This is a genomic window from Musicola paradisiaca NCPPB 2511 (assembly GCF_000400505.1).
Classification (GTDB): Bacteria; Pseudomonadota; Gammaproteobacteria; order Enterobacterales; family Enterobacteriaceae; genus Musicola; species Musicola paradisiaca.
The window spans coordinates 1,384,402-1,442,072 of sequence record NZ_CM001857.1 but is presented as its reverse complement, the minus strand read 5'-3'; the positions used below and the strand labels follow the sequence as shown (position 1 = coordinate 1,442,072).

Sequence of the window (57,671 nt, the reverse complement as noted above, 5' to 3'; positions counted from 1 at the left end):
CAGTGTCGAAGCCGGTGAATACAATGGTGAGATGGCCAAGATCCGCGCCATGGTGCAGACCGGTCAGGTGGGTTGGGATGTGGTAGAAGTGGAAAGCCCGGAGCTGGTGCGCGGCTGCAACGAGGGGTTATTCGAATCACTGGACTGGAAAAAGCTCGGCAATGAAGCCGACTTCGTCAAAGGCGCGACGTCCGAGTGCGGCGCCGGCATTTTCCTGTGGTCGACCGTGTTGACCTACAACAGCGACAAGTTGAAAAACGGGCCGAAAGACTGGGCGGATTTCTGGAATATCAAAGCGTTCCCCGGGAAACGCGCGTTGCGCAAGAGCGCCAAATTCACGCTGGAGATCGCACTGCTGGCGGATGGCGTCAAGCGTGAGGACGTTTATAAGGTACTGTCGACCCCGGAAGGCGTTAACCAGGCGTTCAAAAAACTCGATCAGATCAAACCCAGCATTCAATGGTGGGAGTCCGGCGCGCAACCGTTACAGTGGCTGGTGTCGGGTGATGTCGTGATGACCTCCGCCTATAACGGTCGCGTCACTGCCGCCCAAAAAGAGGGCCATGCCTTCAACATCGTCTGGCGGGACAGCCTCTACGACCTTGATAGCTGGGCCATTGTGAAAGGCACCAAACACAAGGCATTGGCGGAACAATTCATTGCTTTCGCCAACAAGCCGGAAAATCAACAAGTGTTCGCTACCCTCATCCCATACGGCCCGACCAACAAAGGCGCGATGCTCAAGCTTGACCCAACGGTGGCGGAAAACCTGCCCACCAACCCGAAGAATCTGGAAATGTCGGTCAATATCGATACCGCATTTTGGATTGATCATGGTGAAGAACTGGAACAGCGCTTCAACGCCTGGGCCGACAAATAATCCCCCCGCTGAGTGTCCGGGGAGCCGGGAGCTCATCATTGGCGGCACGGGTTCGCATTTCCCCGTGCCCGTCACGACGACAAAAATGACGACATCCGCCCCAAACCGATGTAGCGCATGACCGCAGGTAGCAGGATCAGCGCTACGTTCAGCACCCGGTAGTCGCGCGTGCGACAAATTCAGTTTGCCTTCACACTGAATTGCGCTATTTTATGATGCATCATATATCGAGGTGAATCATGTCCGACAACAAAACGCTGTTATTGACCGGCGCCAGCCGGGGAATCGGCCACGCGACGGTGAAACATTTTCACGCCGCCGGCTGGAAAATCTTCACCGCCTCCCGGCAAAGCTGGGTCGAGGACTGCCCCTGGGCGGAAGGGCTGCTGAATCACATTCACCTCGATCTGGAAGATATCCCGGCGCTACAGGACAATCTGCCCATGATCCGGGAACGGTTAGGGGGACAACTGCACGCGCTGGTCAACAACGCCGGCGTCTCTCCCAAAGGCGATGACGGCGCACGGCTTGGCGTCCGCGAAACCGACTACGCCACCTGGCTAAAAGTCTTTAACGTCAACCTGTTTTCCACCGCGATTCTGGCCAACGGGTTGTTCGACGAACTGCGCACTGCGCAGGGCAGCATCATCAATGTGACCTCGATAGCCGGTTCCCGCGTACACCCGTTCGCCGGCGTCGCCTATGCCACCTCAAAAGCCGGGTTGTCGGCGCTCACACGGGAAATGGCGCACGATTTCGGTAAGTTCGGCATCCGGGTGAACGCCATCGCCCCCGGCGAAATCGACACGTCGATTCTGTCGCCCGGTACCCAGGACATTGTGGATCACACCGTGCCGATGAAACGGCTCGGCAAACCGGAAGAGGTCGCGTCGCTGATTTACTTCCTCTGCACGCACGGCGCCTCCTACGTCAACGGCGCAGAAATCCATGTTAACGGAGGGCAGCATGTCTGACGCCATGGCGTTGTTCACCACTGATGTCCCCCGCATTACCGCCGGTCAGGCGCAAGACTTCACCCGTTCCCGCTATGGGCTGGACGGCGATATTCTGCCGTTGCCGGGCGAGCGCGACGCCAACTTCCAGCTTGTCACCGCCGAACGCGGCTGCTACATGCTGAAATTCATTAATCCGGCGGAACCGGCCGAGGTGCGGGATTTTCAGACACAACTGTTGTTGCATCTGGCGCAACAGGATCCGACCCTACCGATACCGCGCGTTGCGCCGGATTGTCAGGGCGATGTCTCGCCGGTTTTGCATACGGCCTCGCACCCGTTTCACGCCCGGTTGATCTCCTGGAGCGACGGGCTGCCGCTGTACCGCATCGAAAAAAATACCCGGCTGGCCACCAACCTGGGCACCACACTGGCGCGTCTGGATCTGGCGTTACGCAGCTTCGCCCACCCGGCCGCTGAACGCGAGTTGCTGTGGGATATCACCCGTATGCACCGTGCCTATGACTGGCTGGATAACATCAGCAATCCCCGGCAGAGGGAACTGGTTAACGTGTGGCTGAACCGTTGGGAGCACACCGTCGCGCCACAGTTGTCCAACCTGAGAACACAGACGATCCACAACGATTTTAACCCGCATAACGTACTGGCGGATCCGGCTCAGGATATGCGGGTATGCGGCATTATCGATTTCGGCGACGCACTCTGCGCCCCGTTGATTAACGAGCTGGCGACCGCGCTGGCGTATCAGATCGGCGATACTGCCCAGCCGCTGGCATGGATACTGCCGTTCGTGGCCGCCTATCATGCGGTGTTACCGCTGACCGAGCAGGAAATCCGGCTACTGCCTTGCCTGATCGCCGCTCGCCTGATCCTCACCATTTCCATCACTCAGTGGCGTAGCGGCCTGTATCCGGAAAACCGCGACTACATCTGCCGCAATCTCAATGCTGCCTGGCTTAGCTTGCAGTACCTCAGCCGCCTGCCGCTTGATGAATTCATCAACCAACTGTTGCTGGCCTGCCATAAGGAACCCGCATCATGACTGCGTCCATCACATCATCGACAACCGCCATGCTGGAGCGTCGGCACCGGTTGCTTGGCGCCGGTTATCGCTTGTTTTACCAACAGCCGGTACACGCCGTGCGCGGCGAAGGCGTCTGGCTGTACGACGCCGACGGCGAACGTTACCTCGATGGTTACAACAATGTCGTGTCCGTCGGTCACTGTCACCCGGAAGTGGTGGCGGCCATCGCCCGTCAGGCCTCGACGCTTAACACCCACACCCGTTACATCACCGATGCCATTCTGGATTTCGCCGAGGACTTCCTACAGGAGTTCCCCGACGAACTCGGCAACATCACCATGACCTGCACCGGCAGCGAATCCAACGATCTGGCGTTGCGCATCTCGCGTCAGACCACCGGCAACCGCGGCATAATAGTGACCCGCTGGGCTTATCATGGCGTTACTTCACTGTTGGCGGGGCTGTCGCCGTCGCTGGGCAGCGGTACGCCGTGCGGCGAGCATGTCTGGTTGATTGACCCGCCGGACGGTTATCGCCACGCCCCCGGCCAGATGCTGGCCAGCGTAAACCGGGCGCTGGAGGACATGGCAACGCAGGGCATTCGCCCCGCCGCGTTGTTGTTCGATACCCTTTTTTCCAGCGACGGTATCTTCGGCGCCGACGCGAAAGAAATACAACAGGTGGTCGCGCAGGTGCGCGCGGCAGGCGGCCTGTATATCGCTGACGAAGTGCAGGCCGGTTTCGGTCGTACCGGCTCGCATCGCTGGGGGTTCGCCCGTTACGGCGTGACGCCCGACCTGGTCAGCATGGGCAAACCGATGGGCAACGGCCATCCGGTGGCGGCGGTAGTGGGTAGACCGGCATTGTTCGATGCCTTCGGTAATGCCCAACGCTACTTCAATACCTTCGGCGGCAACCCGGTTTCCTGCCAGGCGGCGCAGACGGTACTGAACATCATTCGTCGCGATCGGCTACAGGAAAATGCGGCGCAAGTGGGTAGCTATATTGAAGCCGGGCTGCGACGGCTGGCCAAACGCCATGAGCGGATAGGCGACATTCGCGCCTACGGTTTTTTCATCGGCGTGGAACTGGTGACAAGCCGACAAAGCCGACAGCCCGCCACCGATGACGCCGTAAGACTGGTAAACGGTATGCGTCAGGCCGGCGTATTGATCAGCGCCACCGGCCCGCATGGAAATATCCTGAAAATCCGGCCGCCGCTGGTGTTCACGCAGCAACACGCCGATATCCTGCTCGACAGCCTGGATACGGTGATGGCGGCGTTATAGCGCGCCCCTCAACGCGGGCCGGGCGGCAGTGGCTGACATCGGGATATTCCCCCGACACCGGGGGGGACAACCGCAACGATGCGGCGTACCGCCAGGCCGCGTCATCGCGTTTCGCCGTGCAATCATGCCTGACGGCATGCGGACGGGGATTCAGGTTATCGGGCCCTTGAGCCGGCAGCCCGTCGCCCCGCGTGATTACCCTGCCACCCGCTCCTGTCGCGCCACGGTGATAAACTCGATCATCTTATTGTGGCCGTCCTGAATATCAGCCTGAATCGCCAGCCGCGCCGCCACCGGATCCGCCGCCTTCAGGGCATCCAACACGTCGCGGTGATGCCCGACCGCCATCCGCTCGGAAAAATGGCTGTAAGCCTGAGCGATCAACGGCCCGGTACGCATCCATAAACTGTCGATAAAGCTGCACAACAACGGCATTTGCGCCGTGCGGGCCAGCAGCAGATGAAATTCGCTGTTCAGGCGCAACGCATCCGCCAGATCGCCGCGTTTTACCGCCTCGACGTTCTGCGCAATATTCACCTCCACCTGCGACAGTGCGTCCGGCGTCACGCAACGTGCCGCGTTTTCCGCCCCCATGCCTTCAATGGCGATGCGCAGCATACGGATTTCCAGATACTGCTCCAGCGTCAGTTCCGGCACACGGATATCCCGCGGGGTGCGCAGCTCCAATGCTTGTTCCTTCGCCAATTGCAGAATGGCATCCCGCACCGGCGTCACACTCGTGCCCAGTTGCGCCGCCAGCTCGCGGATCCGCAGGCGATCGTTAGGTTTAAAGCGCCCGGTGATCAGCGCATCCCGCAAGGTGGCATAAACGCTGTTGCTCAGCCCGGTACGAGTAATCGACGCAATCGGATAATTCACGTTTTCTCCCGTTCGTCATCACTGAGGACCCTAATGGGAATAGGCTCTTCGTCGTATTCCGCCGTCGGCGGCGGCATCCAGCCCATGACAATACAACACTGACCGCGATAAATCATGTCGACGACGCGCCGCGGGCCAAGGACGCTCTCCACCGGCGGCGCCTCGACATCATTCCGTCGTCAAATCTGCCGAAGGCCGTCGTTGGTCGTCGTCACCCTGGCAGGGAATCGTCCAGAATCCGGCGAAAACAAATTTTAATCACATAAAAATCAATGGATTAATCTATAAGCATTTATTCTGGCATAAACCCTGCTTTATGTATGGCGATGTGTCGGCGGCCCTGGCTGTCGACAAACCCGACATTCAACCAGAGCCGCGGAAGGAGACCTTGTCATGAACCGGTTCGTTTTAGCAGACCCCAGGAAATGTATCGGCTGCCGCACCTGTGAGGTCGCCTGCGTGTTGGCCCACAGCGACGGTAATCCCTCGTCGTTGTCGCCGGAACATTTCACCCCCCGACTGAAAGTGGTGAAAGGTCTGAACGTCAGTACCACTATCCAGTGCCGTCACTGTGAAGATGCCCCCTGCGCCAATGTTTGCCCGAACGGCGCGATTGTGCGCGCCGGCGATCATATCAAGGTGCAGCAGGAAAAATGCATCGGTTGCAAGACCTGTGTGGTGGCTTGTCCCTACGGCGCCATGACGGTGATCAGTAAACCGGTGGCGCGTATCAGCCATTATCAAACCCTGGGGAATTGCATCAAGGCCGAAGCCCATAAATGCGATCTGTGCGAAGGCCGCGCCGGTGGGCCGGCCTGTGTCGAAGTCTGTCCGACCAAAGCCCTGCACCTGATAAGCCGCGATGACATTCAGGAAATGATCCAACGTAAACAGCGGCGCGCAGCGTTAGACGAAGCCGCGGAAATGAAATTCTGACCGTGCCATCAAGGTACGCTGAAGGAGAGCAATGTCATGCAGAAAGTGATTACCGTCTGCCCCTACTGCGGGTCAGGCTGCAAAATTAACCTGTTGGTGGAAAATGGCAAAGTGGTTGGCGCCGAAGGGGCCAACGGTCTCACCAACGAAGGTGAGCTGTGCCTGAAAGGCTATTACGGCTGGGATTTCCTCAATGACACCAAGTTACTGACCCCGCGTCTGAAACAGCCGATGATCCGCCGCCAGAAAGGCGCGCCGTTTGAAGTGGTGTCCTGGGACGAGGCCATCGAGTTCGCCAGTTCCCGTTTGAAAGCCATCAAGGAAAAATACGGCCCGGACGCCATCATGCACACCGGCTCTTCTCGTGGCCCGGGCAACGAAACCAATTTCGTCATGCAGAAATTCGCCCGCGCCGTCACCGGCACCAACAATATCGACTGCTGTGCTCGCGTATGTCACGGCCCGTCGGTATCCGGTTTGCAGGTCACGCTGGGCAACGGCGCGATGAGTAACTCGATTTGCGAAATCGAAAAAACCGACTGCATTCTGGTGTTCGGCTACAACGCCGCCGACTCCCACCCGATCGTGGCGCGCCGCATCATCAAAGCGAAAGAACGCGGCGCCAAGATCATCGTCTGCGACCCGCGTCACATTGAAACCGCCCGCATCGCCGATCTGTGGTTGCCGCTGAAAAACGGCTCCAACATGGCGCTGGTGAACGCCTTCGCCAACGTGCTGATCAACGAAGGGTTGTACAACCAGAGCTTTGTGTCTGCGCACACCGAAGGGTTCGAGGAATACCGCAATCTGGTGGCGAAATACACGCCGGAATATGTGGCGGACATCACCGGCCTCAGTCCGCAATTGATCCGTGAAGCCATCCGTATGTATGCCGCTGCGCCGTCCGCCACCATTCTGTGGGGCATGGGCGTAACCCAGTGGACGCAAGGGGTCGACGTGGTGAAAGGCCTGTCCGGCCTGGCGCTGCTGACCGGCAACCTCGGCCGCCCGAACGTGGGCGTCGGCCCGGTGCGCGGTCAAAACAACGTGCAAGGTGCCTGCGATATGGGCGCGTTGCCGAACCAATTCCCCGGCTATCAGAAAGTCACCGACCCGGAAATCCGTGAGAAATTCGCCAAAGCCTGGGGCGTGCCGTCGTTGTCTGACCGCATCGGTTACTCGCTGACCGACGTACCGCACATGATCAAGGAAGGCAAGATCAAGGCCAACTACCTGATGGGCGAAGACCCGTTGCAGACCGAGCCGGACCTGTCGGTAGTACGGCAGACCTTCGCCGAACTGGAATTGTTGATCGTTCAGGATATTTTCATGACCAAAACCGCCGCGATGGCGGATGTGATCTTCCCGGCGACGTCCTGGGGCGAACACGAAGGGGTTTATTCGGCGGCCGACCGTGGCTTCCAGCGCTTCTATAAAGCGGTGGAACCGCAGGGCAACGTCAAGCCGGATTGGGAAATCATCAGCCTGATGGCTACCGCCATGGGCTACCCGATGCACTACAACAACACCCAGGAAATCTGGGATGAGCTGCGCCATTTGTGCCCACTGTACTACGGTGCGACCTACGACAAGATGGCCGGGCTGGGCTATATTCCCTGGCCGTGTCTGACCGAAGACAGCCCAGGAACACCGTGGCTGTATGCCGGCAACAAGTTCGACCGCCCCAACGGCAAAGGGCTGTTGTTCGCCACCGAATGGCACCCGCCGATGGAGCAGACCGACGCCGAGTATCCGCTGGTGCTCTCCACCGTGCGTGAAGTGGGTCACTACTCCTGCCGTTCCATGACCGGCAACTGTACCGCGTTGCAGACGCTGGCCGACGAACCCGGCTATGTGCAGATGAACCCGGAAGACGCCGCCGCTCTCGGCGTGCGCGACCAGCAGTTGGTGTGGGTCGCTTCCCGCCGCGGCAAAGTGATCAGTCGCGCCATGGTCAGCGAACGCATTAACAAAGGGGCGGTATACATGACCTACCAGTGGTGGATCGGCGCCTGTAACGAACTGACGCTGGATGAAGTGGATCCGATCTCCAAAACACCGGAGTACAAACACTGTGCCGTGAAACTGGAGGCTATCGCCGATCAGAACTGGGCGGAAAACTATGTCGTTCAGGAATACAGCGCACTGAAGGCGCGTCTGCGTAAAGAAGCGGAAGTCGCGGGTTAATCCAACCGGCCACACCCCACCGATCACCCGGTGGGGTGTGGGCTGCTCGGAGTACAAACCGCCGCCCGCCATGATGCTCGGCAACTGCCGGCGATCATATCGCGGTGCAGCGAGGCGCAAACCGCAAGAGTCGCCAGCCCAAACAGGCGGCGGCAATGCCGAATCGCCGTGGATACTTCCAGCCTGTTCGGGACTCGCCCCAGAAGAGTGTGTTCAACATCACCGAATACCTGCCATAGCCGTCATCCGCAACCTTGGCATCGGCTAGTGGATGCGATGAAGGGTGAAAACACACGTTAAACCCGTTCGCTTGCTGAACCGGCCACCTACGATGTCATGGCGTCATCCGCCAACTCCAGCGAGTGTTGCCCCCAGGTCGTGAAGAAACATCATCTTGTTTACGCCGCAACGACGAATAATCCCGGATGCTGCTTAATCCTTGTCCAAACGTCGGGTCGGCCTTCTCACCAATTCACCGCCGCAATTGGGACACGTGCTATTCAACGCATGAGTGGCGCACTCAGAGCAGAATGTACATTCAAAAGAGCAAATCAGCGCGTCTGTAGCCGTTGGCTGCAAGCCTTTGCCGCAGCGTTCACAATGGGGTTTCATCGCTAACATTATTCTCTCCTCGGTTATCGTCCATCGTCATCATGACACCGGACGCTACCGAACGGACAGGCCAAAACAGGACATCTTTTCGCCCTGAACGGACAAGCGGGCGTTTTTGCCCTCCAACCGGCGGCGGGTCAGGAAATATCTTCAATCTCTCTGGCGGAAATGCCCATACGTTGCATACGGGAGAGCAACGTGGTGCGTTTGAGCCCCAGGCGGGCGGCGGCACCTTTGGGGCCGGCGACAATACCGTTGGTATCGCGCAGCGCCCGGATAATGCGATCACGCTCAGACTCTTCCTCTGCATCCAGCGTATGCGGCGCTTCTGCTTCTGGCGGCGGTTCAATCTCTCGATGATGATGCGGTTTGGGGGCTTCCAGCGGCGAAAGGTGGTGCTGCAGTTCATCCATCTGCAGGTTGAGGGTGGTGCCGCGCGTCAGAATAACCGCCCGCTCCACCACGTTTTCCAGTTCGCGCACGTTGCCCGGCCAAGGCAAACGGCTTAGCTGCCGCAGTATTTCGGAAGGAATGCTATCGATGGTGCGATTCATGCGGCGGGCGATTTTGCGGGTGAAAAACTTCACCAGCAACGGAATATCCTCCGGCCGCTCACGCAACGGTGGTATGACGATGGGAAACACATTCAAACGGTAATAGAGATCGCTACGGTATTCCCGATCCGCCACCATCTGCTTAAGGTCGCGATTAGTGGCGGCAATGAGCCGCACATCCACGGGAATGACTTTGCTGCCGCCGAGGCGTTCGATTTCCCGCTCCTGTAAAACACGCAACAGTTTGGGTTGCAGCTCCAGCGGGATATCCCCTACTTCATCTAGAAACAGCGTGCTTTTGTCCGCCATTTCAAAACGCCCCTGCCTCAGAGCGGTAGCGCCGGTAAATGCCCCTTTTTCATGGCCGAACAGGTCGCTTTCCAGCAGGCCGGAGGGGATGGCGGCGCAGTTCATCTTCACCATGCGTTGAGATTTGCGCGGGCTCAAACTGTGAATCGCCCGGGCGATCAGCTCTTTCCCGGTTCCGGTTTCTCCCAGAATCAGCACGGTACTGTCGCTGGCGGCAACCATCTCTACCTGTTCCAGTACCCGCCGGATCGCCTCGCTGCGGCCGATGATTTCACCGAATTCATCGCCGCCGGCATGCTGGATCCGCTCGGTAAGCTGCTCCGTCAAATAGAAATTTTCATGGATCAAGGAATCTTTCAGGCGGGATATCTGGTCGTAAGCCAACGCATTATCCAATGCAATGGCGATGCGCGCCGCAATCTGCCGCAGCAAGCGGATCTCCGCATCGCTCACCGCCAGGCGTTCCCGGTGCGCCAGCTCCAGCACCCCCAGCATGCGATTACCGAACGCCAACGGCAGCAGGCAGGCATGGGTGGGGCCGGCGTCAAACCACTGCACCAGACAACGCGGCTCGCCGTTACGCGGCATGTCGTTCTCGCTCACCAACTGCACTTGATTATGCCGCATGACGCCGTCGGCCAGCGTTTCTTCTCGCCCTACATCGCCCTGCACCGTTTTGGGCGCACCGCTTCCGACATAGTGAGTCGCAAAATATTTGAGCGTGGCGTCGTCGCCCTCCGCTTCTTTCAGCACCAGCGCAATAAAATCGATGCCGAAAAAACGGTGAATTTCACGGGAGACTTCCAGCGCCAGCGCTTTTAGTTCAAGACGGGAAATAACGGTGTTGGTGACATCCACCAGGATACGGTAGTGATCGCGCTCCTGCCGCAAACGTTCTTCTTCTCGCTGAGCCTGTTCGCGCTCGTTGATATTTTCCACCACCAGCGACACAACACTGGCAATCGACTGAAAGAATTCGATTTCGCTTTCGGTAAATTGGCTACCGTCGGTTTTTATGAACTCAACGCCACCCAGCACCCGATGCGGCCCCAGCAACGGCAGTTGGCAATAATCGCTCAGCCCCACATAAGCCGGTTGCTCGACCAGATGCGGGAAATCGCGCTGGAAATGCAGCCGGTTGCAATGCAGCATCACATGAGTGCTCCATACGATGCCGCCAGGCCCGTCGGCCAGCAGAATATTTTCGTCGCTCAGTCGCGTGCGCGCTGATTCCCGGTCGTGACGATAAAACGCCATCTGATTATGCAGCGGATCCATCAACAGCAGGTTAACGCGGCCGAAGCGCACCACCGAGAACGATAAGCCGTCGAGCGCCTGCAGCACCCCCTCAATGCTGCGTTGTCGCAGCAATGTCTGGGAAACTTTCAGCAAGGCATCCTGCCACATAATAGAAAGGCAGGACGGGGAGCCAGTCAGTCGTGTCGCCATAACCACCGCAATCCAATCTCCATAACTTTTATACGGAAAATAGTGTAAGGGGTTCCCTGGGGAAAAAACACGTCGCCTCACCAATAGCTTGATCTGTATCGTGCTTAAGAATAGTAAAGCCGTCACCCTGGATAATAATAAGACCTATTTACTATTTATTCTGGCGACAAGCTGGGTTATCACCCCCGTTTTTAGCGTTACCGGAAATGTTTTCAACCGGCCATGCTCACCGCAATTAACAATGACAAAACGATAAAAAAACACAGTCACTACAGGCAAGCCCGGATAACGTTATTTATGGCATTTATTTTTCAATAAAAAATAGGTTACTGAGATACTTATTATTTTTCTCTGCTCTCTTCTCATACAGTTATGTAAATAAAGTTACCAGCATAAAAACAAAATTCGTCATCAATATTTATTAATTACCAACTGAATTAATAGAAAATAAACTTAGGCGCACTGAATAATAAATTATCCGGCGATTATTTAATTTATTGCTAACTCTCAATAAATCATAAGAAAAAATCATCACAAAAAAATCGACGATAAACAAGGAAGAAAATAGATCTCAACATATTGAAAATAATAAAATAAAAGCATGACACCCCATTGACAACGTTAAATGCCATATGCAATTTAAGCATCAATGTTATTGATAATGCATTTTTTGCATCAAACATGTGACGTGACTTTTATTACGCAGAAAAAAAAGCAGTAAAAACTCGATTTCGTTGTAATATCTGCGCCGCAGACACAACACCCCTCCATAACAGGCCAGTGTAACGATTGCGTGCATTGATAAATGCGCGTTCATCGGATGCGCTGCAATAACACTGTGTGTTGTCTGAATACGGTCATCAACATGAGGTTAATATGCAAAGGCAGAAGTTAGTCATACAGATAGCATTGGCTATCATACTGGGGATTCTTGTTGGCTGGGCTTGCCATCAATATCTCGACGGCGGGCGCGCCAAAGAAGTCGCTTCCTATTTCAATATGATTACCGATATTTTCCTGCGGTTAATCAAAATGATTATCGCACCGCTGGTATTCGCTACGCTGGTATCCGGTCTGGCCAGCATGGGCAACTCTTCTGCCGTAGGCCGCGTTGGCCTGAAAGCCATGACCTGGTTCATTACCGCGTCCTTCCTGTCGCTGCTGATCGGTATGTGCCTGGCCAACTTCTTCCAGCCCGGCGTAGGCATGAACCTGGTGGCCACCGCCAACCACGTCACTACCGGTCTGAATACCGATGGCTTCACACTGAAGAATTTCATCAGCCATATCTTCCCGAAAAGCATCGTGGAAGCGATGGCCAATAACGAAATTCTGCAAATTCTGGTGTTCTCGCTGTTCTTCGGTTCTGCGCTGGCTTACGTCAAACACCATAACAAACAGGCCAACTTCATTCTCTCCACCATTGAAGAACTGGCCAAAGTGATGTTCCGCGTCACCGACTACGTGATGGCGCTGGCGCCGATCGCGGTCTTTGCCGCCATCGCTTCCGCCATCACCACGCAAGGCCTGGGCCTGATTTATGACTTCGGCAAGCTGATCGGCGAGTTCTACATTGGCCTGGCGCTGCTGTGGTCGGTACTGTTTCTGGTCGGATACGCCTTCCTGGGCAAATCCATCGCGGTGCTGGCTCGCCTGATCCGCGAACCCACCATGCTGGCCTTCGCCACCGCCAGCAGCGAATCCGCCTATCCGAAGACCATGGAAGCGCTGAGCCGTTTCGGCGTACCGAAGAAAATCACCAGCTTCGTGCTGCCGCTGGGTTACTCATTCAACCTTGACGGCTCGATGATGTACCAGTCTTTCGCCATTCTGTTCATCGCCCAGGCGTACAACATCGACCTGAGCCTGACCCAGCAGATCCTGATCCTGCTGACGCTGATGATCACCAGCAAAGGCATGGCAGGCGTGGCTCGCGCCTCCGTGGTAGTGGTTGCCGCCACACTGCCGATGTTCAGCCTGCCGGAAGCCGGTATTCTGCTGATTCTGGGTATCGACCAGTTCCTGGATATGGGCCGTACCGCGACCAACGTCATCGGTAACAGCATCTCCACCGCCGTGGTCGCCAGCCTGGAAAAAGGCGTAACCGACGATGAAGACGCAGAGGACCTTGAGGAAACGGTGGTCTTACAACAGGCCAGCGCAACACAAGACGCCTGATGCGTTTCTGAACGTCATCTTCGCAGACAGCGGCCGTCCGGCCGCTGTTTTTTTTAAGGGAACGCTCTCACACTGTGGGATGCAACGCCTTCATCGTTCGCCAGAACGACTCCGACGCCGTATTCAGGCGTGCATCCAGTCGGTATAGATAAACCTGCATCGCCATGACTGCGTTTTCCAAATTCAGAATCGCCAGTTCCCGATGTTTAAGCTCTTCCTTGATGGAGTAATCCGGCAGCCAGGCGATGCCGAAGCCCTGCTTCACCATCCGCTTGAGCAGATCGCTCATGGAAGAGACGAACGTCACCGTGAAACGCTCACGCCCGACGGCGGCGAGGTAGCGGTTCACCTGCCGCCCCATGTAGCTGGTATCGGTGTAGTTCAGCAACGGCAGCGAAGGTGCGCGCGCATCGAACAACGGTTTGCCGGCGGCATCGCAGGCGCAGACCGGATAAAGCCGCGACGCCATCATCCGGGTGTGCAGAAAAGGTTCCGACATCAGTTCTTCGTTCTGAAACGAAAAAATGAAATCGCTGCGCCCCTCTTTCAGATTGAGAACCGCGTCATCCACGTCAATGGACTCAACGTAGACGATATTTTCCTGCGGATTCGGCAGGGACCTCAGCAGATCCGGCATCACGAACACCGACAGCGAATGTGCGGCGGCGATAGTGATGCGATGCCGCGAAGGGGCGCCGCCGTGCAGTTTATTAATCTGATACTCCAGATCGTCGAGCGTATTGCGAATATGCGCATGGAAAACACGCCCCGGCTCCGTCAATTGCAGCGGCGATGCAGAGCGATCAAAAATTTCGAATCCTACCGCCTCCTCCAGCGCCCGAATACGACGGCTGAATGACGACTGCGAGATGTTGCGTTGCTCCGCCGCCAGCGTAAAGCTGCGGCACTCCTCAAGGGAGATAAAGTCATAAAGCCATTTGGTTTCAATGTTATTTAGCATTGCCGTTCACCACGCCAGTTTCGCCTGTAGATATCATAAAAAGCATAGCGTAATAGTGCTTATGCAAAACAGGGATGGCGGATGGGAATTTCGCAATTCACATTTCGAGGTGCTGTGCGATGATTTCCGCACCGGCACTGATTTTTGCACCGGCATTGATTTTTGCACCGGTACTGATTTTTGCACCGGGACTACGGGAGACGATGAGATGAACCCTGTTATTGGTATTTTGGGCGGCATGGGCCCCGGCGCCACTGTCGACGCCATGCAGAAACTGATCAACAACACACCGGCGCACACCGATCAGGAACACATCCCGATGATCGCCGTATCCATTCCGGATATTCCCGATCGTACCCGCTGTATTTTGCAACAGGGCACATCCCCGCTCAGCAAAATGCTCCAATACCTGCGGATTCTGGAAAACGCCGGTGCGTCCTGCATCATCATGCCTTGCAATACCGCCCACTATTGGTTCGACGACCTGAAACGCCATACCCGAACCGAAATGATCAGCATCATCGACGCAACCTGTCAGTGGATCGACGAACAGTCGCTGCGCCACGTCGGCCTGCTAGCCACTACCGCTACGGTACGCGCCGATATTTACCAACACGCGCTAAGCCGCCAGCAGGTGCGCTGCACGCTTCCCTCCCAGGCGGAACAGGATGCGGTGATGGACAGCATTTATGCTTACAAGGCCGGAAACTTCGCCCTCGCCCGTCAGTTGCTGTTACCGGTACAAACGGAACTGCAACGACAAGGGGTGGAAAAGATCATTCTTGGCTGCACCGAACTGCCGCTGATTCTGGCGCCGGAGATACTCGCCGCACCGGCCGCTTATCTCGACGCCACCGAAGCGCTGGTACGCAAGACCGTCGCCTGGTACTACACGCACTCGCACTCTGCCGCAGCCTGATACCCCAACACCCGCGCGGCCCGCTCCCCATGGCGGCTCGCGCGGGATACCGCTCGACAATCCCTTGCCGACCGGACATCTGCTATCATGACGCCCTGCCCGATACCCAGGAACCCCGTCATGAAAACGAAACCCGTAACCTTGAACGAAGTGGCCGCCTATGCCGGGGTTTCGTACCAGACCGTATCCCGCGTACTGAACCGCTCGCCCCAGGTTTCTCCCGCGACCAAAGCGAAGGTCGAGCAGGCCATGGCGGCGCTCAACTATATTCCCAACCGCGTCGCCCAACAGTTGGCGCGTCGGCGCCCCACCACCATCGGGCTGGCGACTATCGATCTGTCGCTGCATGCGCCGTCTCAAATCGCGGCCGCCATCAAAACCACCGCCAGCGCACAGGGGTTCAACGTGGTGGTCGCCATGCTCAGTGCCGCCGACGGGTATGACGCCCGGCGCGCCGTCAGCGAGCTGCTGGCGCAACGGGTCGACGGGATTATCGTCAACGTCCCGCAGGAGCCGGCAATGGCCGAACCGCTCAGCCAGCTTTGTGCGACGACGCCGGTGTTGTTTCTGGATACTCAACCCGATACCCCCTGGCCCCGCGTTATGTTCGATCCGCTCCAAGGGGCGAGGCTGGCGATTGAGCATCTGGTCACGCGGGAGCATCGCCGGATCGCGCTGCTGACCGGCCCGCTCAGCGCCGTTTCCGCCCGCTTGCGTTACGAAGGCTGGCTGCAAGGCTTACGCGATCATCAGCTCTCGCCCTGCGCCGTTGCCGAAGGCGACTGGAGCGCACAGTCCGGTTATCGTTGCACGCCACAACTCTTGATGGCATCGCCCCAACCGAGCGCCATCGTGGTCGCCAACGATCAGATGGCGCTCGGCGTGCTGCGGGCGTTGCACGAATATGGATTAAGCGTACCGGATCAGATCTCGGTTATCGGATTTGACGATACCCAGGACAGCGCGTATTACCAGCCGCCGCTGACCACCATTCGGCAGGATTTCCGCCAATTAGGCCACGAAGCCGTGCTGCATCTGGTCGCCCGTCTGCTGGCGCAGGAGCCGGCTGCCTCTCTGTTGTTGGAAACCGTGCTGGTGGAACGACAGACCACGGCGCACTATGCATCAAAGACCCCAGACGCTCAGGCCATCGCTCATCAATTGATCGCGCTCGCACGGCGGTTGCAAGGATAAGCATCGACGATTTTGTGATCGTCGGCACCTTCCGTTCATCCCTTGTCTTACTCATTTCCATCCTTTTTTATGCTATAAAATGTGAGCGAATAACAAATCATTGCAGCCAACGCCCTCACGGAACAATAAAGGAAAACGCGCCATGTCCATCACCGCCACGCCGCCCACACTGGCACAAATTCTCGCCAGACGGGACTGGGAAAACCCCGCCTGCAGCCAGGTTAACCGGTTGGATGCCCACCCGCCATTTTCCAGTTGGCGCAATCTGCAGCACGCCCGGGACGATGAACCTTCCCGCCGACGCCAGCCGCTGAATGGCGAATGGGTATTCAGCTATTTTCCCCGTCCGGAGGCGGTGCCGGAAAGTTGGCTGACACAGGATTTACCGCAGGCGGATCGCACCATCGTACCGTCCAACTGGCAACTATCCGGCTACGACGCCCCCATTTATACCAACGTGAAATACCCCATCCCGGTCAACCCACCCTTGGTACCGGCAGAAAATCCCACCGGATGTTATTCGCTCACATTCAAGGTTGATGATAGCTGGCGACAACATGGGCAAACACGCATCATTTTTGACGGTGTGAATTCGGCTTTTCATTTGTGGTGTAACGGCTGCTGGATCGGCTACTCGCAGGACAGTCGCCTGCCCGCCGAATTCGACCTCAGCAATGCCTTGCAGGAAGGAGATAACCGGTTGGCGGTCATGGTGCTGCGCTGGTCGGACGGCACCTATCTGGAAGATCAGGATATGTGGCGCATGAGCGGCATCTTCCGCGATGTGTGGCTGTTGCATAAACCGACGACGCAACTGCGCGACATTCAGCTCACCACCCCGCTCAGCCGGGATTATACGCACGGCACGCTATGCGTTCAGGCCAGCGCCAGCCTGTTGCCGGAAACGGCGGCCAACTGGCGTCTGCATGTGCAGCTCTGGCGCCATGGTCAGCTTGAGGCGGAAGCGATCGCGCCCTTCGGCAGCGCCCCTATCGATGAACGGGGCAACTATCACGATCGCGTCGACATTCAACTAGACATCGACAACCCCGCGCTGTGGAGCGCCGAAACGCCGCACCTCTATCGCGTGGTGGCGGCGCTGGAATATGCCGACGGCATGCTGGTGGAAGCGGAAGCTTACGACGTCGGGTTTCGCGAAGTGAGCATCAGCAACGGGCGGTTGAAACTCAACGGCAAACCGCTGCTGATCCGCGGCGTCAACCGCCATGAGCACCACCCCGAGCACGGTCAGGTGATGGATGAAGCAACCATGCTGCAAGATATCTTATTGATGAAGCAGCATAATTTTAATGCAGTACGCTGTTCGCACTATCCCAACCATCCGTTGTGGTACCGCCTGTGCGACCGCTACGGCCTGTACGTGGTGGATGAAGCCAATATCGAAACCCATGGCATGCAGCCAATGAACCGATTGTCTGACGACCCGCGCTGGCTGCCCGCGATGGCGGAGCGCGTCACCCGCATGGTTCAGCGCGATCGCAACCATCCGTGCATCATCATTTGGTCGTTGGGCAACGAATCCGGCTATGGACGTGCGCACAGTGCGCTCTATCAGTGGGTCAAACAGCAAGATCCTACCCGCCCGGTGCAGTACGAAGGCGGCGGCGCCGATACCCCCGCCACCGATATTCTCTGCCCGATGTACGCCCGGGTCGATCAGGATCAGCCGTTCCCCGCCGTGCCGAAATGGGCCATCAAAAAGTGGATCGGCCTGCCGGACGAATCGCGTCCGCTGATCCTGTGCGAATACGCTCATGCGATGGGCAACAGCTTCGGCGGATTCGCCCGCTACTGGCAGGCGTTTCGCCAGTACCCCCGGCTGCAGGGCGGGTTCGTCTGGGATTGGGTAGATCAGGCGCTGACCCGCTACGATCGCCATCCGCCGCACTGGGCTTACGGCGGCGATTTCGGCGACACGCCCAACGATCGCCAGTTCTGCCTCAACGGGCTGGTGTTCCCGGATCGCACCCCGCATCCGGCATTGTACGAAGCCCAACGCGCGCAGCAATTTTTCCAGTTCGAGTCTCTTTCCGCCGAGCCGCTGACCATCGCCGTCACCAGCGAATACCTGTTTCGCGCCAGCGATAACGAAATCCTGCAATGGCGCATCATGCAAGACAACCTGACGCTTGCCGAAGGCCGTGTTGAACTGTCGCTGCCGCCGGAAGGCAGGCAAATCATCACACTGCTCGACACACTACCGACGGTTCGCCACCCCGCCGCCATGTGGCTGAATCTGGACGTCATCCAACCCACGGCGACGGCATGGTCGCCCGCCGGCCATTGCTGCGCCTGGGATCAATGGGCACTGCCGGCCCCCATGCCGACGCCGGCGCTTATGCCGTCGACAGGCGCCGCGCCGCGATTGTCCTCCACCGAGGAGGCCGTTGAGATCACGCACGGCGACCAGAGTTGGACGTTCCATCGTCATAGCGGATTACTCACGCATTGGCAGCAAGACCATCGGCAACGCCTGCTTAGCCCGCTGCGGGATAACCTCACCCGCGCCCCGCTGGACAACGATATCGGCATCAGCGAGGTAGATCGAATCGACCCACATGCCTGGGTGGAACGTTGGAAACTGGCGGGATTGTACCAGTACGAAACCGACTGCCTCGAGATTCGGGCCGACGCATTAGGCGACGGCGTGGTAGTCAACACCACGCACGCGGGCCGCTATCAGCAACAGACGCTGTTTGTCAGCCGCAAGCAGTGGCGCATCGATAATCAGGGGCGGTTGAGCGTGAGCGTGGATGTCGAGGTTTCGCCGCACCTGCCGCCGTTGGCTCGCGTCGGGCTGAGTTGCCAGTTGGCAGAGGTATTTCCACAGGTCAGCTGGCGCGGGCTGGGGCCGCATGAAAATTATCCGGACAGACGTCTCTCCGCGCGTCACGGCCGCTGGCAGTTGCCGCTGGAGGCCATGCATACGCCTTATATTTTCCCATCCGAAAACGGCCTGCGCTGCGATACGGAAGAGTTGAACTACGGTGATTGGACTATCGATGGTGATTTCCACTTCGGCATCGGCCGGTATAGCCAACAGCAGTTGATGAACTGCAGCCACCACCATCTGCTACAACCGGAAACCGGCGTCTGGCTCAATCTGGACGGCTTCCATATGGGGGTCGGCGGCGATGATTCCTGGAGCCCGAGCGTAGCCCCCGACTTTCTGCTGACCCGCCCGCGCTACCACTACCAGTTGCGGATCACACTCGGTTAAACCCTGACAGACCGGCGGCCAGCGCTGCCGGTCTGTTATCCGCCGCGTCGGCCTCCCATGAAAAAACGCAGGGGTTTACCAAGAAAAATCACCCTATTGAGCAATCCCTCGCCAAACGCGCCGAAAATAGGTGTTCTGCCTTTGACATACAACATCCCCACCGTTATCATGCGCCCCACTTCACCGATTCCTCTGTAGTTCAGTCGGTAGAACGGCGGACTGTTAATCCGTATGTCACTGGTTCGAGTCCAGTCAGAGGAGCCAAATTCAGAAAAGCAGATGTCGAAAGGCATCTGCTTTTTGCTTTTATATCCAACGCGATAGCATCAAAACCCTTTCTGATGGATGCCCGGTTTACCCTCCGCATCGGGAGAATTTGGTGGTCAGATTTGGGGTCTTTCCGGTTCGATAATGGCGTGACCCCCACATGTCGCTTAACGACTCAAAAATCCGCAACGTAAAACCCTCCGCAAAACCCTTCAAAGTCTCCGATTCTCACGGCCTGTATCTTCACGTTAAACCCACTGGTTCACGTCTCTGGTATCTTAAATATCGCATCCAAAATAACATCTGCGGCCACGGATTCCGGGCCATGGCCTGTAAACCAACACATTCACTTTTTGAGATTTCAGGGTCTTCAGCCATCAGCCGATAACCCGCCGAACAGCACTGCCCGCTACGGGAATATCTGCGGCACCGTTCCAGTCATGGGTTAAGTGATAACCGGTGTCTGGACATATAGGGGCAAATTTGCCGAGAGGCTTGACGCGGCCTCCGCCACAAGCCATTTTTTGAACCGGTCGCACTTTTCGTTCTGACTCAGGGCCTTTGGCGACAGTAGACAATAGCTGGAACCATCGCGAATAAAACCGTAAGGAGCATATAGCTGCCCACTTTCCAGTTCGTCCTGCACCATCAGGAACGAAACCATAGCCATGCCCAAGCCAGATGCCGCGGCCTGAACACACAGGTAGAAATGTTCGTAGTCCACGCGGATGCTGCCTTTCGTTGAAACACCCGACAAGCGTTGCCAGGCCGACCATGCTTTCGGCCGGGTTCCCGAGTGCAGCAATCGCACACCATCAAGGCGTACCTTAGGTTCCTCCTTTGCACGGGTTACCGGCCCCATCCACTCATCACAGATTTTCTCGGCATGAACATCCTGATCCCAATGGAAGTCATTGCGACGTAGCGCCATATCGATCCCGGACCTGGCGAAATCAATCGGTCCACCGGCAGCTACAAGATGTAGGTTTATATCAGGGTTTGCACGATGAAACGCGGGAAGCCGGGGAATCAGCCATTTCATGGCAATGGTCGGCTCACAGGACAGCACAATCACCTCTTCCCGAGCCGACTGCTGCAATCGATACACGGCACCTTCGAGTTGCTCAAACACCGAGGTGGTGGTCGCATGCAATGAGCGCCCAGCCGCGCTCAGGAAAATCGCCCGATTACGCCGCTCAAACAACTCGACCCCCAGAGCCGCTTCCAAAAGCCGTACCTGCCGACTGACGGCGCCATGCGTCACATGCAGTTGTTCAGCCGCTTTCACAAAGCTGCCGGTTTGAGCTGCCGCTTCGAAAAAGCGGAATGAGGCTAACGATGGAAGTTTCATATACACGACGAAATTTGACAGATTTCCTTCAAGATAAATCACTTTTTTCTCCAGTACAAGCACTCAATAATTCAATCGAAACCACACAAAAACCAACGAAAAAATAAATATTGGGGTAATAAATGGAGATATTATCGTCTGAAACAAGCATTGTTGAGCCAAAGCTGAAACCGGCGGCAAGTCATGTTCGCATCAACAATCTGTGCAAAATCATCGCCAAAAAAGACTACATCATACTGCCATCCGAAATGACCCAGTCGCTGCTCTCCGCTGAGGATGAAGACATGCTGGACGACTGGATCGAATTCCAAGAGAGCTGGAACCGACTGGAACAAGACCAGTTCATGAAAGACGGTGGGACGTATCGGTTTCGACGCCACGGGGTCTACAGCGCCACATCGACCTCCGGCGTCCAGATTGAACCACCACAACCCCACTATCAGGGCGTCACATACAACCCCCTTAACGGCGGTGTTGCCCGGCATTTCGCCTCCATTGAGCCGTCGATTGCTTCAGGGAGGATTTTGATGTCGGCGCTGGAACTGTGCCGAGCCACATTTAACAACCTGGCGCCTTTCTACGATTGGCATATTGAGGTTCATCAATTCCGGATCGTCGCTACCAGTGCGCAAGCATTGCCCACTCCTGAAGGAATCCACCGTGACGGTGTAAGCTTCGTATTCATGATGCTGGTCAACCGCGTCAACGTACTGAATGGTGAGACTGGCATCTACGACAGAGATCGCCAGAAGCTCGCCCGCTACACACTGTCAGTACCTCTCGACGCTGCTATCGTCAACGACGAACGCACCATGCATGGAGTGACGCCCATCCTTGCAAGCGATCCCACCCAACAGGGTTATCGCGACGTCCTCGTCATCACCTTCAACAAGCGCTGACACCGTCTGTGGAGCGGTCCGATCGTTCCACAGCATTCGAATGGAGTTTTAAAACAATGAACGAACTGATTGCAGTCGCCACCATCACAATTCTGGCCGTTATCAGTCCCGGCCCCGATTTCGCGATGGTCACCCGAAACAGTTATGCCTTCGGAGCACGCACCGGCCTAATTTCTGCGTTTGGTATTGCCTGCGGCGTACAGATCCATGTGATGTATACGGTGCTGGGTATCGCCGTAGTCATCGTCAACTCACCCCTGCTGTTCATGACAATGAAGGTACTGGGTGCCTCTTACCTGATCTACCTCGGGTACAAATCGCTGACCAACCAAGCGGTGCTCAAACTGGGAGAGGCTTCCGGCTCTGCGCCATCTACACTGGCGGCTTTCCGCATGGGCTTCCTGACCAACGCACTCAATCCCAAAACCATGCTTTTCGTTGTCGCTACCTATACCCAGGTTGTCCATGCGGACAGTCCGATGAGCCACAACTTCGCCTACGGTCTGTTCATGTCGGTATCTCACTGGATCTGGTTCAGCATCGTTGCGCTGTTCTTCGCCGCCCCAGTCATGCGCCGTCGTTTGCTCGAACACCAGCTGACTGTCGACAAGTTCATCGGCGTTGCCCTGATCGTGCTCGGTACATCTTTGGCTTTTACCAATGTCAGCGTCTGAGAAGGAGGAAAATCTGATGAAAATGGCCTGTATTGATCTCGAAGGTGTTCTGATTCCAGAATTGTGGCCACAGATAGCGCAAGCCAGCGGTATCGAAGCACTGTCCATCACCACGCGGGAGGAACCCGACTACCCCGCACTGATGCGCTGGCGTCTCGATCATCTCCGCAAAAACGGCCTACGCCTGCGGGACGTGCAATCGATGATCGCGAAAACTCAGACTTATCCCGATGCGGTTGCATTTCTCCAACAACTCACACAACAACAAGGCTACCGGATCCACATCGTCTCGGATTGTTTCTACGAATTGGCTGGCACATTACTTGATGCCCTAGGCTCACCAGAGTCATTCTGCCACTCGCTGGAGACAGATGCAGACGGCTGGATAACCGGATGTGCATGGGCTGATCGAAATGGCAAGAGGAACACATCTCCCGCTTACTGGAACAGGGTTGCCACGTTCTGGCCGCGGGTGACGCCTTCAACGATCTTGCCATGCTGCGCCTGGCGCACAACGGCTTTCTGGTTCGCCCATCGCAGGCGACAATGATGGCCGCCCAGGGGCTGACGGTGGTGGAGCACCTACACGAAATCATCGAGGCCATCAGTACCGTGGAGCCGCCATCGGATAGGCACATATCACGGTCTGGGTGATCGTCCCTAGACAATATGGGTTGGTCGGCAGCCTGCCGGGTACGTTTCAACCGGGAGCAACGGGATCTCTATCCGACGATGTAGCCGTCCAATAATATCGCTCGTGACATCGAGCAACAGCGGGTAAACGACGCATCTCCCGTATTAGCGTATACGGTGAATCGCACGGTCAAAACGTCCGGTATTCATCGCTAAAACAATCCTGTTCATCATGAAAATGATTTAATGCGTCGATGGCCTCCCTGTTCTCTTCCTGCCATTTTTTCGCTTCATGCTGGCGAAGCTCTGCATCCAGGGCGGCTGTCAGGGTGGCGCTCAGGTTAATGCCGGCCTCACGCGCACGAGCCAGTAAGGCACGATCTACCGTCATGGTCACGCTCTGCGTGTTGCGTTGTTTCACTGTCATGGCTTCTCCCCTGTATGAGATACGAGCGTATTACACGGCGTAATGCACTTATCATAACACCCCAAACAGGCCCTACTCCGTTGTAGTTCTGGCGTAGACCGTGAGTATTCAGGCGCAATTAGCAAGTCACTTCCTGCCATTTTTCACTAGAATGAATCTCAACGATTCCTGATAACGTCTTTTCCCGATGGACTAAGTGATTAACATGACGCGCAACAAAATGTTTTACCTGAATGCCAGCTGGCGGGTGCTGTTTAAGGACATGGGCATCAGTGCTGAGCATGTCCTGAGAAGAACCGGCTTGCCTGATGATTTGCTGTTAAGAACCGGACAGGGGCTATCTACGGAAGATTACTTCCTTTTTTGGCAGGGCATTGAAGACGAAGTCAGCAACCCGTTATTTCCGATTCAGATCGCGCAAAAAGTCTCGGCGGATTTTTTTGATCCCCCTCTGTTTGCCGCCTTATGCAGTAGCAATTTGATGCAGGCCATCCAGCGGCTGGCGAAATACAAACACCTCATGGCGCCGATGAATCTGGAGATCAGCGTGGATTCAGCAGGAGATATGACGATTTCGCCTTCCTGGCTGTATGCATCGACGCATGTGCCGCAGTCATTGCAGGTGGCTGAATTGGCCTTTTTCATCCGTCTGGCTGAACTCGGTACGCGCGATGCGATAAAAGCAATCCGCGTCGTTCTGCCCACATTGCCGGCACAATCTTATATCCGGCATTACGTTCATTTTTTCGGGTGTGATATTCAAACCGGTTTGCGTCCGACCATCACGTTTTCCGCCGCCGATAGCCTGCGCCCCTTTTTAACGGCCAGCGACGGCATGTGGAAAGTGTTCGAACCTGAACTGCGCCGACGCTTGAGCGAACTTGACGAACAGGCCACGATATCCGATCGCGTCCGGGCGCTACTGTTGGAACTGCTGCCAGGCAATGCCGTCAGCGTAGATACCGTCGCCAGCCGTCTGGCAATGAGCCGACGTACTCTCCAACGGCGTCTTGGCGAGGAAGGCGAAAATTTCCGGTCGCTGGTGAATCTCACGCGAGAGAAGCTGGCGCGCCATTATCTTGAAAATACGCGCATGCCGGCGGGCGAAATTGCCTTTCTGCTGGGATTTGAGGATCCGAACTCCTTTTACCGAGCCTTTCATGAATGGACAGGCCAGACGCCAGACAGTACGCGCGCTATCGTGCGAGCGCATTAATGAAGGAGCATAGAGTGACATCATTTCCCCTGCCCGCCCGTCGGGTTCTTATTGCCGGCGCCACAGGGCTGGTTGGCTCACAGATTCTGCAAGCCCTGCTCGCAGACAGCAGCGTAACGGAAATTCATGTGCTGAGCCGCCGCGATATAGCAATGAATCTGCCGCGGGTCACAACCCACATCGTGGATTTTGCGCAACTCCCCGCCACGCTGCCCGCCGTGGATGAAGTTTTTCTTGCGCTTGGAACCACCCTTCGCGCAGCGGGAAACCGGGCAGCGTTCCGGGCGGTTGATTTCAGCGCCAACCTGGCAGTGGCCAAGGCCGCCGTTGCCGCCGGCGCAACACGTGTGGCGATGGTCAGCGCGGTCGGAGCCAGTACGCAGTCCTCCGCATTTTACAGCCGGACGAAAGGAGAGCTGGAAGACGCGCTGTCGGCGCTGAATCTGACCGCGCTGGTTATCGCACGTCCTTCGCTGCTGGTGGGAAACCGTCACGACCTGAACCAACCCTTCAGGTTCTGGGAACGGGTAGCCCTGACCATCGCCCGCCCGCTTGCTGCGGTATTGCCGCGGAATTACCGGCCTGTACGCGCAAAAGACGTCGCGTTATCGCTGGTCAACACGCTGAACAACGCGAACGGCAAGGTGATTTGGCATTACCGGGAACTGTCGATGGCAGGGCGGGCCGCCAGATAATGATGCGACTGACAAAAAAACGGCATGCCATGATGATCCTACTCGCGATCATCGCGATGTGCGCGTGTTCCTCCTCTCCTCGCCATGCCGGCTTTCAAGGCGCATGGCTGACCGATACCCACTTGCGAACCCGCCCGGAGCCCTCCAGCCCGGTCGTCGCGCCCCGTCCCGCCCGGCTTGCGCTGGCCCTGGGTGGCGGCGGTCTGCGGGGGTACGCGCACGTCGGCGTTCTGCAAGCATTGGAGGAAGCAGGGATCCATCCGGATATGGTGGTCGGAACCTCCGTTGGCGCGTTGGTAGGCGCCGCTTATGCCTCCGGCGTCTCTCCCGCAGAATTATGGCACATCGCCGATGGCGCCAGTTTGTCCTCGCTGGCTGATGTCTCGATGGCCGGGCCGGGTTTTATTCGCGGCGAGGCGCTCGCCGGCTGGACGAACAAACTGGTGGGCGGCAAGACTATCGAGCATTTCCCATCCCGCTTCGCAGCGGTAGCCACCGATCTGAATCATGCGTTGCCTTTTGTTATTACCGCCGGAGATGCAGGGGAAGCGGTGCGCGCATCCGCCGCCATTCCGGGGATTTTTCTGCCGGTGCGCGCCGACGGCAATCAATTCGTCGACGGCGGCGTAGTATCTCTGGTGCCGGTTCTGGCCGCACGCGCCCTCGGTGCGCAAATCGTGGTGGCGGTGGATATTTACTGCCATGGCCCCGGTTATGACACCCACTCGGCTGTCGCCATGATACTCAGAGTTTCACAAGTGCAGAGTTGCCGGCTCGCCGACCAGGAACTCGCTTTTGCCGATGTGGTGATTGCGCCTTCCGTTTCTCCGGCGTCGATGAATAGTGCCGACGGGCGTGAACAAGCACGTCATGCAGGCTATCTGGCGGCAAAAGCATCCCTTCCGGCATTGTTACGCACGTTGCAAACCGACGCATCCTCCCGCTGAAGCCCCTTCTACCGCCACAGCGCTGCTGGCGCCAATCGCAAGCGGAATGGCGCAGCACGCTAGCGTACCCATACCATCACTCTTCTATAGTGAGCCGCAGATGGGAAAGCCCGTGATGTATTCCGCCGTATCCTTCCACCGATGAGGAACGATGACCGATGAAAGCAAAAGTGATTCTGGTAACGGGGGCATCCTCCGGAATTGGCGAGGCCACCGCTCTGCGTTTAAAGACGCTCGGCCACACCGTGTATGCCGCCGCCCGCCGGGTAGATCGTATGCAAAAGCTGGCTGAAACCGGTATCCGGGTACTTTCGCTGGATGTAACGGATGACGCTTCGGCACAGGCCGCCGTGACAACCATCATGACCGAATGCGGACGTATCGACGTGGTGGTGAACAACGCCGGTTACGGCTCTTACGGCGCGATAGAAGACGTCTCGCTGGAAGAAGGACGCGCGCAATTCGACGTGAATGTCTTCGGCGCAGTACGGCTGATTCAACGGGTGCTGCCCCACATGCGCCAGCAACGCGCCGGCACCGTGATCAACATCAGTTCGATGGGGGGGAAAATACATACCCCGCTCGGCGCCTGGTATCACGGCACCAAGTTTGCGCTGGAAGCCATTAGCGACTGTCTGCGGCTGGAAGTCGCACCTTTCGGCATTGACGTCGTGGTGATTGAACCCGGCGGCATCAAAACGGAATGGGCAAACATCGCTATCGCAAAACTGCTTGGGGTATCCGGCCGGAGCGCCTATGCCCATCAGGCCCACGCCATGGCGAACTCGATGGTGAGCGATAGCAACCAAAAACGCTTATCCTCGCCCGCCGTGATCGCCGATGCCATTGCCCACGCGGTCAGCGCCCGCCACCCCAAAACACGTTATGCCGTCGGGTTTGGCGCCAAACCCATGATTTTCATACGTCGTCTGCTTTCAGATCGAGCCTTTGACGGCTTTATGCGCATGGCGACAGGCATATCCCGTCAGGGTAAATGAGTACACCGCCACCGGTTCCCTCTGCCGGAATGGAGAATATTCCGCGCCATTATCCGGCGCCTTAACGTCACAAGTGGAGAGACAAACAATGACAGAGAAAGTGTGGTTTATCACCGGCGCTTCCCGTGGGTTCGGCCGAGTCTGGACGGAAGCCGCGCTATCCCGAGGGTACCGGGTTGTCGCCACCGCCCGGAATGTGGCGACACTCAATGATTTCAACGAGAAGTACGGCGACCGCGTCTTGACGCTGCCGCTGGATGTCACGGATGACGCGCAGGTCAGGCAAGCCGTCGACACCGCCTGTCAGCATTTTGGCCGGCTTGATGTGGTGCTCAACAATGCGGGATATGCCCTGGTCGGCGCCATAGAAGAAGTTCCGGTCACATCGGTCAAAGCCGAATTTGATACCAATTTCTTCGGTCCTCTGCACGTGATTCAGGCGGTACTCCCGGTACTGCGCAAACAGCAAAGCGGACACATTATCAGCGTGTCGAGCGTGGCAGGGCTGGTAGCCGGCCCGGTGTCAGGGCTTTACCATTCGTCGAAATGGGCCGTAGAAGCGTTGCATGAAAGCCTTTCTCATGAGGTGAGTGAATTCGGCATCCGGGTCACGCTGCTGGAACCTGGCGCTTATGCCACTGAATTCGCCAGCCAGACTTCGCTGGATATCGCTCAGGGCATCGACGCTTATGCGACCATCCGGCAGCGGGTTTTCGCTCATAGCGCTGAAATAGAATTTGGGGAACCTGCCGCCACGGCGGACATCGTACTGAAAATAGTCGAGACGCCCTGCCCTCCGCTGCGCGTATTCCTGGGCACAGAAGGGTTGCCCGCAGTGAAAGCCGCTTACACCCGACGGCTTGCCGAATGGGAAGAATGGCAGGGCGTTGCCGCAGCGGCACAAGGAAACTCCGTAAAACAATCCCTCGAGTTGTAACAAGCCGATCGCCGCCATCTGTGAGAACCCCTCCGCGAATGGCGGCGCCCCACCACCGCGGTCTCCCGCTCAGCGCCGGATTGCCTGACGCCGCTGAGCGAGCGATAAACTATCCGCTTCGCCCCCCTGTCGACTACGGTGTTTCATTCAAAGACATCGCCTACCGGCAAATCCCCCTCTGCCCGCGATGCAAGCCCATCCGCTGCGGTTATCGCGGGCAGTTTTACGCCGCCGCGCCTCCCGCAGTGGCCAGGATTCATCGTTGTGCGGCGATCCCGGTCACAGAATCAATACGGCAATTATTACCCTTAGGCTAATAATCAGCGCCATAGCTTAATTGATGCGCAACGTATCGGAGCGCAGACTGGTCTGCAAGCAAAGCTAATCAAATTATTTGCTGAATCAGGAGGTTAATAATGAATGCTGGTCAAACTCCGGCACGGGCGTGGAACACCCGCCGCACGGAAAAGCAGCGCCGACTGGCGTCTGTTCCGGTGCAAGGCAAAGTGCTCCCGACCGACCAACTTGTTGAAATGCTCGAAAAACTGTTAGCACCGGGCGACCGCGTGGTGCTGGAAGGCAACAACCAGAAGCAGGCCGATTTCCTCTCCCGCAGGCTGGCGGAAGTCGATCCGGCCAAAGTGCACGACCTGCACATGATCATGCCCAGCGTCGGGCGTAGCGAGCACCTGGATCTGTTTGAAAAAGGCATCGCCCGCAAGCTGGATTTCTCCTTCTCCGGCCCGCAAAGCCTGCGCATCTCGCAACTGCTGGAAGACGGTCTGCTGGAAATCGGCGCGATTCATACCTACATCGAACTCTATTCCCGCCTGTATGTCGATCTGGTGCCGAACGTGGCGCTGATTGCCGGCTATAAGGCCGACCGCAAAGGCAACCTCTACACCGGGCCGAGTACCGAAGACACCCCGGCGCTGGTGGAAGCCGCTGCGTTCCGCGACGGCATTGTGATCGCCCAGGTTAACGAACTGGTGGATGACGAGTGCAATCTGCCGCGCGTCGATATTCCCGGCTCGTGGATCGACTACGTGGTGGTCGCCGACAAACCGTTCTTTATCGAGCCACTGTTTACCCGCGACCCGCGCCTGATCAAACAGGAACATATCCTGATGGCGATGATGGCGATTAAAGGTATCTACGCGGAACATCAGGTGCAGTCGCTCAACCACGGCATCGGCTTCAACACGGCGGCGATTGAACTGCTGCTGCCGACCTACGGCGAACAGCTCGGCCTGAAAGGCAAAATCTGCCGGCAGTGGACGCTGAACCCGCACCCGACGCTGATCCCGGCGATTGAAAGCGGCTGGGTCGACAGCGTGCATTGCTTCGGCGGCGAGCTGGGGATGGAAGAGTATATCCGTGCCCGTCCCGATGTGTTCTTTACCGGCGCCGACGGCTCCATGCGTTCTAACCGCGCGTTCTGCCAGCTGGCCGGTCAGTACGCGGTCGATATGTTTATCGGCTCTACGTTGCAAATCGACGGGCAGGCCAACTCCTCCACCGTGACCCGCGGCCGCCTGTCCGGTTTCGGCGGCGCGCCGAACATGGGGCATGACCCGCACGGCCGCCGCCACGCCACCCCGGCCTGGCTCAATATGATCAATGAACCCGACCCTATGCAGCGCGGCAAAAAGCTGGTGGTGCAGATGGTGGAAACCTTCCAGGCCGGCGTGAAACCGACTTTCGTTGAAACACTTGACGCCGTCGACGTCGCTAAAACCGCCGGGATGCCGCTGGCGCCGGTGATGATTTACGGCGACGACGTCACCCATGTGCTGACCGAAGAAGGCATCGCCTACCTTTACCGCGCAAACAGTCTGGAAGAGCGCCGCGCCATGGTCGCCGCCGTTGCCGGCATCACCGACATCGGCCTCGGCGTGGATGCCAAACGTGTCGCCGCATTGCGCCAAAGCGGCAAAGTGGCGTACCCGGAAGACATGGGTATCCGCCGCAGCGACGCCACCCGCTCGCTACTGGCCGCCGGCAGCGTCGCCGACCTGGTGGAATGGTCCGGCGGCCTTTACAACCCACCGGCGAAATTTCGGAGCTGGTAATGAAACAACTGTCACCGACACGTGCCGAGGCGCAGGCGATCCGGCTTGCCGAGGCCGCCACACAGTGCCTGATCGACGAAGCGCGCCTAAGCCCGAAGCCGGGTCTGGTAGACAGCCGGGGGAGCGGCGCCCATCAGGATCTCAATCTGGCGCTGATGGAACGCTCGGCGCACAGCCTGACCCCGACGTTTTTACGACTGGCGCAGCAAAGCTGGCAACGCCCCGCCGATATCGCGCTACGCGAAATCATCGGCCGACTCGGGCGCGAAGGCGAACAGGACATGATGCAGGCGACCGACGGCGTGAACACCCACCGCGGCGCGATCTGGGCGCTCGGATTGTTGGTCAGCGCAGTCGCGATGCAGGGCGGCGATGCCTGCCCGCATCAGGCGGCGCAAACCGCCGCGACGCTGGCCCGTCTGCCGGACCGCGCCGCGCCGACGATTTTCAGCAACGGCCGCAAAGCCAGCCGCCGCTGGCGCGTCCCCGGCGCCCGTGAAGAGGCGCAGCAGGGCTTCCCGCACCTGATGACGCTGGCCCTGCCGCAGCTTAACCGCAGCCGCAGACAGGGTGCCGCCGAGTGCGACGCCCGGCTCGATGCGCTGATGGCGATCATGACCTCGCTCAGCGATACCTGTGTGCTGTCACGCGCCGGGATGGCCGGGCTCGAGGCGATGCAACAAGGCGCCCGCGCTGTCTTGCTGGCGGGCGGTTGTGCCCATGCGCAAGGCCGCCGGGCGCTGGACAGGCTCGATCAACAGCTGCTGCGGCTCAATGCTTCACCGGGCGGTGCGGCCGACCTGCTGGCCGCCACGTTGTTCGTCGACAGGGTCTGCCGGCTCGCGCCCCGCTAACTCATCAAGAGGATGTTATGGAACAGATTAGATTGTCATTCCCGGCACATCGCGCCCTGCGAGGCCAAGCCCTGGCAGGGGTGGTGGGTTCCGGTGATATGGAAGTGCTGTACACCGCGGATAGCGGGCACAGCCTCACCGTTGAAATCACCACGTCGGTGGATAACAGCACCGCGCGCTGGAACGCGCTGTTCGAACGCCTGAACCTGACTAACGGCCTGCCCGCCGGAAAGCTGGTTATTCACGACTTTGGCGCCACGCCGGGCGTGGCGCGCATTCGTATCGAACAGGTCTTTGAAGAGGTGAACCATGCGTAACGACCGCAGTTTTATTGAATTACGCGCCCGTGAACGCGCCCACGCCCTGCTGGACGACGGCAGCTACCGCGAACTGCTCGACCCGTTCGAGGGCATCATGTCGCCGTGGTTGGGGCCGCAGGGGATCGTCCCGCAGTCCGATGACGGCATGGTGGTCGCCAAAGGCACCATCAACGGCCGGCCCGCGGTGGTGATCGCCATTGAAGGCACCTTCCAGGGCGGCAGCATGGGCGAAGTATCCGGCGCCAAAATGGCCGCCGCGCTGGAACTGGCGGCGGAGGACAACCGTAACGGTATCCCGACGCAGGCCGTGTTGTGTCTGGAAACCGGTGGCGTGCGCCTGCAGGAGGCCAACCTCGGTCTGGCGGCGATTGCCGATATCCACGCCGCGATTGTCGATCTGCGCCGCTACACGCCGGTCGTCGGCATTGTCGCCGGCACCGTCGGCTGCTTTGGCGGCATGTCCATCGCCGCCGCGCTGTGCAGCTACCTGATCGTCACCCGTGAAGCACGCCTGGGATTGAACGGCCCGCAGGTCATCGAGCAGGAAGCGGGCATCAAGGAGTACGACTCCCGCAATCGTCCGTTTATCTGGAGCATGACCGGGGGCGAAATCCGTTATCACAGCGGGCTGGTGGACGCGCTGGTCGGCGACGGCGTCAACGCGGTGAAAACCGCGATGAATGCGGCCATTGCACAAGGCGTACCGGCGCAGCATCGCAGCGATAAATACGCTGATTTTCTGGCCCGTCTGACCCGCTTCGACACCCGTCAGCAGGCCGACAGCGCGCAAATTCAACAGCTTTTTGCCGGGGAGGAAAAATGATGAATCAATTCAACAGCCGCGGCGCGTTATGGCTGAACACGCTGGCGCCGAACGCTACGCTGATGCCCGGCCTGTGCCCGTCCGTACAGGTCGCCGACGGTGAGCTCAACGGTGAGAGCGTGCGGTTTATCGCCGTCGTTCCCGATGCCGCCAACCACTATCCGCGTGCGGTACACGGCGAAGTCGGCCTGTTGGAAGGCTGGACGCTGGCGAAAGTGGTCAACGAGACCCTCGACGCCGATGCCGACCGCGCCGTTAAGCGCCCCATCGTCGCCGTGATCGATGTGCCAAGCCAGGCGTATGGCCGCCGCGAAGAGGCGTTCGGCATCCATCAGGCGCTGGCGGGCGCCGCGGGCGCCTATGCCAAAGCGCGCCTCGCCGGCCACCCGGTGATTGGCCTGATTGTCGGTAAAGCGATGTCCGGCGCATTTCTGGCGCACGGTTATCAGGCCAACCGGCTGATCGCGTTTAACGATAACGGCGTACTGGTGCATGCCATGGGCAAAGAATCGGCGGCGCGCATCACGCTGCGCACGGTCGACGCACTGGAAAAACTGGCCGCCGCCATTCCACCGATGGCCTACGACATCAGTAACTATGCCACGCTGGGTCTGCTTTCCGCACTGCTGGACATCAGCGACCCGGACGCGCCGACCGCCGGCGATCTGGCGCAGGTTATCGACTCGCTGAACGCCGCTATCCGCGATGCGCGTCAGGATCCCAGCCTGAAATCCCGCCTGGGCGCCGACAACCGCCGCAGCTCCGCGCTGGTGCGCGAACGTATGCGCGCCAGTTGGTAGCACGGAAGAACCAAACCGGCGGGCTCCAGCACCGCGTGCGTCGCACCGTCGAAGGCGGACGGAGCCGCCCACCGTAAAGAGATCCGGCGGGCTTGTCTCACGCCGCCGGTGACGGTTCGCCACCGCGGGACAGGCTGACCGCCGGATGAAAAAACCTGCCGAAAGCAGCCTTTGCCGGGCGCCTTTATATCGCCCGCGTTAGCCGTAATGCCGATTGGCGACGTTTTTAGTCAGGCGGGAAACGCAAGGGGGGTTCACGGAAGGACGCCTTCCCTTCGCGCTCACGGTGCTGACATTGATACGTCACTGACAACCATTACCCGCGTCAGGCGCTGCTTTTTGAAAATAATAACCATCGCGCCAGTGCTCTTTCCTTTTTATCTACAGGTGATTTATGACTTATGTGATTGTTCATGCTCTCGCGCCCATTTTCGTCATCATGCTGCTGGGCTTCTGGGCCGGCAAAGCCAAAATGGTCGATAACCAGAATGTATCCCTGCTCAATATTTTCGTGATGGATTTCGCGCTCCCCGCTGCGCTGTTCAGCGCCACCGTGCAGACGCCGTGGTCGGGCATCGTCGCGCATTCGCCGCTGATTGTGGTGCTGACGCTGGGAATGTGGATCACCTACGCCGCCCTCTACTTCCTGGCCACCGGCGTATTTAACAAATCGCCGCAGGACGCCGCCGTGCTGACGCTGACGGTCGCCCTGCCCAACTACGCCGCGCTCGGCCTGCCGATCCTCGGCAGCGTGCTGGGCGAAGGGTCATCCACCTCGCTTTCCGTCGCCGTCTCCATCGCCTGCGGTTCGGTACTGATGACACCGTTCTGCCTGCTGATCCTGGAACGCGAGAAAGCCCGCGCCGCCGGGGAAAACAGCGGCTCAACGTGGTCCATGCTGCCGGTGCTGATGTGGCGCTCGGTGAAAAAACCGATTGTGCTGGGCCCTCTGTTGGGGGTGGCGCTCTCCGCCATAGGTCTCAACATGCCGGAGCTGCTGCTGGCGGCCATCAAACCGTTGGGGTTATCGGCCACCGCGGCGGCGCTGTTCCTGACCGGCGTGATCCTCTCCGCCCGTAAGCTGAAGCTCAACACCATGGTGGTCAGCGCCACGATCGCCAAACTGCTGATCCAACCGTTTATCGCCTGGGGTATCGTTATCGCGTTTGGTCTGCACGGTTCCGTGGCGATCACCGCGATTCTGATGATTGCGCTGTCGGCCGGTTTCTTCGGCGTGGTGTTCGGCAACCGCTTTAACGTACAGTCGCCGGATGCGGAAGCCGTGCTGCTGTTAAGCTCGGTACTGTGTATCCTGTCGCTGCCGCTGTTTATCACCCTAACCGCTGGACTCTAATCATGTTATTCACGCCGCGCCCCCACGATCTGCTCTGGCTTCACGCCGCCGAGATGCTGGAAGACATTCAGGATGCGTGGGTCGCCAGCCAGTGGCGCGCCAGCTTGCCGGTGGTGGTGCGACGCGATGAGGACGCCGCCGGCCGCATTCCGGTCGGCGTGCGCGGCATCCAACGCGGGCAACGCGCCGCCGGCTGGGTGAATGCCGAGGCGATCGCCCGCCTCGTCACGCCGGAGAAGCTGGTCGACGCCGCGCTGCGGCGCTCGCCGTTTCGCGCCCAGCCGCCGGTGCGGGCGGCCGCCACGCTTGCCGCGTATAACTGGCCGTGGCCATGGGGCATCCTTGGCAGCACCGCCTATGCGCTGGCGACCGGCATCCCGGTACTGCATGCCGACAGCGATCTGGATTTGCTGATCCGCGCGCCGCTCGAACCGGCACACGAGGCACTGCTGCACTGGCAATCCGTCGTAGCGACGCTGCCGTGCCGCGTGGATACGCAGGTGGAAACCCCCGTCGGCGCATTTGCGCTCAATGAATGGCTGCGGGAAGGCCGCGCGCTGCTGAAAACCTCGCACGGCCCACGCCTGAGCGCTTCACCCTGGAGCAGGGAGGAACCATGAAAATTCTGTTTACGTTTCCCGGTCAGGGAACACAGTACCCCGGGATGTTGCACACCTTACCGCACGGAGACGTGCTTGAGGCCGCGCGCGCCGTTCTGGGCGCAGAAGCGGAAACGCTCGATTCGCCGCAAGCGCTGCGCCACACCCGCGCCGTGCAGCTGTGCCTGTTAATCGCCGGCGTCGCCTGGGCGCGGGAACTACAACAGCACGGCGTCCATCCCGATATCGTCAGCGGCTTATCCATCGGCGCCTACCCGGCGGCCGTGATCGCCGGGGCGCTGGATTTCACCGACGCGCTGCGTCTGGTCGCCCTGCGCGGCGATTTGATGGAACAGGCGTATCCGCACGGCTACGGCCTGACGGCCATCATGGGGCTGACCCGCGATCGCGTCGAAGCGCTGATCGCCGACAGCGACGTTTATCTCGCCAACCTGAATGCAGAAACGCAAATAGTGATTGCCGGCAGCGATGAGGCGATGGCGGCGGTGGCCCAAAAAGCGCTGGCGGCGGGCGCCGGCAAAGCGCAGCGGTTGGCCGTCAGCGTACCGTCCCACTGCGCGCTGCTGGATAAACCCGCCGCCGAACTGGCGCAGGCGTTTTCCACCGTGATGTTGGCTCGCCCACGCTGCGCCTATCTGAGCGGCAGCACCGGCCGCGTACTGTGGGATCCGGCGCGGATTGCCGACGATCTGGCATTCAATATGGCGCGAACGGTGCAATGGCAAGACGCCATGGTGTCGGCGAACCAGCGCGATGCCCGCTTGGCGATTGAAATGCCGCCCGGCGGCGTGCTGACCTGCTTGACGCGGCAGGCCGCCTGGCAAGGAGAGTGTCTTTCGCTAGAGCGCAGCGGCATCGACGTGGCGCGCCATCTGGCGCAGGTGTTCAGGCAGTGACGTTGAGACTGCGGGTGTACATGCGCCCTTCCGCCGCCAGCGCCAGCAGATCCGGGTCGCGCTCACGGTTATGGGCATAGACGATCGAAATCAGCTGGCGCATCTGGTACGGCTCCGCCAGCTTCAACAACTGTACATCCTGCTCATACACCTTTTTCATGCGGCCCGGAATCAACGCGAACCCTACCCCGGCCTGTACCAGGCTTATCATCGAGAAAATATCGTTCACCCGGGTCACGATCTTCGGTTCAAACCCGGCGACATGAAACGCCTCCTGAAAACCGTCATAGGTGGCGAACCCTTCGGCTAACGAGACAAACTTACGGTCGGCATAATCGCGCAAATCGGCAAGCTGATGGGTATCAAGCCGTTCGCTGGCGGGCGCGGCCAGAAAGATATCGTCATGAAACAGCGGGATCACATCAAACGTCGACCCGTTGAACTCGCCTTCGCGGGTGGAGATCAGGATCGCGTCCAGCGCGTCATCCTCCAGCATATTGAGCAACATGTGGTTCGACCCCATCGTCAAATCCAGCTCCAGCGACGGGCGTCTGAGCTTCATGCCCATAATAATGCGCGGCACGGTTTCCAGCGTCAGCGAATACAGCGTGCCGATGCGCAGCCGCCCCTGCCCGACGCCCGCGACCTTGCGAGTTTCTTCCAGGCCGCGCGTCATCAGGCCAATCACATCCTGGCAATACTCCAGCAGCGTCCACGCCGCAGGCAGCGGCACCAGGTTGCGGCCTTTATGGATAAACAGCGGACAGCCGACGCCCTCTTCCAGCGTATGTAACGCGCGATGTACGCTGACCCCGCTCAGCGCCAGCGCCTCCGCGGTGCGGGCGATGTTGCCTTTCGACATAAACATCATGAAAACGGACAGCTTGCGGAAAGTAATATCCTGATTAATCTCATCTTTCATTGCACGTTATCCTTAATGCGGCCGCGCCGACCCACAACCATGGCGACCGCCTGGCGGCCGCGCATCATCACCCGGCAGTCACGCGCCTTACTTCACGCTGAAGCTGTATTTACCCTGGCTTTTATGCCCATCCACAGACAACACATGCCAGTCGACGCTGTATTTTCCCGCGCTCAGCGGCGCGGCAAGCGGCGCCACCAACCGGGTTTTATCCGCCGCATCGACAACTGCCTTGCCGGTTTTTACCGGGCTCCCGGCAGCATCTTTAAGCTCAACGCCGCTGAAGGCAGCTTCAACGCCTTCGGTAAACGTCAGCGTCAGTTGCCCCGGCGCAACCGCTACTTCGCTCTTGTCGGCCGGTTCGGCGGACTTCAGGTGGGCATGAGCATAAGCCTGCGATACCGGGAGCAGCGCCATCACCAAAGATGCCGCTAACGTCAGGTGTTTCAATGAGTTTGTCATGGTCAAATCCAGTCAGCTGATAATAAAAAACCGCCGGGAAACCGGGCGGAAGCGAAAACATACGGCGTGGTCATGACCGCCGGGGATAACCTTACCCTGAGCCGGGCGGCGACCCTAGTAAAACAGAGCCTCCGCTGTCCCCCATACTGGCTGAACGCCCGTTATGGCCGCAGCCGCTATCGCGCATCAGGCAGAACATGGTACCCCGCGTGCAGCCGCCGCGCGTTACCCATCGGCCGGTGGTGCTCCTGTCTCTGACGTCATACACCACATCCCGCCCTCCTGTGCGGCCGTCTCCCGATAGAGTGACAGCAATCACATTGTCTTTAATTCGATAAACATTGGCCTGACATAGCAATATATGCCAGCGAGGTTGACGGATAATGCGCGTCAGGCAGAGAGTTCAGCCGACATGACGCCGTGCCCTCTCGGCAAATCTCCATTTAACTCAGTGGCAAACTTCCATGCGTATATCCATCAATGGTTTCTGGCATCAGGCCCGGGCGTTCATCCTGATTTACGCCTGTCTGTACCTCGGCAGCGGCATTGCCGCCCTCCTTCCCATCAGCATCCCGGGAAGCATCATCGGCATGCTGATCCTGTTTTTGCTGCTCGCCACCCAGTGGGTACCGGTGCCGTGGGCCAAACCGGGGTGTCACATACTGATTCGCTATATGGCGCTGCTGTTTGTCCCGATTGGCGTCGGCGTGATGCAGTACGCCGACCTGCTGCGTACCCAGTTCGGGCCGGTGGTGATCTCCTGCACCGTCAGTACGCTGATCGTGCTCGTCACGGTAAGCGGGTGCTCACACCTCGTTCATGGCCGCACGTCATCCCGGCAGCCGACCCAACCCAAGAAAGGAGCCGATCATGTGGCATGACATCTGGTGGTCGCTGCCGCTGACATTATTGGTGTACTTTGCGGTACGCCGTCTGGCACAACGGCTGAATACGCCGCTGTTCAATCCGCTGCTGATCTCCATGCTGGTGCTGATTGCCTTCCTGCTGGTCAGCCACATTCCCTACGCCCGTTATTTCAACGGCAGCCAGGCGCTGAATAGCCTGCTGCAACCTGCGGTGGTGGCGCTGGCGTTCCCGCTGTATGAACAGTTGCATCAGATCCGCATGCGTTGGAAATCGATCATTACCGTCTGCTTTATCGGCAGCGTGGTCGCTATGGCGACCGGCACCTGGATTGCCCTGCGGCTGGGCGCATCGCCCGCTATCGCCGCCTCCATTCTGCCGAAGTCCGTGACCACGCCGATCGCCATGGCGGTCGGCGGTAGCATCGGCGGCATCCCGGCCATCAGCGCGGTATGCGTCATTTTCGCCGGGATCCTCGGCGCTGTTTTCGGGCACAGCCTGCTGAACCTGATGCGTATCCACACCAAAGCCTCGCGCGGGTTGGCAATAGGCACCGCCGCGCATGCGCTTGGCACCGCCCGCTGCGCCGAGCTGGACTACGAAGAAGGCGCCTTCAGTTCGCTGGCGCTGGTGATTTGCGGGATCATCACCTCGCTTATCGCGCCGTTGCTGTTCCCGCTGTTGCTGGCGGTGGCGGGCTAGTCGCACTCTGGTGGGCTGCGGACTGATAGCGCGTCGGCGGTACGCCGAACATCTGGCGGAAGGCAAAGGTAAACGACGCGGTGCTGGAATAACCGAGATCCAGCGCCACCTGAGTGACGCTGCGGTTATCTTTCAACATGATGATCGACTCCAACAGCCGCAGACGCTTCTTCCATTCGCTGAACGACACGCCGGTTTCCTTCCTGAAACGGCGGGAAAAAGTCCGTACCGACATCCCGGTACGGGCCGCCCACGCCTCAATACCGTGCGCGGCATCCGGCGCTTGCTGAATATCGCGGCAGACCCGCACCAACACGACGGACTCCGGCCACGGTAGCGAGAAACCGGCGTCGGGTAACTGTCGCAACAACGTCGTCAGCACATCGACCATTTTGCCGTCATCCCCGGCCTCATCGTATTGTTCAGGTATATGCTCCGTCGCGTAGTGGATAAATTCCCGCACGAAATCGCTGATCACCACCACCTTGCTGCTGTCATGGTCAATCGCGGCATACTCCGGTTCAACATACAGACTCTCCAGCAGTACATTGCTGGTCGCCAGAATCTGGTGCGGCACATTGGCCGGGATCCAGACGCCGTAAAGCACCGGCACGATCAGCGTCTTCCCTTCAATCTCCATACGCATACCGCCTTCGCGCGCATACAGAAACTCGACAAACGGGTGCTGGTGCTGCGCCACCTGCGTTCCTTTCGTCAACGGGTAAGTCCGGAAATAGACCGAACGCGGCAGTGAGAACGGCGCCGGCGCGGGCATCGGCGCCGGTGCGGATAAAGACGGCATCACACTTGTCCTCTACTCAATGAAACTTGTCCTTATATAGTAAAACAGGACACGGCGATGTACCCAATAATAAGCCATTCTCCCTTTTCCCAGTCACCAGAGGGAATCGGTCATCATCAGGGACGACGGCACGTCATGACAGAAAAAACCCGCCGTTAATCAACGTGTTAATAGAAAAAAATGTTAATAGCATCATCGCCGATGATGCCGGCTCGCACCGTTCCTCCCGACCATTTTGGTTGAGAACCGGGCCGTTTCATGTGAAAGAGAGAACCCAATGAATGTGAATGTCTTTGTCACCTGCCTTGGCGATGCCCTGAAATCGCGGATGGCTCAAAACACCGTGCTGCTGCTGGAGCAGCTCGGTTGTCAGGTACATTTCCCGGAAAAACAGGGGTGTTGCGGGCAGCCCGCCCTCAACAGCGGTTATATCCAGCAGGCCACGCCGGGAATGAAAACGCTGATCGCCGCGCTGGAGGAGAATGACGACCCGATCATCTCCCCCGCCGGCTCCTGCACCAACGCCATCCGCCACTACGCCCATTGGCTGGCGGACGAGCCCGACTGGGCCGCCCGCGCCGACCGGGTCGCCGCCCGCATGTACGATCTGACTTCCTTTATCGTCAACCGGCTGGGCATCGCCGACGTCGGCGCCCGGCTGCCGGGGAAAGCGGTCTATCACCCGTCGTGCAGCCTGTTTCGCAAACTGGGCGTGCGCGATGAACCTCTTACGCTCTTGCACAATGTCCGCGATCTGGAACTGCTGCCGTTTCACGCCCAGGAGACCTGCTGCGGCTTTGGCGGCACCTTTTCCGTCAAAATGGCGGAAATCTCCGGTGAGATGGTGAAAGAAAAAGCGGCACACATCATGGCGGCCGCGCCGGACTACCTGATCGGCGCGGATATCAGTTGCCTGATCAATATCGAAGGCCGCCTGCGCCGCGAAGGCCATGCGGTCAAGGTGATGCATATTGCCGACGTACTGATGAGTCGCTAAGGAGATAACGTATGTACCTCAAAACCAGCGATGTGCCGTTTCGAAAACGCATCCGCCAGCAGATCGCCGACGACATCATGCGTCCGGCGGTCGCCAATGCTCAGGAGCGCATCGGCGCCAACCGGCAGAAAATGGTGGATGAACTGAGCCACTGGGACGACTGGCGCACGCGCGCGGCGCAGATTCGCGCCCACGTACTCGACAATCTGGACGCTTATCTCTATCAGCTGTCGGAGCAGGTGACGGCCAACGGCGGCAAGGTCTTCTTCGCCCAAACCCGTGAAGACGCCACCCGCTATATCCTGCAGGTGGCGCAGGAGAAAAACGCCCGCAACGTGGTGAAATCCAAATCCATGGTGACGGAGGAGATCGGCATGAACGCCGCTCTGCAACAAGCCGGGATTCAGGTGATCGAAACCGATTTGGGGGAGTACATCCTGCAACTGGACGACGACGCGCCTTCCCATGTGGTGGTGCCCGCCATCCATAAGGACAGGCATCAAATCCGCCGGGTCTTGCAGGAAAAACTGGGTTATGACGGCCCGGAAACGCCGGAGGCGATGACGCGCTTCATCCGGCACACCATCCGTCAAGAATTCCTCAACGCGGAAGTCGGCGTGACCGGCTGTAATTTCGCTGTGGCGGAGACCGGCTCGGTCAGTCTGGTCAGCAACGAAGGCAACGCCAGATTGTGTACCACCCTGCCCCGCACCCATATCGCCGTCATGGGCATGGAGCGCGTCGTACCCACCTTTGAAGAGCTGGATATTCTGCTGGCCATGCTGGCGCGCAGCGCGGTCGGCGCCCGCCTGACCGGCTACAACACCTGGCTCACCGGCCCGCGCGACGCCGACGGCGTGGACGGCCCGCAGGAATTCCATCTGGTCATCGTCGACAACGGCCGCTCGAAGATTCTGGGTTCGGCCTTCCACGACGTGCTGCGCTGCATCCGCTGCGGCGCCTGCATCAACACCTGCCCGGCTTACCGCCATATCGGCGGGCATGGCTACGGCTCCATCTATCCGGGGCCGATCGGCGCCGTCCTCTCACCGTTGCTGGGCGGCTATGAAGATTTCAAATCGCTGCCTTACGCCTGCTCGCTGTGTACCGCCTGCGACGATGTTTGCCCGGTACGTATTCCGCTCTCCGGGTTGATTCTGCAACACCGGCGCGTGCTGGCGGAAAACAGCATGACGCCGGGTACCGAGCGGCTCATCATGCGGCTGTTTACTTACGCCAATAGCCATCCGGGGATATGGAAAGTCGGCATGGTGGCCGGCGCCCATGCCGCCCGCTGGCTGATTCGAAATGGGAAAACACCGTTCAACCTCGGCGCTATCGGTGAATGGACGGAGGCGCGCGATTTACCCCATCCGGACGGCGAAAGCTTCCGCAGTTGGTTCAAAAAGCATCAGACACAGGAGCAGCAATGATGGAAAACCGCGATAAATTTCTGGCGACGATCGCCCGCCAGCTTGGTCGCGACCTGCGCCTGGCACCGACGCCGCTGCCCGCGCCGACGCACGACTACGCCGGAACGCGGCTGACGGATCTGACGCCGCAACAGCGATGCGACGCCTTTATCGACTACGCTTCCGGCGTGATGCTGGCGCATTGCGAGCTGACCCATGAAGCCGACGCCGCCGACGCGGCTGTCCGCCTGTGCGACCGTTACGGCCATGCGCCGGTGGTAGTCAGCGGCGACCCGCAATTGCAAGCGCTCGGTATTACCGATCGCCTGCGGCAAGCCTGCCAGGCCCACTGTTGGGACGCGCATCTGGGCGACGAAAACCTACGGCTGGCGGAGCAGGCCAAAGTCGGCGTGGTTTACGCCCGGTACGGTCTGGTCGAATCCGGCGGCGTGGTGCTGTTTTCCTCGCCGCAACAGGGACGCGCCATCAGCCTGCTGCCGGAGTCGACGATTTTCGTCGTGCGCAAAAGCACGCTGCTGCCGCGCGTCGCCCAGCTGGCGCAGGCATTACGCCAGTGGGTTCGGCAGGGCGAGCGCCTGCCTTCCTGCATCAATCTGATCGGCGGCCCCAGTTCCACCGCCGATATCGAGCTTATCAAGGTTGTCGGGGTTCATGGCCCGCTCAACGCGGCTTATCTGATCATTGATGACACGCCGGCGTCATAAGCGAGCTACGGGCGGCTGCTCGTGATGACGAAGACGCCGCCCATCTCGCTCGCTTCGTCACGGACAACCCGAAAGGCCGCCCCCCTGCAATCTGAAGGATGACGGGGATATTGATAGGAAAATAAGAGCCTATCCCAGTCGACGTTATTGGCGCAGCCAGTTTGGACTCGGGAAACCGCACAGAAACCGGCGCGTACACAGAGTACGTGAGGATTTCGAGCACTGCCCAGGGCCAAAATGGCAAGTGAAATAGTCCTAATGGGATAGGCTCTAAGCTGAATATTATTTCATTCACACCTTTTATGAATAAAATATCGTTCGGTTAAAAAATTAAATTAATTAACAATCAGGCAAAATTAACATCCCATTCTTAAATAAGCTCAGTGACAGAAAAGCGGCAAAAGCGTGAATGCCGATGTGCTTATTCCGCTAAATGATTCGGGTGAACAAACACAACCGACACCCTTGTTATATAAAGTAGGCCGGGTATATTGCCTTCAATGATAAAAAGGCATCTAATAGCCGGTAATTTTGCTCACCCCGGCGTAACACATGACGTTCAAGCAACTCGAAGCACTTTATTGGGTCGCCCAGTTAGGCGGCTTTTTACCTGCCGCAATAAAGTTGCACACCACCCAATCCGCTATATCCAAACGCATACAGGAATTAGAAAGTTTATTGGATGTCGATTTATTCGACCGGCATCAGCGCACTTCTCGTCTGACGGAAAAAGGCGAAGAGATGATGATTCTGGCCAAAAGAATGCTGGATATGCGAACCGCTTCGCTGGAGCAAATCAGCTCGCCGCACGTTATCGAACGCACCATCCGTATCGGGGTGACGGAGCTGACGGCAATGACCTGGCTGCCCCGGCTGATCGCACTGATCCAGCGCAATTACCCTCGGGTGACGGTTGAGCCTGACGTCGATATGAGCCTTAATCTCCGGGAAAAGCTGTTCACCGACGATATCGATCTGATGATCGTGCCCGACGCCTTCGCCGAAGCCCGTTTCGCTTCACAGCCTGTCGGCCAGGTTGAAAACGTCTGGATGTGCAAACCGGGATTGCTTGACCACACCCAGCCGATTCAGTTGCACGAACTGGGCAAACATAAACTGTTGATCGATAAATCCGGCTCCGGTCTGCTTTACCACCGCTGGTTTAAATCGATCGGTTTTAAACCGACGGATAAACTCATCAGCAACAGTATTGTCGCGTTGATGGCGTTAACCATTTCCGGTCTGGGCGTCGGTTATTTTCCCCGGCACTGCCTGCAACAGTTGGTGACGATGGGAAAATTGGTGGAACTGGATATTTTCCCCGCATTACCGCTCACAACCTATGTTGCCATGTATAAAGCGGATGTTCGCAGCGAACTGGTTTCGTCTATTATTATGCTGGCTCAGGATTGCTGTAACTTTAATACGATTTTACGCAGTGAACCTTAAAAAAAACGTATTAATCCCCGGCATAGAAATACCGACACTGACAAATAAAAAATCGCTTCCTGATATTCAGAAAGCGATTTTAAAATCACATTAACTTATATCAGACGGCATCAGCCGGGATAAATACCGCGCTCTTTTCTTGCCGTCAGAATACGCTCACAGGCCACAATATAGGCGGCGGTTCTTAACGTACACTCTTTCTCTTTGGCTTTATTCCAGACATGCGTGATCGCATCACGCATAATTTTATCCATGCGGGCATTGATTTCATCTTCAGTCCAGAAATAACTGGCGATATCCTGCACCCATTCAAAATAGCTGACCGTCACCCCGCCGGCGTTACAAATGACGTCAGGAACCACCGTGACGCCGCGCTGCGTCAGGATGTCGTCGGCTTCCGGATAGGTCGGCCCGTTGGCGCCCTCCAGCACCAGCCGGCAGCGCAGGCGTTGCGCGATATCGGCGGTGATTTGCCCCTCCAACGCCGCCGGAATGAGAATATCCATGTCGATATCCCAGAAGCTGTCGCCCTCAATGGCCTCCGCGCCGGGGAAACCGGCAATACCCCGGTGCGTTTTTTGCCATTCCACCAATTGTTCAACCTGAATGCCGTCGCGGTTATACAGGGTACCGGTGTGATCCTGCACACTGACAATATGGGCGCCGGATTGGGCGAACAGCAAAGCCGCTTCGCTGCCCACATTGCCAAAACCCTGCACCGCCACCCGCAGGCCCGCCACCTCGATCCCCAACTGCCTGGCCACTTCGGCGCCGGTAACGAACACACCGCGCCCGGTGGCCCTCACACGCCCCAGCGACCCACCAAGATGCACCGGTTTACCCGTGACCACGCCAGTCACCGTCGTCCCCATATTCATGGAATAGGTATCCATCACCCAGGCCATGACTTTGGCATTGGTGCCTACGTCCGGCGCCGGAATATCCTGCTGAGGGCCGATGATCAACCCAATTTCACTGGTGTAGCGCCGGGTCAGCCTTTCCAGTTCGCTCTCCGAGAGCGACGACGGATCGACCCGAATACCGCCTTTGGCGCCGCCGAACGGCAGATTGAGCGCGGCGGATTTGATCGTCATCCAGGCAGACAGCGCCATCACTTCGTTCAGGTCTACGTCGGGGTGATAACGAATGCCCCCTTTGCCCGGCCCGCGCGATAGATTGTGTTGCACACGAAACCCTTCGAAATGCCGGATGGAGCCATCGTCCATCACGATGGGAATATCCACAATCAACGCACGTTTGGGATGACGCAACGTATCAATCCACGGCGACAACTCCCCCAGATAGGGAGCAACGCGATCAATCTGCGCCAGGTAGGTTTTCCATGCTGTTGTAGCGTTTTCACTGACATAAGAAAGCTGAGACATAATAACGATCCTGTATCAATCAATGATCTGGAACTGCTCGACGGTATCACTTCATTATGTATAACCGCGGCGAGCGGTTATTCCACCGCAACCCGAAAATCTTACGACGATGCCCCCGCGCCAGCCGATGCCGCGGTAAGAAATCATGCCAAATAGCGCCGATGCAAACAGGATGGCGGTCACATATGCCATGAAAATCAGGATGCTGTCATCCTGCCCTGCCGCGTCAGCCTGACGATCAACAACCCGGTCAGCGTCACATTCACCAACGACAGCACCGTCACCGCCAGCAACACGCTGCGGGCGCCGCCGAACTCAAACAGATAGCCGCTGAGCAACGGCGTCATCGCCTGCCCGATCAACGACGGGCGGGCGATTTTCCCCATCACCACGGCAAACTCTTCCGGGCGCAGAATGACCAACGGCAAGGTGCCGCGCACAATGGCGCGCATCCCATTGCCGGCGCCGTATACCACCACCGCCAATGCGGCATGCGCCGGGAATACGGCGATAAACACCACGCCAAGCAACACCAGCGTGACGGAAAACAGCAGCGACCAAACCGGATGACGAATGCGCGCCACCATATCCAGCACCCGCACCGCCACCTGGCTCGGCCCGATTAGCGCGCTTACGCCAATCGCTGCGGCAAGGCTTAGCCCTTCATCTTGAAGAATATCAATCAGTTGTACCGACATAACGGTCATCGTCACCGCTGAAAGCATGAAGATATTGGCCAACAGCAGGTACAGCCGACGATCAACAGTGACGGCGATGGTCTGTGAGTGCGCGGCATTGGTACGCGCCTTCCGGGCAACTGGCAAGGTAGTGCGGTAGACCGGCCAGACAACAGCGACCAACAGGACGGCCCACAACACGCAGGTATGTCGCCATCCCCAGTGGGCAACGCCGAACGCCAGCAGCGGCCAGGCGACCGTAGTGCAAAAACCGGAAATCAGCGTGATCAGCGTAATGGCGTGTTTCGCCTGTTTGCCGTAACAGTCGCCCAACGTGGCATACAGCGCGTCGTACAACCCCATCGCCATTGCTACGCCCAGCACCACCCAGGCGCCTATGAACATCGGCAGTGTGGTGGAATACGCCATCAGTAACATGCCAAGCGCCGTGACGATGCCGCTCCAGGCCAGCATGTCGCGGCCGCCATGGCGAGAGATGTACCTACCGCACCGGGGCATCACCAGACCGGACACCAGAATCCCGATCGACAGGGAGCCGTACACCCACTGACGTCCCCACCCGGTCTCCGCCATAATCGGCCGGGCCAGTACGGACAGCACGAAGAAGGATCCCCCCCCACACCAGTATTTGCGCCACGCCAATCATCACGATGGCTAACAATGTCGGGCGATCATTGACGACATGCACCCCCACATCCGAATAAGACTGACTCACCACACACTCCCGCCACGCGCTCCCGAGAACCGGTCACGCTTCCTAAACATGACTCGTCGGAAACTTTTCAACGCGGTTCCGACATTTTTTTCAATTAAAACAGATAGAAAGTGCCGTGACGAACGAGTTAATTTCTCGCTGTCAGATGAAAAAAAGCGATATGAGCGTGGCGTATGCCATCAAAAAAAGCGGCAGGCCACACCGTATCGGGCAGAGCAACGGAGCCAGGTAACGTCAGAGGCCGTCGGTGGAATAGTGGAATGCTGGAATAGTGGAATGCTGGAATGGCGCACCGCGCTACCGACATGGACAGGAAATTGGCCGTCAAGACCGAGAGCAAGCAGTTGTTGGCGTTATAGGCTAACTTCATTACCATGTCTCGTTTGCATCAATGTCTTGCCGGTAGACGTCACTCAGAGGAGACCAGGTTGTCCTTTTCTCAAACTTCCCAGATCTATTGGATGAATAGAAAACGGGCCGCCATCCTGTTTTCCTGTATGTTGCTAAGCGCATTTCTGGTGATCAGTTGGAGCAGTTATCAGGTCGCCCGCCACTCGCTATTCGACGAGATTTCAGAAAACTCGCTGCCGCTCACCAGCGACAATATCTACTCCGAAATCCAACGCGACCTGCTCAATCCTATTTTCATTTCATCGTTGATGGCGCACGACACCTTCGTCAAAGACTGGGTGCTGGCGAATGAAACGGATCCACAAGCGATGATTCGCTATCTCAGAGAGATAGACCGCCGCTTTAACACGGTGGTTTCCTTTTTTGTTTCCAATAACACCCGCCGCTATTACGACCCGGACCGGATAAACCACACGCTTTCCGAGCAATCACCGGAAGACCAGTGGTTTTTCGACATCAGGAATGCGCAAAGTAGCGACCCTTACGACATTGAAATCCATACCGATCCGGAAAATCGCACCCGGGTGGATATTTTCATCAACTACAAGGTGTTCGACTACAACGGTAATTTTATCGGCGTCACCGGCGTCGGCCTGCCGGTACAGCGGGTGACTCAACTGATTGAAACTTACGAACAACGCTACAACCGCACCATCTACTTTATCGGTGAAAACGGCGATGTCATGCTGCACAGTAAAACATTTCGCCGCGAACTGAACATTCATCGTCAACCGGGATTACAGCAGCTGGCGACCCAAATCCTGACGGCGCCCGGCGGTAACTATCAGTACCGCTTGAACGATGACAATATCTTTCTGAACACCCGCATTATTCCGGAGTTTGGCTGGAAACTGATGGTGGAACAAAATAGCAATCCGCACGACCAGCGATTGTGGTTCATGCTGCTGAAAAACACCGGCCTCAGTATTCTGGTCAGCGTCACCATGCTGATATTGATCTGGTTAACCATCGGCGCCTACCAGCGGCGGCTTGAGCTGATGGCGACCACCGATAAACTGACCGGCTTGATGAACCGACAGGCATTTGAATACATCGTCCGGACGCTGCGCATGAAGCAATCGGCGCAGCACCACACCTTTTCCCTCATTCTGATTGATTTGGATCACTTCAAAAAAATCAACGATAAGTACGGGCACAACATCGGCGATCGGGTGCTGGTGCGCGCCGCCTCGCTGATAAAACGCGCGATTCGCAAAACGGACTTCGCCTGCCGCTGGGGCGGCGAAGAATTCGTGGTACTGCTGGGGGAGTGCTCGCTGCATCAGGCTCATCAAATCGCCGAGAAGATACGTCAGGCCGTCCGTTTTGCGCTGGTATCGCACCGGCATCAGGTCATCGACCTCACCCTCAGTTGCGGCGTGGCGGAATCCCATTCGGGCGAGAGCCTCGACCATCTGGTACAGCGCGCCGACAAAGCGCTGTACCAGGCCAAGCGCCAGGGGCGAGATCGGGCGGTCATGGCGGACTAACCACGCCGATACCGTTTCGGCCCTGCCATGATCGGGCCGAAAACGCGCCTGAAGGTGCCGACAGTTCGGCACCTGGCAATAACGTCTGTATGCAGGCCGAGCCAGCTCGATGGCTCAGGCTTGAGCGCATGGCATGACGTTATCCCCGTCATGACCGATGTTCAGGAGCCCAGGTAATTGAAGATGGTCGCCCCCTGCTCTGCCGACGACACCGCTTGTCGGAAAACCGAGAACAGCTCCCGGCCAGACCCGGCATGCTCGCGCGTCAGATCGATAACCGCGTTATCCCGTTGGCTGATATCCGTCAACACATCCATCCGCCCGCTGGCGGCGTCAACCCGCACCCGATCGCCGTCACGCAGACGCGCCAGCGGCCCGCCGCGCTGCGCTTCCGGCGAGAGGTGGATCACCGCCGGCACCTTGCCGGAGGCGCCGGACAGGCGGCCATCCGTCACCAACGCCACCTTCAACCCGGCTTTCATCAGGTTGCCGAGAATCGGCATCAATGTATGCAGCTCCGGCATCCCGTTCGCCGCCGGGCCGTTATAGCGCACCACAATCACCACATCCTGGGTAAATTCGTTGGCCTGATAGGCTTTTTCCACATCATGCTGCGATGCAAACACCCGTACCGGAGCCTCGATGAAATGGTGCTCCGGCGCGACCGCGCTGATTTTGATCACGCCGCGCCCCAGATTACCCGATACCACTTTCAAGCCGCCTTGCTGGCTAAAACAGGCGCCCGCAGCGGCAATCACGCTCGGGTTGGTTGATGCGCCGGCAGGACGATAAATCACCTGTCCGTTCTCCAGTTGCGGCGTTTTCAGGTAGTCCGCCATCACGCCAAAGACCGGTGTCGCCTCCATATGCAGTAAACCGCGTTCCGCCAGCGCGCTCATCAGCGCCGGCACGCCGCCGGCCTGCTGGAATTCGTTGATATCCGCCGGGCCGTTCGGGTACATCTTCGCCAATAGCGGCACCGCCTGCGACAGCGCGTCCAGGTCGTCCCAGGTCAGCATGAACCCCGCCGCCGCCGCCACCGCCACCAGATGGATCGAGTGATTGGTGCTACCGCCCGACGCCAGCAGCGCCACCAGGCCGTTGACGATCGCTTTTTCATCCACCACCTGATACAGCGGACGATACTGCGTGCCGTTCTGCGCCTGCGCCGCGACCTGTTCGGCGATCATGCGCGTCAGCGCCGCACGCAGCGGCGTATTCGGCGCAACAAACGACGCTCCTGGCAGCATCAAGCCCATGGCTTCAAACACCAGTTGGTTGGTATTGGCCGTACCGTAGAAGGTGCAGGTGCCCGGCGAGTGATAGGCATCGCACTCCATCTGCAACAGGGCGTCTTTCCCGACCTGACCCGCCGCATACTGCTGTCTGACCTTCACTTTTTCGTCGTTGCTGATCCCGGTCGACATCGGGCCGGACGGCACAAACGCGGTCGGCAGATGGCCGAACGACAATGCCCCCATCAGTTGGCCGGGCGCGATCTTGTCGCACACGCCGAGCAACAACGTCGCATCAAATGTATTGTGACTCAGAGAGATCGCCGTCGCCTGTGCGATGGCATCGCGGGAAAACAGCGACAGATCCATGCCGTCCTGCCCTTGCGAAATCCCGTCGCACATGGCAGGCACACCGCCGGCAATCTGGGCGCTGTGCCCCAGTTCCGCCAGTACCGCTTTGATCTGATCCGGGTAGCCGCCATACGGCTGATGCGCGCTCAGCATATCGTTGTAGGCGGTGATGATGCCGACATTGGCGCGGGTGAAATCGAGAATGGCGCTCTTCTGCGACGAAGAGCAGGCGGCGACGGTATGCGCCAGATTGCCGCAGGAGAGCTGCTTACGGGTTTTACCGTTCGCACCCTGCGTGCGCATCCGCGTCAGATAGCGGTCACGGGTCTGGCGGCTACGTTCGGCAATCCGGCGGGCAACCTGTTCAATCACAAGATTCATGACACCACCTCCAGATGCCGCTCGGACAGACGTTCGATGGCCTTAAGACAGCGCGCCACCACGTCGTCAAACGAACCGGCGATATCAATGTTCACCACATCGGTTTCCTCCGCCAGCGGCGCTTCCAGCGTATCGAACTGGCTTTTCAGCAATTCTACCGGCATGAAATGGCCGTTACGCGCCTGCATCCGCTGCCGTACCAGTTCGAAATCGCCGGCCAGATGCAGAAAGACGACACGCTGATTACCGTCGCGGATCTGATCGCGATATTTCTTTTTTCAACGCGGAACAAACGATGATGCCGGTTTCGTTTTTCTGTTCGAGACTGAATGCCGCATCACGGATGCGTTCCAGCCAGGGGGCGCGATCCTCGTCATTCAACGGCTGTTTACTGGCCATTTTTAGAATGTTGTTGCGCGGATGCAAATCGTCGCCATCAATAAATTTAGCCGACAACGCTTGAGCCAGCGCGGCGCCCACGGAGGATTTTCCGGTACTGGACACCCCCATCAGAATAAAGCTACGTCCCGTCATGATTTGGCCTCGGTCTCAAAAATTTTCATTACTTTCGTCACTACCGGCGACTCTATCACGTTACCGGTAACATGTTACCGGTAACAATCAAATTTGTGACAAATGCCGCAAATCAGCATGCCATTCAAACCCTGCGCTAAGCATCAATAGCCGCGGGTTTATAGGCAACACATAGGATTGCGTTATAGACGGAAGAAGGGGCCGGAAAGAAGAAGACTGATCGCACGGTTATTTCATCACATCGGGCGACTCGTTATCTTGTGGAGGGATAAAACCGGTTGATCAAATTTCATGTGTAGAATTAAGCCGAGGTACTACGCAATTCGGCAATTATAGCTTTACAATCTTAAAGCTGAGTCCCGTGATTCTTCGCGACGCCGCCCAGATGCCACCAGAATAATTAATTTTTACGTTGATAATAACTATGTGTTGATAATAACTATGTATAAACGCATTGGCATTTTCGCTGCTTACACACGCATTCTGTTTTATGGTCTGACACTATTTTATGGTCTGACAATGTTTCTCAGCGGGACGGCATGGGCACAGGATGCCCGTATTCCGCTTAGTGAGTATTTCTTTGAAACCTGGTCGACAAAAGACGGCCTGCCACACAACAGCATTAACGCCATCGCACAAACACGGGAAGGGTATCTGTGGTTCGGCACCTGGGAAGGCTTTGCCCGCTATAACGGCCAGAGTTTCCGCCTGTTTGAACGCGGCGCCGAAACCGGATTGCCCGATTCGGGTATTCAGGCGCTGATCGCGGAGCCGGACGGCGGCCTATTGGCGGCAGGCGCTCGCGGCGGGCTGTCATCATACCGGGACGACATCTGGCAACCCTATGCGCCCGCCCCCACCATGATCAATTCCGTCATGCGCGACCAGGCCGGAAACCTGTGGATGACCATGCCAGGGAGAGGCGTCATCCTCCGTCCCGCCGCTGAAAAAAGCGCCGCGCAGGATCAGCAATTTATCGATAACGTCACCGCCTACAGAATCGTGGAAGACGATAACGGCACGGTTTGGGTCGCTACCGACAACGGCCTTTATCAGGTGATCGACCATAAAGCCGCGCTGGTTCCACTTGCCAGCGGTTTACCGCACGTTCGCGTGTTCAGCCTGCTCGTCACCCGCGACGGCACACTGTTGGTCGGCACCGAAAAAGGCGTATGGAAACGCGACGGTCAGAATTTCACGTTGTTGCATCCCGCATTAGCCGGTGAAGTGGTGTCCGCCATGTTGCAGGATAACCAGCAGGATACCTGGTTCGGCACCATCAACCACGGTGTCTTCCGGCTCAGCCCGGCGGGGCTTGAGCAGCTCAACATCGATAGCGGCATTATTCGTAACCGCGTACAGGTTATGTTGCAGGATCGAGAGCAGAGCATCTGGATTGGCACCAATTCAGGGTTGCTTCGCCTGCGGCGGGCGCCGTTTATCACTATCGGTACACGTCAGGGCCTGAACGGCGACTACATCCGAACAGTGATGGCGCATTCCGATGGTAGCCTGTGGGTCGGCAGCAGCACCGGCCTGAACCGCATCAATAATGGCCGGGTTGAGCAAATCAACTGGGGCGAACACACCCAACCATCGGTACTTAGCCTGGGAGAAGCCAGGGACGGTAGCGTGTGGATCGGTACCTATACCGACGGCCTATTACGCTGGAAAAACGGGCAGCTAACCGCCGTCTTACGGCAAAACGACGGTCTGCCCAGCAACGAAATACGTTCAATCATCACCGACAGCCAACAAAACCTGTGGATCGGCACGGCGTCAGGGCTCAGCGTATGGCGCACTGACGGCACGATACATAATTATACCGCCGACGATGGTCTGCCCGCCGGCTTCATCATGGCATTGCAGGAAGATGAACAGCATCGCATTTGGGTCGGAACCGGTATCGGCGTTTCTGTTTTCAGCGACGGCAAATTCCACAAAATCGATATTTCCGGCATGGACAACGCGGAGTATGTCTTCGGTTTCTACAGTGAACCCGGCTATATGTGGATGACGACCGATCGTGGTCTCATTCGTTACCGCTTTCGGGATGGCGCCATCGGCATGGTTGGACGCAAAGCCGGCCTTCCTATCGACAAGCTGTTTCAGGTCACGCCTGATCATCTGGGTTATTTCTGGCTAAGCTCTAACCGCGGCATGATACGTATACGCCAGGATGATGCCCGGGATGTGGTGGAAGGCAAGAAGCGGAAACTCACCACTCAGCAACACTTCGGTGAAAGCGACGGTATGGTCAGCGCGCAGGCCAACGGCGGTTCGACGCCTGCCGCCACCGTCGACCAGAACGGCAGCATTTGGATAGCCACCGCCAGAGGTGCGGCAATGGTGCATCCTGAAAGTTTGCCCGATTTCGGCAAAACCCGGCTGACGGCGGTGATCGAATCCGTCGACGGCAACCACAAACCCACTCGTGAGCACGATGGCCTCGTGTTCCCCGCCGGAACCACTCGCATCCGCATCAACTATTCGGGGCTGGGCTATGTGCTTCCCACCCGTATTCTCTATCGCACCCGGCTGGAAGGTTTCGATCCGCAATGGATCGACAGAGGTAACGATACATCGGCGGAATACACCAACCTGCCGCCGGGCGTCTACCGCTTCCGCGTGACCGCCAGTTACCCTTATGGCGAGTGGAACGGGGCCGACACCGTCGTCAATCTGCGTATTGAGTCCTTTATCTGGCAACGTTCTTCCTTCCAGGGGCTGCTGGCGCTGACGCTGTTGCTGACGTTGCTGCTGCTGTTTCGCTGGCGGCTGGGTCTGGCGCGCCGCAACGAGGCGCGCTTACGTGATCTGGTCGCCGTGAAAACGCTGGCATTGCAGGAGCAGGCTGAGGCGTTTGAACGCCAGGCCAGAGAAGATCAACTGACCAAGCTGGATAACCGCCGGGTATTCGACGAACAGTTGATACGCTGTTTTGAAGACTCACAACGTCACGATTACCCGTTAACGCTGGCTATCTTCGACATTGACCATTTCAAACAAATCAACGACCGCTGGTCGCATGTGGTCGGCGACAAAGTGTTGCAAACCATTGCCGATATCCTGCGAAATTTTCATCAGGATGCAATGCTGATCGCCCGTTGGGGCGGCGAGGAGTTCACCTTGCTGTTTCCCCGGATGACGGTCGAACAGGCGGCGGCGGTATGCGAATCGCTGCGACTGGCGCTGACTAAAGCCGACTATCAGACCATCGCCGACGGGTTGAGCGTGACCGCCAGTTTCGGGCTGTGTGATTCATTCACCGCCAAAGACAGCCAGGAGCTGATAAGACAAGCCGATCATGCGTTATATCTCGCCAAACAAACCGGCAGAAACAAGGTGGTGTGCTGGTCAGATGGAAGCCATGTCGCTACCGATCATTTCCACATCTGACGCGACTGCGCGTCGGACTGGGTGATGACGTCGCCCCGGCCGCCTCTGGGCCGGGGATGCACCGTTTCCAGCCCCTTTCTCAATCCGCGCACACCAGGCACGATAAGGGAAACTCGTCGCCGTAATAGATTTGTATAACAACCTTATTAACGGAAATTATCTGGGGTACTATATGCCCAAGCGATATTATTTCGGGCTGAAACGTGCAAACGCTACCGTACTACTCTCCTGATACAGATCATTTGAAGCTACGGGCTTTCCGCTTCATCCGGCGCATGTTTCTTATGCGTCAGCTCGGCACGTTTCTGTGCTTTTTCCCCATCGCTTCCGTACTGTATGAATTATCCCGCAGTTGGCCGCTGTTCTTGCTGCTGGTGCTCAATGCTTTCGTCTGGCCGCATATTGCCTATGCCGTCTCCTCGCACGCACGGGATCCGGTAAAAGCCGAATTTATTAATATGACGCTGGATACCGCTTTCGGCGGCGCCTGGGTCGCCTTGATGGGGGTGTGCCCGCTTCCATCGGCGATCATCATCTCTATTCTGATCGCCGACCGTTACGCCGCCGGGGGCTGGAAGCTGCTGCGTATGTCGACCGTCGCCTCTTTCGTTTCCTTTATCCTGGTCTGGACATTGCTGCGCTTCGAGCATTACACGGTATTGTCTGAACGCACGCTCTGGTTGACGCTGCCGCTATCCACCATTTACATGATCACGCTCAGCGTGGTGTCTTATCAGTTGGCGGCACGGCTGCGTGAAAAAAGCCGGGAGCTGGAACGTATTACCCTGATGGATCCCTACCTCAGCATTCCCAATCGGCGGTTATTCGAACAGCGCCTCGACAAAGAGTTTCTGCGGACACAACGCGGTGAAAGCCATGCGTACCTGATGCTGATTGATGTTGATCATTTCAAGTACGTCAACGACAGTTACGGCCATGAAGCGGGGGATTACCTGCTGACCGAAATTTCCGTGGTATTGCGCAACATCGCCGGGAAATATGATGTGCCCGCCAGATTCGGCGGTGATGAGTTAGGCATCATTATCCAAAACAGCACGGATAAAATCGTCACGATGACGGCTCACCAACTTCATGCCAAAGTGGCGACCATTCGCCTGCCCGCCGACCCGACCTTCTGTTGCACCATCAGTATCGGCATCGCCAGAGCCGAACACGCCGCCACCCCGCAAAGTTGGCTGAATAGCGCGGATCAAGCGCTCTACGCCGCTAAAAAGAGCGGCAAAAACCGCTTCCATATGATGGAACACGAGTCTGCGGCGTAATCAGTCACGCCCATCAATGCAGGTATCCCTTATCCGTTTGCCGAGTGATAACGCGCGACTGACGAAATAAACAGGCACCCGATGACGGATGCCTGATGGGTGTGACACAGCGAACTTAGAAGCCGGTATCGATATCCACCACCGAGATCAGTTTGTGGTTAACGAACTCTTTAATACCGAGCCAGGTTAATTCCCGCCCATAGCCGGAACGACGGATCCCGCCGAACGGCAAATCCGCTTTCACCCGGGTCGGATGGTTGACATAGACCATACCGGTGGACAAACGCGACGCCACTTCAGCACCGTGCGCGGGGTTGCCGGTAAACACCGAACCGCCCAGACCAAAGGGCGAATCGTTGGCGATACGTACCGCATCATCTTCATCTTTAGCGCGGAACAGCATGGAAACCGGACCAAAAAACTCCATATGGTAGGCCGGGTTGTCCGGCGTCACGTTGGTCAGAATGGTCGGTTGTACGAATGCGCCCCGTTCCGGCACTTTCGGCCCCACCTCTACCGCAGTGGCGCCATGCTGCACCGCCAGTTGGATTTTTCCTTCACTTCATCCGCCGCGGCCTGAGAGGACAACGGCGCCAGCGTGGTTTCCTCGCTCATCGGGTCGCCGGTACGCAGAGCGGCAACGCCCTGGGTATAGCGTTCCAGAAAGGCGTCATAGATTTTATCGACGATGATCATCCGCTTGGACGATACGCAAACCTGACCGGCATTCCAGTGACGGCCGAATACCGCCCATTTCGCCGTTTTTTCCAGATCTGCATCCGCCAGCACCAAGAACGCATCGGCGCCGCCCAGCTCCAGTGTGGACTTCTTCAACGCCGCCGCCGCCTGTTGGGCGACAATCGCGCCTGCGGCTTCGGAACCGGTCAGTGCAACCCCATGCACACGCGGATCATGCAGGATGGTCTCAATCTGCTGGCGCGTCGCGTACAGGTTTTTGAAGCAACCGGCGGGCAGGCCGGCATCCGCCATCAGCCGTTCAAAACGGGCGGCGCTTTGCGGCACGTTGGACGCATGCTTGAGCAGAATGGTGTTACCCGCGGACAACTGCGGCGCAATAATGCGGG

At 57.9% G+C, this 57,671-nt stretch carries 47 protein-coding genes, 1 tRNA gene and 4 pseudogenes (2 of these 52 only partly in view); 37 read left to right on the top strand and 15 right to left on the bottom strand.

Annotated features, from left to right (window positions below; translation table 11 throughout):
• The 4 genes from DPA2511_RS06545 to DPA2511_RS06530 form a co-directional block, all read left to right on the top strand.
• Positions 1–880 carry the 3' portion of an ABC transporter substrate-binding protein gene (locus DPA2511_RS06545; RefSeq protein WP_012764894.1) on the top strand. The gene continues 149 nt to the left of window position 1, outside the view, so the window shows 880 of its 1,029 coding nt (coding positions 150–1,029); the start codon falls outside the window, past its left edge; it ends in the stop codon at positions 878–880.
• Positions 881–1,119: 239 nt separating this feature from the next.
• Entirely contained in the window at positions 1,120–1,854 is a 735-nt protein-coding gene (locus DPA2511_RS06540; protein ID WP_012764893.1) for an SDR family NAD(P)-dependent oxidoreductase, read from the top strand.
• Positions 1,847–2,896 (top strand): phosphotransferase, encoded by a 1,050-nt coding sequence (locus DPA2511_RS06535; RefSeq protein ID WP_012764892.1) that lies wholly within the window; start codon positions 1,847–1,849, stop codon positions 2,894–2,896. The genes DPA2511_RS06540 and DPA2511_RS06535 overlap by 8 nt, the downstream gene beginning before the upstream one ends.
• Entirely contained in the window at positions 2,893–4,167 is a 1,275-nt protein-coding gene (locus DPA2511_RS06530) for an aspartate aminotransferase family protein (RefSeq protein WP_023638199.1), read from the top strand. The genes DPA2511_RS06535 and DPA2511_RS06530 overlap by 4 nt, the downstream gene beginning before the upstream one ends.
• A 195-nt stretch (positions 4,168–4,362) precedes the next feature.
• On the opposite strand, the gene DPA2511_RS06525 is transcribed toward DPA2511_RS06530, so the two are convergent.
• The gene (locus DPA2511_RS06525; protein WP_012764890.1) at positions 4,363–5,046 is read right to left on the bottom strand and encodes a GntR family transcriptional regulator; all 684 of its coding nucleotides are present in this window, start codon (positions 5,044–5,046) and stop codon (positions 4,363–4,365) included.
• 393 nt (positions 5,047–5,439) lie between these two features.
• On the opposite strand from DPA2511_RS06525, the gene DPA2511_RS06515 reads away from it, so the two are divergent.
• Positions 5,440–5,982 carry a 4Fe-4S dicluster domain-containing protein gene (locus tag DPA2511_RS06515; protein WP_012764888.1) on the top strand — a complete coding sequence of 181 codons (543 nt, stop codon included), beginning with the start codon at positions 5,440–5,442 and terminating at the stop codon, positions 5,980–5,982.
• A gap of 36 nt (positions 5,983–6,018) precedes the next feature.
• Positions 6,019–8,169: a formate dehydrogenase subunit alpha gene (gene fdhF / locus DPA2511_RS06510; RefSeq protein WP_012764887.1), complete on the top strand. Its 2,151-nt coding sequence runs from the start codon at positions 6,019–6,021 to the stop codon at positions 8,167–8,169.
• Between the two features lie 432 nt (positions 8,170–8,601).
• On the opposite strand, the gene DPA2511_RS22695 is transcribed toward fdhF, so the two are convergent.
• Together DPA2511_RS22695 and flhA are read right to left on the bottom strand one after the other, a co-directional pair.
• Positions 8,602–8,790 carry a DUF1272 domain-containing protein gene (locus tag DPA2511_RS22695; RefSeq protein ID WP_012764886.1) on the bottom strand — a complete coding sequence of 63 codons (189 nt, stop codon included), beginning with the start codon at positions 8,788–8,790 and terminating at the stop codon, positions 8,602–8,604.
• A 128-nt stretch (positions 8,791–8,918) separates the two neighbouring features.
• Positions 8,919–11,093, bottom strand: a complete 2,175-nt coding sequence (flhA, locus tag DPA2511_RS06505) for a formate hydrogenlyase transcriptional activator FlhA (protein ID WP_012764885.1) — start codon at positions 11,091–11,093, stop codon at positions 8,919–8,921.
• An 876-nt stretch (positions 11,094–11,969) separates the two neighbouring features.
• Here flhA and DPA2511_RS06500 point away from each other — a divergent pair.
• Entirely contained in the window at positions 11,970–13,271 is a 1,302-nt protein-coding gene (locus DPA2511_RS06500; RefSeq protein ID WP_012764884.1) for a dicarboxylate/amino acid:cation symporter, read from the top strand.
• 67 nt (positions 13,272–13,338) lie between these two features.
• Here DPA2511_RS06500 and hypT read toward each other — a convergent pair whose 3' ends face one another.
• Entirely contained in the window at positions 13,339–14,232 is an 894-nt protein-coding gene (gene hypT / locus DPA2511_RS06495) for a hypochlorite stress DNA-binding transcriptional regulator HypT (protein ID WP_012764883.1), read from the bottom strand.
• Positions 14,233–14,440: 208 nt separating this feature from the next.
• Between hypT and cuyB the strand changes: the two genes are divergently transcribed.
• From cuyB to DPA2511_RS22690, 5 genes and pseudogenes are all read left to right on the top strand, one after another.
• Positions 14,441–15,151: a cysteate racemase gene (gene cuyB, locus DPA2511_RS06490; RefSeq protein ID WP_012764882.1), complete on the top strand. Its 711-nt coding sequence runs from the start codon at positions 14,441–14,443 to the stop codon at positions 15,149–15,151.
• A gap of 120 nt (positions 15,152–15,271) precedes the next feature.
• The gene (locus DPA2511_RS06485; RefSeq protein ID WP_012764881.1) at positions 15,272–16,345 is read left to right on the top strand and encodes a LacI family DNA-binding transcriptional regulator; all 1,074 of its coding nucleotides are present in this window, start codon (positions 15,272–15,274) and stop codon (positions 16,343–16,345) included.
• A gap of 148 nt (positions 16,346–16,493) precedes the next feature.
• A complete protein-coding gene (locus DPA2511_RS06480) occupies positions 16,494–19,586 on the top strand; it encodes a beta-galactosidase (protein ID WP_026595133.1) in 3,093 nt (1,030 codons plus the stop codon).
• A 188-nt stretch (positions 19,587–19,774) separates the two neighbouring features.
• A tRNA-Asn gene (locus DPA2511_RS06470) sits at positions 19,775–19,850 on the top strand.
• Positions 19,851–20,013: 163 nt separating this feature from the next.
• Positions 20,014–20,145: pseudogene (locus DPA2511_RS22690) on the top strand (Arm DNA-binding domain-containing protein); the annotation flags it as partial.
• A gap of 153 nt (positions 20,146–20,298) precedes the next feature.
• Here DPA2511_RS22690 and DPA2511_RS06465 read toward each other — a convergent pair.
• Positions 20,299–21,204, bottom strand: coding sequence for a LysR substrate-binding domain-containing protein (locus tag DPA2511_RS06465; RefSeq protein ID WP_023638198.1), 906 nt, complete (start codon positions 21,202–21,204; stop codon positions 20,299–20,301).
• A gap of 122 nt (positions 21,205–21,326) precedes the next feature.
• Here DPA2511_RS06465 and DPA2511_RS06460 point away from each other — a divergent pair, with 122 nt between their 5' ends.
• Genes DPA2511_RS06460 through thrH form a run of 3 tightly spaced genes read left to right on the top strand, consistent with a single transcriptional unit; the run spans position 21,327 to position 23,327 of the window.
• Positions 21,327–22,103, top strand: coding sequence for a 2OG-Fe dioxygenase family protein (locus DPA2511_RS06460; RefSeq protein ID WP_012764877.1), 777 nt, complete (start codon positions 21,327–21,329; stop codon positions 22,101–22,103).
• Between the two features lie 56 nt (positions 22,104–22,159).
• Positions 22,160–22,777: a LysE family translocator gene (locus DPA2511_RS06455; RefSeq protein ID WP_012764876.1), complete on the top strand. Its 618-nt coding sequence runs from the start codon at positions 22,160–22,162 to the stop codon at positions 22,775–22,777.
• A gap of 16 nt (positions 22,778–22,793) precedes the next feature.
• Positions 22,794–23,327 (top strand): bifunctional phosphoserine phosphatase/homoserine phosphotransferase ThrH, encoded by a 534-nt coding sequence (gene thrH, locus DPA2511_RS21205; protein ID WP_012764875.1) that lies wholly within the window; start codon positions 22,794–22,796, stop codon positions 23,325–23,327.
• A gap of 113 nt (positions 23,328–23,440) precedes the next feature.
• Here the strand turns inward: thrH and DPA2511_RS23845 are convergent.
• Together DPA2511_RS23845 and DPA2511_RS06445 are read right to left on the bottom strand one after the other, a co-directional pair.
• Positions 23,441–23,598, bottom strand: a pseudogene (locus tag DPA2511_RS23845) (CcdB family protein); the annotation flags it as partial.
• A gap of 2 nt (positions 23,599–23,600) precedes the next feature.
• Entirely contained in the window at positions 23,601–23,837 is a 237-nt protein-coding gene (locus DPA2511_RS06445; protein ID WP_012764874.1) for a type II toxin-antitoxin system CcdA family antitoxin, read from the bottom strand.
• A gap of 205 nt (positions 23,838–24,042) precedes the next feature.
• Here DPA2511_RS06445 and DPA2511_RS06440 point away from each other — a divergent pair, with 205 nt between their 5' ends.
• From DPA2511_RS06440 to mdcH, 13 genes are all read left to right on the top strand, one after another.
• The gene (locus DPA2511_RS06440) at positions 24,043–25,053 is read left to right on the top strand and encodes an AraC family transcriptional regulator (protein ID WP_012764873.1); all 1,011 of its coding nucleotides are present in this window, start codon (positions 24,043–24,045) and stop codon (positions 25,051–25,053) included.
• Positions 25,054–25,067: 14 nt separating this feature from the next.
• Complete coding sequence (locus tag DPA2511_RS06435) at positions 25,068–25,748, top strand: NAD-dependent epimerase/dehydratase family protein (protein ID WP_012764872.1); 681 nt, start codon at positions 25,068–25,070, stop codon at positions 25,746–25,748.
• A gap of 29 nt (positions 25,749–25,777) precedes the next feature.
• Complete coding sequence (locus DPA2511_RS06430; protein WP_196805850.1) at positions 25,778–26,695, top strand: patatin-like phospholipase family protein; 918 nt, start codon at positions 25,778–25,780, stop codon at positions 26,693–26,695.
• Positions 26,696–26,853: 158 nt separating this feature from the next.
• A complete protein-coding gene (locus DPA2511_RS06425) occupies positions 26,854–27,693 on the top strand; it encodes an oxidoreductase (protein ID WP_012764870.1) in 840 nt (279 codons plus the stop codon).
• Between the two features lie 88 nt (positions 27,694–27,781).
• Positions 27,782–28,630: an SDR family oxidoreductase gene (locus tag DPA2511_RS06420; RefSeq protein WP_012764869.1), complete on the top strand. Its 849-nt coding sequence runs from the start codon at positions 27,782–27,784 to the stop codon at positions 28,628–28,630.
• A gap of 416 nt (positions 28,631–29,046) precedes the next feature.
• Positions 29,047–30,702 carry a malonate decarboxylase subunit alpha gene (mdcA, locus tag DPA2511_RS06415; RefSeq protein ID WP_012764868.1) on the top strand — a complete coding sequence of 552 codons (1,656 nt, stop codon included), beginning with the start codon at positions 29,047–29,049 and terminating at the stop codon, positions 30,700–30,702.
• Positions 30,702–31,556 carry a triphosphoribosyl-dephospho-CoA synthase gene (locus tag DPA2511_RS06410; protein ID WP_012764867.1) on the top strand — a complete coding sequence of 285 codons (855 nt, stop codon included), beginning with the start codon at positions 30,702–30,704 and terminating at the stop codon, positions 31,554–31,556. Before mdcA ends, DPA2511_RS06410 begins: the two co-directional genes overlap by 1 nt.
• Positions 31,557–31,573: 17 nt before the next feature.
• Positions 31,574–31,873 (top strand): malonate decarboxylase acyl carrier protein, encoded by a 300-nt coding sequence (gene mdcC, locus DPA2511_RS06405; RefSeq protein ID WP_012764866.1) that lies wholly within the window; start codon positions 31,574–31,576, stop codon positions 31,871–31,873.
• Positions 31,866–32,699 (top strand): biotin-independent malonate decarboxylase subunit beta, encoded by an 834-nt coding sequence (locus DPA2511_RS06400; RefSeq protein ID WP_012764865.1) that lies wholly within the window; start codon positions 31,866–31,868, stop codon positions 32,697–32,699. The genes mdcC and DPA2511_RS06400 overlap by 8 nt, the downstream gene beginning before the upstream one ends.
• Entirely contained in the window at positions 32,699–33,499 is an 801-nt protein-coding gene (gene mdcE / locus DPA2511_RS06395) for a biotin-independent malonate decarboxylase subunit gamma (RefSeq protein WP_026595131.1), read from the top strand. Before DPA2511_RS06400 ends, mdcE begins: the two co-directional genes overlap by 1 nt.
• 394 nt (positions 33,500–33,893) lie before the next feature.
• Positions 33,894–34,853: an AEC family transporter gene (locus DPA2511_RS06390; protein WP_012764863.1), complete on the top strand. Its 960-nt coding sequence runs from the start codon at positions 33,894–33,896 to the stop codon at positions 34,851–34,853.
• Positions 34,854–34,855: 2 nt separating this feature from the next.
• On the top strand, positions 34,856–35,473 hold the full coding sequence (locus DPA2511_RS06385; RefSeq protein ID WP_012764862.1) for a malonate decarboxylase holo-ACP synthase: 618 nt from the start codon (positions 34,856–34,858) through the stop codon (positions 35,471–35,473).
• Positions 35,470–36,369 (top strand): malonate decarboxylase subunit epsilon, encoded by a 900-nt coding sequence (mdcH, locus tag DPA2511_RS06380; RefSeq protein ID WP_012764861.1) that lies wholly within the window; start codon positions 35,470–35,472, stop codon positions 36,367–36,369. Before DPA2511_RS06385 ends, mdcH begins: the two co-directional genes overlap by 4 nt.
• On the opposite strand, the gene DPA2511_RS06375 is transcribed toward mdcH, so the two are convergent.
• A complete protein-coding gene (locus tag DPA2511_RS06375) occupies positions 36,359–37,291 on the bottom strand; it encodes a LysR family transcriptional regulator (RefSeq protein ID WP_012764860.1) in 933 nt (310 codons plus the stop codon). The two genes, mdcH and DPA2511_RS06375, sit on opposite strands and share 11 nt — an antisense overlap.
• Before the next feature lie 87 nt (positions 37,292–37,378).
• Positions 37,379–37,753, bottom strand: coding sequence for a copper homeostasis periplasmic binding protein CopC (copC, locus tag DPA2511_RS06370; protein WP_012764859.1), 375 nt, complete (start codon positions 37,751–37,753; stop codon positions 37,379–37,381).
• A 464-nt stretch (positions 37,754–38,217) separates the two neighbouring features.
• On the opposite strand from copC, the gene DPA2511_RS06365 reads away from it, so the two are divergent.
• Together DPA2511_RS06365 and DPA2511_RS06360 are read left to right on the top strand one after the other, a co-directional pair.
• A complete protein-coding gene (locus tag DPA2511_RS06365) occupies positions 38,218–38,634 on the top strand; it encodes a CidA/LrgA family protein (protein WP_012764858.1) in 417 nt (138 codons plus the stop codon).
• Positions 38,624–39,319 carry a CidB/LrgB family autolysis modulator gene (locus DPA2511_RS06360; RefSeq protein ID WP_012764857.1) on the top strand — a complete coding sequence of 232 codons (696 nt, stop codon included), beginning with the start codon at positions 38,624–38,626 and terminating at the stop codon, positions 39,317–39,319. The genes DPA2511_RS06365 and DPA2511_RS06360 overlap by 11 nt, the downstream gene beginning before the upstream one ends.
• Here DPA2511_RS06360 and DPA2511_RS21200 read toward each other — a convergent pair.
• Positions 39,273–40,121, bottom strand: a complete 849-nt coding sequence (locus DPA2511_RS21200) for a helix-turn-helix domain-containing protein (protein WP_012764856.1) — start codon at positions 40,119–40,121, stop codon at positions 39,273–39,275. The genes DPA2511_RS06360 and DPA2511_RS21200 overlap by 47 nt on opposite strands.
• A gap of 277 nt (positions 40,122–40,398) precedes the next feature.
• On the opposite strand from DPA2511_RS21200, the gene DPA2511_RS06350 reads away from it, so the two are divergent.
• The 4 genes from DPA2511_RS06350 (at position 40,399) to DPA2511_RS06335 (ending at position 44,704) form a co-directional block, all read left to right on the top strand.
• Entirely contained in the window at positions 40,399–41,118 is a 720-nt protein-coding gene (locus DPA2511_RS06350) for a (Fe-S)-binding protein (protein ID WP_012764855.1), read from the top strand.
• Positions 41,119–41,129: 11 nt separating this feature from the next.
• Positions 41,130–42,551 carry a LutB/LldF family L-lactate oxidation iron-sulfur protein gene (locus DPA2511_RS06345; protein ID WP_012764854.1) on the top strand — a complete coding sequence of 474 codons (1,422 nt, stop codon included), beginning with the start codon at positions 41,130–41,132 and terminating at the stop codon, positions 42,549–42,551.
• Positions 42,551–43,255: a LutC/YkgG family protein gene (locus DPA2511_RS06340; RefSeq protein ID WP_023638195.1), complete on the top strand. Its 705-nt coding sequence runs from the start codon at positions 42,551–42,553 to the stop codon at positions 43,253–43,255. Before DPA2511_RS06345 ends, DPA2511_RS06340 begins: the two co-directional genes overlap by 1 nt.
• Positions 43,256–43,807: 552 nt before the next feature.
• Positions 43,808–44,704 carry a LysR family transcriptional regulator gene (locus DPA2511_RS06335; RefSeq protein ID WP_012764852.1) on the top strand — a complete coding sequence of 299 codons (897 nt, stop codon included), beginning with the start codon at positions 43,808–43,810 and terminating at the stop codon, positions 44,702–44,704.
• 110 nt (positions 44,705–44,814) lie between these two features.
• Here the strand turns inward: DPA2511_RS06335 and DPA2511_RS06330 are convergent, their stop codons facing one another.
• Positions 44,815–46,089 (bottom strand): Glu/Leu/Phe/Val family dehydrogenase, encoded by a 1,275-nt coding sequence (locus tag DPA2511_RS06330; protein ID WP_012764851.1) that lies wholly within the window; start codon positions 46,087–46,089, stop codon positions 44,815–44,817.
• A 197-nt stretch (positions 46,090–46,286) separates the two neighbouring features.
• Positions 46,287–47,387 carry an MFS transporter gene (locus DPA2511_RS21195; RefSeq protein WP_318903311.1) on the bottom strand — a complete coding sequence of 367 codons (1,101 nt, stop codon included), beginning with the start codon at positions 47,385–47,387 and terminating at the stop codon, positions 46,287–46,289.
• A 576-nt stretch (positions 47,388–47,963) separates the two neighbouring features.
• Between DPA2511_RS21195 and DPA2511_RS06315 the strand changes: the two genes are divergently transcribed.
• Positions 47,964–49,403: a sensor domain-containing diguanylate cyclase gene (locus DPA2511_RS06315; protein WP_035049490.1), complete on the top strand. Its 1,440-nt coding sequence runs from the start codon at positions 47,964–47,966 to the stop codon at positions 49,401–49,403.
• 161 nt (positions 49,404–49,564) lie between these two features.
• Here DPA2511_RS06315 and edd read toward each other — a convergent pair whose 3' ends face one another.
• The gene (gene edd, locus DPA2511_RS06310; protein ID WP_012764848.1) at positions 49,565–51,370 is read right to left on the bottom strand and encodes a phosphogluconate dehydratase; all 1,806 of its coding nucleotides are present in this window, start codon (positions 51,368–51,370) and stop codon (positions 49,565–49,567) included.
• Positions 51,367–51,904: pseudogene (locus DPA2511_RS21190) on the bottom strand (gluconokinase). Before DPA2511_RS21190 ends, edd begins: the two are co-directional and overlap by 4 nt.
• A gap of 441 nt (positions 51,905–52,345) precedes the next feature.
• Here DPA2511_RS21190 and DPA2511_RS21185 point away from each other — a divergent pair.
• Complete coding sequence (locus tag DPA2511_RS21185) at positions 52,346–55,303, top strand: ligand-binding sensor domain-containing diguanylate cyclase (protein WP_012764846.1); 2,958 nt, start codon at positions 52,346–52,348, stop codon at positions 55,301–55,303.
• Positions 55,304–55,578: 275 nt separating this feature from the next.
• Positions 55,579–56,586, top strand: a complete 1,008-nt coding sequence (locus tag DPA2511_RS06295; RefSeq protein WP_081636753.1) for a diguanylate cyclase — start codon at positions 55,579–55,581, stop codon at positions 56,584–56,586.
• Between the two features lie 115 nt (positions 56,587–56,701).
• Here the strand turns inward: DPA2511_RS06295 and DPA2511_RS21180 are convergent.
• Positions 56,702–57,671, bottom strand: a pseudogene (locus DPA2511_RS21180) (NAD-dependent succinate-semialdehyde dehydrogenase) (it continues 418 nt past the right edge of the window).

Coding starts and splice junctions, on each gene's coding strand:
- DPA2511_RS06540 (WP_012764893.1), top strand. CDS start 1,120: ATGTCCGACAACAAAACGCTGTTATTGACCGGCGCCAGCCGGGGAATC.
- DPA2511_RS06535 (WP_012764892.1), top strand. CDS start 1,847: ATGTCTGACGCCATGGCGTTGTTCACCACTGATGTCCCCCGCATTACC.
- DPA2511_RS06530 (WP_023638199.1), top strand. CDS start 2,893: ATGACTGCGTCCATCACATCATCGACAACCGCCATGCTGGAGCGTCGG.
- DPA2511_RS06515 (WP_012764888.1), top strand. CDS start 5,440: ATGAACCGGTTCGTTTTAGCAGACCCCAGGAAATGTATCGGCTGCCGC.
- fdhF (WP_012764887.1), top strand. CDS start 6,019: ATGCAGAAAGTGATTACCGTCTGCCCCTACTGCGGGTCAGGCTGCAAA.
- DPA2511_RS22695 (WP_012764886.1), bottom strand. CDS start 8,790: ATGTTAGCGATGAAACCCCATTGTGAACGCTGCGGCAAAGGCTTGCAG.
- flhA (WP_012764885.1), bottom strand. CDS start 11,093: ATGGCGACACGACTGACTGGCTCCCCGTCCTGCCTTTCTATTATGTGG.
- DPA2511_RS06500 (WP_012764884.1), top strand. CDS start 11,970: ATGCAAAGGCAGAAGTTAGTCATACAGATAGCATTGGCTATCATACTG.
- hypT (WP_012764883.1), bottom strand. CDS start 14,232: ATGCTAAATAACATTGAAACCAAATGGCTTTATGACTTTATCTCCCTT.
- cuyB (WP_012764882.1), top strand. CDS start 14,441: ATGAACCCTGTTATTGGTATTTTGGGCGGCATGGGCCCCGGCGCCACT.
- DPA2511_RS06485 (WP_012764881.1), top strand. CDS start 15,272: ATGAAAACGAAACCCGTAACCTTGAACGAAGTGGCCGCCTATGCCGGG.
- DPA2511_RS06465 (WP_023638198.1), bottom strand. CDS start 21,204: ATGAAACTTCCATCGTTAGCCTCATTCCGCTTTTTCGAAGCGGCAGCT.
- DPA2511_RS06460 (WP_012764877.1), top strand. CDS start 21,327: ATGGAGATATTATCGTCTGAAACAAGCATTGTTGAGCCAAAGCTGAAA.
- DPA2511_RS06455 (WP_012764876.1), top strand. CDS start 22,160: ATGAACGAACTGATTGCAGTCGCCACCATCACAATTCTGGCCGTTATC.
- thrH (WP_012764875.1), top strand. CDS start 22,794: ATGAAAATGGCCTGTATTGATCTCGAAGGTGTTCTGATTCCAGAATTG.
- DPA2511_RS06445 (WP_012764874.1), bottom strand. CDS start 23,837: ATGACAGTGAAACAACGCAACACGCAGAGCGTGACCATGACGGTAGAT.
- DPA2511_RS06440 (WP_012764873.1), top strand. CDS start 24,043: ATGACGCGCAACAAAATGTTTTACCTGAATGCCAGCTGGCGGGTGCTG.
- DPA2511_RS06430 (WP_196805850.1), top strand. CDS start 25,778: ATGATGATCCTACTCGCGATCATCGCGATGTGCGCGTGTTCCTCCTCT.
- DPA2511_RS06425 (WP_012764870.1), top strand. CDS start 26,854: ATGAAAGCAAAAGTGATTCTGGTAACGGGGGCATCCTCCGGAATTGGC.
- DPA2511_RS06420 (WP_012764869.1), top strand. CDS start 27,782: ATGACAGAGAAAGTGTGGTTTATCACCGGCGCTTCCCGTGGGTTCGGC.
- mdcA (WP_012764868.1), top strand. CDS start 29,047: ATGAATGCTGGTCAAACTCCGGCACGGGCGTGGAACACCCGCCGCACG.
- DPA2511_RS06410 (WP_012764867.1), top strand. CDS start 30,702: ATGAAACAACTGTCACCGACACGTGCCGAGGCGCAGGCGATCCGGCTT.
- mdcC (WP_012764866.1), top strand. CDS start 31,574: ATGGAACAGATTAGATTGTCATTCCCGGCACATCGCGCCCTGCGAGGC.
- DPA2511_RS06400 (WP_012764865.1), top strand. CDS start 31,866: ATGCGTAACGACCGCAGTTTTATTGAATTACGCGCCCGTGAACGCGCC.
- mdcE (WP_026595131.1), top strand. CDS start 32,699: ATGAATCAATTCAACAGCCGCGGCGCGTTATGGCTGAACACGCTGGCG.
- DPA2511_RS06390 (WP_012764863.1), top strand. CDS start 33,894: ATGACTTATGTGATTGTTCATGCTCTCGCGCCCATTTTCGTCATCATG.
- DPA2511_RS06385 (WP_012764862.1), top strand. CDS start 34,856: ATGTTATTCACGCCGCGCCCCCACGATCTGCTCTGGCTTCACGCCGCC.
- mdcH (WP_012764861.1), top strand. CDS start 35,470: ATGAAAATTCTGTTTACGTTTCCCGGTCAGGGAACACAGTACCCCGGG.
- DPA2511_RS06375 (WP_012764860.1), bottom strand. CDS start 37,291: ATGAAAGATGAGATTAATCAGGATATTACTTTCCGCAAGCTGTCCGTT.
- copC (WP_012764859.1), bottom strand. CDS start 37,753: ATGACAAACTCATTGAAACACCTGACGTTAGCGGCATCTTTGGTGATG.
- DPA2511_RS06365 (WP_012764858.1), top strand. CDS start 38,218: ATGCGTATATCCATCAATGGTTTCTGGCATCAGGCCCGGGCGTTCATC.
- DPA2511_RS06360 (WP_012764857.1), top strand. CDS start 38,624: ATGTGGCATGACATCTGGTGGTCGCTGCCGCTGACATTATTGGTGTAC.
- DPA2511_RS21200 (WP_012764856.1), bottom strand. CDS start 40,121: ATGCCGTCTTTATCCGCACCGGCGCCGATGCCCGCGCCGGCGCCGTTC.
- DPA2511_RS06350 (WP_012764855.1), top strand. CDS start 40,399: ATGAATGTGAATGTCTTTGTCACCTGCCTTGGCGATGCCCTGAAATCG.
- DPA2511_RS06345 (WP_012764854.1), top strand. CDS start 41,130: ATGTACCTCAAAACCAGCGATGTGCCGTTTCGAAAACGCATCCGCCAG.
- DPA2511_RS06340 (WP_023638195.1), top strand. CDS start 42,551: ATGGAAAACCGCGATAAATTTCTGGCGACGATCGCCCGCCAGCTTGGT.
- DPA2511_RS06335 (WP_012764852.1), top strand. CDS start 43,808: ATGACGTTCAAGCAACTCGAAGCACTTTATTGGGTCGCCCAGTTAGGC.
- DPA2511_RS06330 (WP_012764851.1), bottom strand. CDS start 46,089: ATGTCTCAGCTTTCTTATGTCAGTGAAAACGCTACAACAGCATGGAAA.
- DPA2511_RS06315 (WP_035049490.1), top strand. CDS start 47,964: ATGAATAGAAAACGGGCCGCCATCCTGTTTTCCTGTATGTTGCTAAGC.
- edd (WP_012764848.1), bottom strand. CDS start 51,370: ATGAATCTTGTGATTGAACAGGTTGCCCGCCGGATTGCCGAACGTAGC.
- DPA2511_RS21185 (WP_012764846.1), top strand. CDS start 52,346: ATGTATAAACGCATTGGCATTTTCGCTGCTTACACACGCATTCTGTTT.
- DPA2511_RS06295 (WP_081636753.1), top strand. CDS start 55,579: ATGTTTCTTATGCGTCAGCTCGGCACGTTTCTGTGCTTTTTCCCCATC.